Annotated in this window: 53 protein-coding genes (1 of these 53 cut by a window edge); 22 read left to right on the top strand and 31 right to left on the bottom strand. The window is 61.9% G+C overall.

Going from position 1 to position 57,173, the window contains the following annotated elements:
• The first annotated feature begins 125 nt into the window (after positions 1-125).
• A complete protein-coding gene (locus RAS12_RS06685) occupies positions 126-1,439 on the top strand; it encodes an ATP-binding protein (protein WP_306946489.1) in 1,314 nt (437 codons plus the stop codon).
• A 112-nt stretch (positions 1,440-1,551) separates the two neighbouring features.
• On the top strand, positions 1,552-2,031 hold the full coding sequence (locus tag RAS12_RS06680; RefSeq protein WP_306946487.1) for a carboxymuconolactone decarboxylase family protein: 480 nt from the start codon (positions 1,552-1,554) through the stop codon (positions 2,029-2,031).
• A 39-nt stretch (positions 2,032-2,070) separates the two neighbouring features.
• On the opposite strand, the gene pdxR is transcribed toward RAS12_RS06680, so the two are convergent.
• Positions 2,071-3,495: a MocR-like pyridoxine biosynthesis transcription factor PdxR gene (gene pdxR, locus RAS12_RS06675; RefSeq protein WP_371321251.1), complete on the bottom strand. Its 1,425-nt coding sequence runs from the start codon at positions 3,493-3,495 to the stop codon at positions 2,071-2,073.
• An 86-nt stretch (positions 3,496-3,581) separates the two neighbouring features.
• On the opposite strand from pdxR, the gene RAS12_RS06670 reads away from it, so the two are divergent.
• The 3 genes from RAS12_RS06670 (at position 3,582) to RAS12_RS06660 (ending at position 5,444) form a co-directional block, all read left to right on the top strand.
• Complete coding sequence (locus tag RAS12_RS06670) at positions 3,582-4,028, top strand: GNAT family N-acetyltransferase (protein ID WP_306951336.1); 447 nt, start codon at positions 3,582-3,584, stop codon at positions 4,026-4,028.
• Positions 4,025-4,663: an FMN-dependent NADH-azoreductase gene (locus RAS12_RS06665; RefSeq protein ID WP_306946485.1), complete on the top strand. Its 639-nt coding sequence runs from the start codon at positions 4,025-4,027 to the stop codon at positions 4,661-4,663. The genes RAS12_RS06670 and RAS12_RS06665 overlap by 4 nt, the downstream gene beginning before the upstream one ends.
• Positions 4,664-4,967: 304 nt before the next feature.
• Positions 4,968-5,444, top strand: coding sequence for a helix-turn-helix domain-containing protein (locus RAS12_RS06660; RefSeq protein WP_306946483.1), 477 nt, complete (start codon positions 4,968-4,970; stop codon positions 5,442-5,444).
• 11 nt (positions 5,445-5,455) lie between these two features.
• Here RAS12_RS06660 and RAS12_RS06655 read toward each other — a convergent pair whose 3' ends face one another.
• The 15 genes from RAS12_RS06655 to RAS12_RS06585 all read right to left on the bottom strand — a co-directional run bounded on the left by RAS12_RS06655 (position 5,456) and on the right by RAS12_RS06585 (position 24,571).
• Positions 5,456-7,993, bottom strand: coding sequence for a fused MFS/spermidine synthase (locus RAS12_RS06655; protein ID WP_306946481.1), 2,538 nt, complete (start codon positions 7,991-7,993; stop codon positions 5,456-5,458).
• Between the two features lie 94 nt (positions 7,994-8,087).
• Entirely contained in the window at positions 8,088-9,734 is a 1,647-nt protein-coding gene (locus RAS12_RS06650) for an arylsulfatase (protein WP_306946478.1), read from the bottom strand.
• Between the two features lie 78 nt (positions 9,735-9,812).
• Positions 9,813-10,814 carry an HAD family hydrolase gene (locus tag RAS12_RS06645; protein ID WP_306946476.1) on the bottom strand — a complete coding sequence of 334 codons (1,002 nt, stop codon included), beginning with the start codon at positions 10,812-10,814 and terminating at the stop codon, positions 9,813-9,815.
• Between the two features lie 11 nt (positions 10,815-10,825).
• A complete protein-coding gene (locus tag RAS12_RS06640; protein WP_306946475.1) occupies positions 10,826-12,238 on the bottom strand; it encodes a BatD family protein in 1,413 nt (470 codons plus the stop codon).
• A complete protein-coding gene (locus RAS12_RS06635; RefSeq protein ID WP_306946473.1) occupies positions 12,235-13,833 on the bottom strand; it encodes a vWA domain-containing protein in 1,599 nt (532 codons plus the stop codon). Before RAS12_RS06635 ends, RAS12_RS06640 begins: the two co-directional genes overlap by 4 nt.
• Complete coding sequence (locus RAS12_RS06630; protein WP_306946471.1) at positions 13,818-14,852, bottom strand: vWA domain-containing protein; 1,035 nt, start codon at positions 14,850-14,852, stop codon at positions 13,818-13,820. The genes RAS12_RS06635 and RAS12_RS06630 overlap by 16 nt, the downstream gene beginning before the upstream one ends.
• Positions 14,839-15,339 carry a DUF4381 domain-containing protein gene (locus RAS12_RS06625; RefSeq protein WP_306946470.1) on the bottom strand — a complete coding sequence of 167 codons (501 nt, stop codon included), beginning with the start codon at positions 15,337-15,339 and terminating at the stop codon, positions 14,839-14,841. Before RAS12_RS06625 ends, RAS12_RS06630 begins: the two co-directional genes overlap by 14 nt.
• Positions 15,336-16,310: a DUF58 domain-containing protein gene (locus RAS12_RS06620; protein WP_306951334.1), complete on the bottom strand. Its 975-nt coding sequence runs from the start codon at positions 16,308-16,310 to the stop codon at positions 15,336-15,338. Before RAS12_RS06620 ends, RAS12_RS06625 begins: the two co-directional genes overlap by 4 nt.
• 8 nt (positions 16,311-16,318) lie before the next feature.
• Positions 16,319-17,296 carry an AAA family ATPase gene (locus RAS12_RS06615; RefSeq protein WP_306946468.1) on the bottom strand — a complete coding sequence of 326 codons (978 nt, stop codon included), beginning with the start codon at positions 17,294-17,296 and terminating at the stop codon, positions 16,319-16,321.
• A 78-nt stretch (positions 17,297-17,374) separates the two neighbouring features.
• Positions 17,375-18,538, bottom strand: a complete 1,164-nt coding sequence (locus RAS12_RS06610) for a formylglycine-generating enzyme family protein (protein ID WP_306946466.1) — start codon at positions 18,536-18,538, stop codon at positions 17,375-17,377.
• Positions 18,539-18,614: 76 nt separating this feature from the next.
• On the bottom strand, positions 18,615-19,556 hold the full coding sequence (locus tag RAS12_RS06605; protein ID WP_306951333.1) for a SphA family protein: 942 nt from the start codon (positions 19,554-19,556) through the stop codon (positions 18,615-18,617).
• Between the two features lie 103 nt (positions 19,557-19,659).
• Positions 19,660-21,069 (bottom strand): DUF1254 domain-containing protein, encoded by a 1,410-nt coding sequence (locus RAS12_RS06600; protein ID WP_306946464.1) that lies wholly within the window; start codon positions 21,067-21,069, stop codon positions 19,660-19,662.
• A 40-nt stretch (positions 21,070-21,109) separates the two neighbouring features.
• Positions 21,110-21,850, bottom strand: coding sequence for a hypothetical protein (locus tag RAS12_RS06595; protein ID WP_306946462.1), 741 nt, complete (start codon positions 21,848-21,850; stop codon positions 21,110-21,112).
• A 360-nt stretch (positions 21,851-22,210) separates the two neighbouring features.
• On the bottom strand, positions 22,211-23,800 hold the full coding sequence (locus RAS12_RS06590) for a TerC family protein (protein WP_306946460.1): 1,590 nt from the start codon (positions 23,798-23,800) through the stop codon (positions 22,211-22,213).
• 351 nt (positions 23,801-24,151) lie between these two features.
• Positions 24,152-24,571 carry a hypothetical protein gene (locus RAS12_RS06585; RefSeq protein WP_306946458.1) on the bottom strand — a complete coding sequence of 140 codons (420 nt, stop codon included), beginning with the start codon at positions 24,569-24,571 and terminating at the stop codon, positions 24,152-24,154.
• A 115-nt stretch (positions 24,572-24,686) separates the two neighbouring features.
• Between RAS12_RS06585 and RAS12_RS06580 the strand changes: the two genes are divergently transcribed.
• The 7 genes from RAS12_RS06580 to RAS12_RS06550 all read left to right on the top strand — a co-directional run bounded on the left by RAS12_RS06580 (position 24,687) and on the right by RAS12_RS06550 (position 32,522).
• Complete coding sequence (locus tag RAS12_RS06580) at positions 24,687-25,475, top strand: gluconate 2-dehydrogenase subunit 3 family protein (protein ID WP_306946456.1); 789 nt, start codon at positions 24,687-24,689, stop codon at positions 25,473-25,475.
• Complete coding sequence (locus RAS12_RS06575; RefSeq protein WP_306946454.1) at positions 25,468-27,240, top strand: GMC family oxidoreductase; 1,773 nt, start codon at positions 25,468-25,470, stop codon at positions 27,238-27,240. Before RAS12_RS06580 ends, RAS12_RS06575 begins: the two co-directional genes overlap by 8 nt.
• Entirely contained in the window at positions 27,237-28,175 is a 939-nt protein-coding gene (locus RAS12_RS06570) for a c-type cytochrome (protein ID WP_306946452.1), read from the top strand. Before RAS12_RS06575 ends, RAS12_RS06570 begins: the two co-directional genes overlap by 4 nt.
• 366 nt (positions 28,176-28,541) lie before the next feature.
• On the top strand, positions 28,542-28,958 hold the full coding sequence (locus RAS12_RS06565; protein WP_306946450.1) for a hypothetical protein: 417 nt from the start codon (positions 28,542-28,544) through the stop codon (positions 28,956-28,958).
• 197 nt (positions 28,959-29,155) lie between these two features.
• On the top strand, positions 29,156-29,869 hold the full coding sequence (locus RAS12_RS06560) for an MgtC/SapB family protein (RefSeq protein ID WP_306946448.1): 714 nt from the start codon (positions 29,156-29,158) through the stop codon (positions 29,867-29,869).
• Positions 29,870-29,914: 45 nt separating this feature from the next.
• The gene (locus RAS12_RS06555) at positions 29,915-30,319 is read left to right on the top strand and encodes a DUF2946 family protein (protein WP_306946446.1); all 405 of its coding nucleotides are present in this window, start codon (positions 29,915-29,917) and stop codon (positions 30,317-30,319) included.
• Between the two features lie 49 nt (positions 30,320-30,368).
• A complete protein-coding gene (locus tag RAS12_RS06550; protein WP_306946444.1) occupies positions 30,369-32,522 on the top strand; it encodes a TonB-dependent receptor in 2,154 nt (717 codons plus the stop codon).
• 61 nt (positions 32,523-32,583) lie between these two features.
• Here RAS12_RS06550 and RAS12_RS06545 read toward each other — a convergent pair whose 3' ends face one another.
• From RAS12_RS06545 to RAS12_RS06530, 4 genes are all read right to left on the bottom strand, one after another.
• Complete coding sequence (locus RAS12_RS06545) at positions 32,584-34,257, bottom strand: ABC transporter ATP-binding protein (protein WP_306946442.1); 1,674 nt, start codon at positions 34,255-34,257, stop codon at positions 32,584-32,586.
• A gap of 109 nt (positions 34,258-34,366) precedes the next feature.
• Complete coding sequence (locus tag RAS12_RS06540) at positions 34,367-35,470, bottom strand: DUF748 domain-containing protein (RefSeq protein WP_306946440.1); 1,104 nt, start codon at positions 35,468-35,470, stop codon at positions 34,367-34,369.
• A gap of 236 nt (positions 35,471-35,706) precedes the next feature.
• Positions 35,707-35,886, bottom strand: a complete 180-nt coding sequence (locus RAS12_RS06535) for a hypothetical protein (protein WP_306946438.1) — start codon at positions 35,884-35,886, stop codon at positions 35,707-35,709.
• A 165-nt stretch (positions 35,887-36,051) separates the two neighbouring features.
• Entirely contained in the window at positions 36,052-36,963 is a 912-nt protein-coding gene (locus RAS12_RS06530; RefSeq protein ID WP_306946437.1) for an EAL domain-containing protein, read from the bottom strand.
• A gap of 348 nt (positions 36,964-37,311) precedes the next feature.
• Between RAS12_RS06530 and RAS12_RS06525 the strand changes: the two genes are divergently transcribed.
• Both RAS12_RS06525 and RAS12_RS06520 read left to right on the top strand, forming a co-directional pair.
• Positions 37,312-39,450, top strand: coding sequence for an FUSC family protein (locus RAS12_RS06525; protein ID WP_306946434.1), 2,139 nt, complete (start codon positions 37,312-37,314; stop codon positions 39,448-39,450).
• 126 nt (positions 39,451-39,576) lie between these two features.
• A complete protein-coding gene (locus tag RAS12_RS06520; RefSeq protein WP_306946432.1) occupies positions 39,577-40,413 on the top strand; it encodes a universal stress protein in 837 nt (278 codons plus the stop codon).
• A 90-nt stretch (positions 40,414-40,503) separates the two neighbouring features.
• Here RAS12_RS06520 and RAS12_RS06515 read toward each other — a convergent pair whose 3' ends face one another.
• From RAS12_RS06515 to RAS12_RS06505, 3 genes are all read right to left on the bottom strand, one after another.
• The gene (locus RAS12_RS06515) at positions 40,504-41,460 is read right to left on the bottom strand and encodes a 2-hydroxyacid dehydrogenase (protein ID WP_306946430.1); all 957 of its coding nucleotides are present in this window, start codon (positions 41,458-41,460) and stop codon (positions 40,504-40,506) included.
• A 140-nt stretch (positions 41,461-41,600) separates the two neighbouring features.
• The gene (locus RAS12_RS06510) at positions 41,601-41,753 is read right to left on the bottom strand and encodes a DUF3309 domain-containing protein (protein ID WP_006222114.1); all 153 of its coding nucleotides are present in this window, start codon (positions 41,751-41,753) and stop codon (positions 41,601-41,603) included.
• Positions 41,754-41,802: 49 nt separating this feature from the next.
• Entirely contained in the window at positions 41,803-41,955 is a 153-nt protein-coding gene (locus RAS12_RS06505) for a hypothetical protein (protein ID WP_306946426.1), read from the bottom strand.
• A gap of 186 nt (positions 41,956-42,141) precedes the next feature.
• On the opposite strand from RAS12_RS06505, the gene RAS12_RS06500 reads away from it, so the two are divergent.
• Positions 42,142-43,236 carry a DNA topoisomerase IB gene (locus RAS12_RS06500; protein WP_306946423.1) on the top strand — a complete coding sequence of 365 codons (1,095 nt, stop codon included), beginning with the start codon at positions 42,142-42,144 and terminating at the stop codon, positions 43,234-43,236.
• Here RAS12_RS06500 and RAS12_RS06495 read toward each other — a convergent pair.
• Positions 43,225-43,521: a hypothetical protein gene (locus tag RAS12_RS06495; protein ID WP_306946421.1), complete on the bottom strand. Its 297-nt coding sequence runs from the start codon at positions 43,519-43,521 to the stop codon at positions 43,225-43,227. The two genes, RAS12_RS06500 and RAS12_RS06495, sit on opposite strands and share 12 nt — an antisense overlap.
• 148 nt (positions 43,522-43,669) lie before the next feature.
• Here RAS12_RS06495 and RAS12_RS31155 point away from each other — a divergent pair, with 148 nt between their 5' ends.
• A complete protein-coding gene (locus RAS12_RS31155; RefSeq protein WP_306946419.1) occupies positions 43,670-43,999 on the top strand; it encodes a four-helix bundle copper-binding protein in 330 nt (109 codons plus the stop codon).
• A gap of 78 nt (positions 44,000-44,077) precedes the next feature.
• The gene (locus tag RAS12_RS06485; protein ID WP_306946417.1) at positions 44,078-44,419 is read left to right on the top strand and encodes an ElaB/YgaM/YqjD family protein; all 342 of its coding nucleotides are present in this window, start codon (positions 44,078-44,080) and stop codon (positions 44,417-44,419) included.
• Between the two features lie 21 nt (positions 44,420-44,440).
• Here RAS12_RS06485 and RAS12_RS06480 read toward each other — a convergent pair whose 3' ends face one another.
• Positions 44,441-44,617: a CsbD family protein gene (locus RAS12_RS06480; protein WP_306946414.1), complete on the bottom strand. Its 177-nt coding sequence runs from the start codon at positions 44,615-44,617 to the stop codon at positions 44,441-44,443.
• A 170-nt stretch (positions 44,618-44,787) separates the two neighbouring features.
• On the bottom strand, positions 44,788-45,009 hold the full coding sequence (locus RAS12_RS06475; RefSeq protein ID WP_306946412.1) for a hypothetical protein: 222 nt from the start codon (positions 45,007-45,009) through the stop codon (positions 44,788-44,790).
• Between the two features lie 148 nt (positions 45,010-45,157).
• On the opposite strand from RAS12_RS06475, the gene RAS12_RS06470 reads away from it, so the two are divergent.
• Entirely contained in the window at positions 45,158-45,541 is a 384-nt protein-coding gene (locus RAS12_RS06470; RefSeq protein ID WP_306946409.1) for a hypothetical protein, read from the top strand.
• Positions 45,542-45,587: 46 nt separating this feature from the next.
• Here the strand turns inward: RAS12_RS06470 and RAS12_RS06465 are convergent, their stop codons facing one another.
• Positions 45,588-46,958, bottom strand: coding sequence for a sigma-54-dependent transcriptional regulator (locus tag RAS12_RS06465; RefSeq protein ID WP_306946406.1), 1,371 nt, complete (start codon positions 46,956-46,958; stop codon positions 45,588-45,590).
• Between the two features lie 210 nt (positions 46,959-47,168).
• Between RAS12_RS06465 and RAS12_RS06460 the strand changes: the two genes are divergently transcribed.
• The 3 genes from RAS12_RS06460 (at position 47,169) to RAS12_RS06450 (ending at position 50,873) form a co-directional block, all read left to right on the top strand.
• Positions 47,169-48,170 (top strand): sigma-54 interaction domain-containing protein, encoded by a 1,002-nt coding sequence (locus tag RAS12_RS06460; RefSeq protein ID WP_306946405.1) that lies wholly within the window; start codon positions 47,169-47,171, stop codon positions 48,168-48,170.
• A 143-nt stretch (positions 48,171-48,313) separates the two neighbouring features.
• Entirely contained in the window at positions 48,314-49,774 is a 1,461-nt protein-coding gene (locus tag RAS12_RS06455) for an RNA polymerase factor sigma-54 (RefSeq protein WP_306946403.1), read from the top strand.
• A 259-nt stretch (positions 49,775-50,033) separates the two neighbouring features.
• The gene (locus RAS12_RS06450) at positions 50,034-50,873 is read left to right on the top strand and encodes a carbonic anhydrase (RefSeq protein WP_306946401.1); all 840 of its coding nucleotides are present in this window, start codon (positions 50,034-50,036) and stop codon (positions 50,871-50,873) included.
• 211 nt (positions 50,874-51,084) lie between these two features.
• Here the strand turns inward: RAS12_RS06450 and RAS12_RS06445 are convergent, their stop codons facing one another.
• From RAS12_RS06445 to RAS12_RS06435, 3 genes are all read right to left on the bottom strand, one after another.
• Positions 51,085-51,438, bottom strand: a complete 354-nt coding sequence (locus tag RAS12_RS06445; protein WP_306946399.1) for a hypothetical protein — start codon at positions 51,436-51,438, stop codon at positions 51,085-51,087.
• Between the two features lie 151 nt (positions 51,439-51,589).
• Positions 51,590-54,595, bottom strand: coding sequence for a PAS domain S-box protein (locus RAS12_RS06440; RefSeq protein WP_306946397.1), 3,006 nt, complete (start codon positions 54,593-54,595; stop codon positions 51,590-51,592).
• A gap of 57 nt (positions 54,596-54,652) precedes the next feature.
• Positions 54,653-55,360, bottom strand: a complete 708-nt coding sequence (locus tag RAS12_RS06435; RefSeq protein WP_306946395.1) for a DUF2325 domain-containing protein — start codon at positions 55,358-55,360, stop codon at positions 54,653-54,655.
• 60 nt (positions 55,361-55,420) lie between these two features.
• Between RAS12_RS06435 and RAS12_RS06430 the strand changes: the two genes are divergently transcribed.
• On the top strand, positions 55,421-55,987 hold the full coding sequence (locus RAS12_RS06430) for a flagellar transcriptional regulator FlhD (RefSeq protein WP_306946393.1): 567 nt from the start codon (positions 55,421-55,423) through the stop codon (positions 55,985-55,987).
• 52 nt (positions 55,988-56,039) lie between these two features.
• On the opposite strand, the gene RAS12_RS06425 is transcribed toward RAS12_RS06430, so the two are convergent.
• On the bottom strand, positions 56,040-57,173 hold the 3' portion of the coding sequence (locus RAS12_RS06425) for an MFS transporter (protein WP_306946390.1). Its footprint extends 183 nt past the window's final position; the window shows 1,134 of its 1,317 coding nt (coding positions 184-1,317); its start codon lies beyond the right edge, outside the window; it ends in the stop codon at positions 56,040-56,042.

The following is a 57,173-nucleotide window of genomic DNA, read 5'->3' as shown; positions in this document are numbered from 1 at the left end:
GAATTACCGCAGAAATGGCCGCTAGCATGCCGAATTCCCGAGGTGTAGCCGAATGTTCCTTGCCGCCCCTTTCGTCCCCCGCACCGTGCTGCGTGGACCCCAAGCCGCCGGCATCAGCAAGGCACATGCTTAAATTCGCCATCCGCGTATTTCTGATCGCGACGATCGGCTATGTCGTCGCCGCGCAGCTGGTCAACATCAGCTTCGGCTACTTCCTGGAATCACTCAGCGCAGATTTGTCGTATCGGGCCGTTCGTGGCCAGATGTATGCGCTGCGCAAGGACCTGGACCCGGTCCCGGCGCAAGATAGGGCGGCGTACATTCGGGACGAGGTTCAGCCTCACTATGGCCTGGCCCTGACCTTGTTGAAGGCTGATGAGGTGACGCTGACACCTGCCGAGCAACAGCAGTTGGACCGCACCGGCTTCGTCATGCGCGACGACTACAACACTTATCTGGCTCGTCTGCCAGGCGATCCGCCGCAATGGCTCGATGTGCGACTGCCGGTTGAACCGTCGATGGAACGATGGATCACGTGGTCGGCCTTGGCAGCATTGAGCGTCTTGCTGGCTGTCATTTTGCTATTGGTCTGGGCCCTGCCTATCTGGCGCGACCTGGATGCGCTGCGCAACGCCACGCTGCGCATGGGCCAGGGCGACATGAGTGTACGTGTGCGCCTGTCGCGGATTTCCGGCATTCGCCATGTGGGCGAGAGCTTTAATCAGATGGCCGAACGCATTGCCACACTGATCGACACCCAGCGCAGCCTGACCAACGCCGTGTCGCACGAACTGCGTACGCCCCTGGCGCGGCTATCGTTTGAAGTGGACATGCTGGGCCACGATCAATACCTGCCGCGCCGTGGCCAGATTCTGGAAGACATGCGTACCGACATCTCCGAGCTGGAAGCCATGGTTGCCGAACTGCTGGTGTATGCCCGGCTGGAGCGCCCCGGCGACGACTCCGTCAGGCTCGAAACCGTAGATGTCTGCGATTGGCTTGGCGAGGCGTTGGCGCTGGTCGCGCATCAGGCAGAGTCGCGCGCCGTCGCGTGTCAGGTGCGCGGCGGTTATCCCGCCCATGTGCAGCTGCATCCGCGCTACATGAGCCGCGCCTTGCTGAATCTGGTGCAAAACGCCGTGCGCTATGCCAGCCAGCGGGTAGAAATCAGTCTGACCCAGACCGCCCATGGCGCCTTTGAACTCATCGTGGACGACGATGGCGGCGGCATCGCCGAGGGTGACCGAGAGCGGGTATTCGAACCCTTCATCCGCTTAGACGAAAGCCGCGACCGGGGCACGGGTGGCGCGGGGCTGGGCCTGGCTATCGTTAAACGGGTAGCCATCAGCCATGGGGGCAGTATTGATGTGCGGGACAGTCCGCTGGGCGGCGCCCGCTTTGTGTTGCGATGGAGTGCCGGCCACACTGAACAGGCGTAATCATGGCCCATACAAAAATTCGGTCTATGGCACTTTTCCGCTAGTCCACCTTAAGCGATGCTTCGTGCTTGTGATTCTTTCCTCTTTCACTGCACATACACAAGGTAGACCTATGAGCCAGCGCGTCAATTACTTCAACGTGTCGCCCGAGCTGTCCAAGAAGTATCTGGACTTCAGCATGGCAATGAAGAACGTTCCCATCATCAAAGAAGTTGGCCACCTGGTAGACATCCGTGCATCACAGATCAATGGATGCGGCTTTTGCCTGGACATGCACGTCAAGGAATCCAAGCTGCATGGTGAACGCGAATTGCGCCTGCACCACGTGGCCATCTGGCGCGAGTCGACCCTGTTTTCGGCGCGGGAACGCGCCGCGCTGGCGTGGACGGAAGCGTTGACCACCCTTCCCGCCCATGGCGTACCCAACGAGATCTACGAAGCGGTGCGCGCGGAACTGTCGGAATCCGAGATCTCGGATCTGAGCTTCAGGATTGTCGGCATCAATGGCTGGAACCGCTTGAATGTTGCGTTCCGCACCGTTCCGGGTTCCGCCGATGTGGCCTACGGCCTGGACAAAGCGGGTCTGAACTGAGCCGCCGAGTCTGCCGTGCAACGCTGCCGGCAGGCACCGTCAGGCCAGTGCTTGTATACGTCTGGCCAACTGTTCGGCCTGCTCGGCCGACCCAATATTGGTGAAACTCATCAACAGCCCAGACTGCGATTCAGGCCCCTGATACCAATGCGAGAGCGCATGCGCATACATTCCGTGGGACAGCATTCTTGCGGCTAACGCCCTATCCGTTTGATGACCGCGCATGCGCGCCACCAGATGCATGCCGCCAGGTTGCGGTTCAATGTGCAAGTGTTCGCCCAACACCGCAGACAGCCCCGCTGCGGTGGTCTCGCGCCGCTCGCTATAGAGTCTGCGCATCCGCTGGATATGACGGCCGAAATGCCCTTCGTTAATGAACGATGCAAGAATGCCCTGGATCAGCGCGGGAGCGCCGCCCGCCAGCAATAGGCACAGGCGTTCAAAGCGCGGCACCTGTTCTTCTGGCACCACCAGATAGGCCAGCCGCAGCCCGGGAAACAACACCTTGCTGAACGTGCCGGCATATAGCACCCGGCCTTGGCGGTCCAGACTCTTTAGCGCGGGCAAGGGACGCCCGACGTAGCGATATTCGCCGTCGTAGTCGTCTTCGATAATCCAGGCATTGCTGCGGTCGGCCCAATCCAGCAGCGCTTGGCGCCGCGGCAGCGACAATGACAGACACAGCGGGCTTTGATGTGCGGGCGTGACGACCGCGCCCCGCGCTCGGGGCTCGGCCGTCATGCCCGCATCGACCACCATGCCATCGGCATCCACTGGCACGGGCACAGCCTGCATACCGGCCTGCCCCAACAGCGCGCGGGTGGGCGGATAACCGGGTTCTTCCATCCATACGGCGTCGCCGGGCTTGAACAGCGCCTGCAAGATCAACTGCATGGTGTTGTTGTAGCCGGACGTAATGAACACTTGGGCGGGAGTGCACTGTATGCCGCGAGCCACCTGCAAGTACGCCGCCGTCGCGGTGCGCAACGACAGCAAGCCATTCGGTGCGGGGTATGACAGATCTGCGGCCTGCTGCGCGCGCAAATGACGGGCGCCCAACCGCGCCCAGATTTTGCGCGGGAAAACATCCAGCGCGGGCAAGCCCATTTGAAATGGCAGTAGCGCAGCAGGACGAATCCACGATCCATCCTGCTTTTCGTCCGGTTTTTGAACGGACGGTGGCGCCAACGGCGTTTGAGGCTGTAGGCCAGGGGTAACAACGGTTCCCGCTTGTCCCCGCGACTGGATGTAGCCCTCCGCAGCCAATAATGAGTACGCGACTTCGATCGTTCCGCGCGCAACACCTATGTCTTTGGCGAGCGCCCGCGCGGATGGAATACGGTCGCCCGGCTTCAAGGCGCCTTCAGCGATGGCGCTACGAAAACGGTCGTAGATCTGGCGGTAAAGCGGGTCGCTGCTGGTATCAGACAGCGTTAGCAAACCATCAGGTGGGGTACTCATCATGGCATAGTCCAGAATCACTTTTATGGCCCTTCAAATTATGTCATGCCTTTTCTAAGATGAGCTTCCGATGTTAGGACACGCTCATGATGAACCAGACGGCCATACGCCATATCGATACCGAAAACGAACTGCGCGCCTGCGCAGCGTTAATGCAGCAATTGCGGCCCCATCTGACTGACGACGCCGACTTCGTCAGCCGCGTGAACCGCATGCGAACCCAGAACTACCATGTGCTTGCGGCCTTTCACGAGGGCCGCGCCGTTGCGCTGGCCGGCTACCGCCATCAGGAAAATCTGATCTATGGACGGTTTATTTACGTGGATGATCTTGTGGTCGATGAGTCTGAACGCGGCGCCGGTTGGGGCGCCAAACTGATAGAGGCGCTGGACGTGTTGGCGCGCGATGCGGGCTGCGCGAAACTTGTGCTCGATACCGGCCTGGGCAACGCGCTGGCCCAACGCTTCTATTTTCGTCAAGGCCTGTTGACCAGCGCCATCCGTTTCAGCAAAACCCTGGGAGCCTCCGCAGCATGAGCATTCTTCGAATTCGTTGCAGCCCGCAGGGCCTGAGCTCTGAAAGCTATCGGCTGTCCGAGCGCATCATTCAGCGTCTGCAGGCAAACCAGCCCGGTGACAAGCTGGACGTGATTGACGTGGACGCCACCCGCCTGCCTCATGCCGATAGCGACTACGCCGCCGCACTCAGCTCACCCGCCGATCCCTTGGACGGCCAACTGGAGCTGGGCACGCTAAAAGAATCAGCCCGGCAAATCCAGCTGTTGACGGATGCCAGCCATCTGGTGCTTTCGACACCCATGCACAACTTCACGGTGCCCTCTTCCCTGAAGGTTTGGCTGGATCACGTGGTGCGAGTACGCAGCACCTTTCGTATCACGCCAGAAGGCAAACGGGGGCTGCTCGCCAATCGCCCTGTCTACGTCGCGATTGCTTCAGGCGGTGCATTCAGCGGCGATAACGCAGGCCAGCCAGATTTCCTGACTCCTTATTTGCGCCATGTGCTGGCCACGATCGGCCTGCATCAAATCACCTTCATTTCGGTCGAAGGGACGGCGCGCGGCCCGGAGTTTCTGGAGGCTGCCCGCAAGCGCGCTGACGCCGCAATCGCGGCTCTGTCGTTCAGTGCAACCCAGCCGGCATTCGCCGTCTGACCCAGGCGTGCACGAGCGTTATTGGCTTCACAAAAGGCGCACATGCGATAGGTTTTTAAGCCCGGAAGAAAACTGCGAAACAAAGATGGCAACCGGTTGGTATCTGGATGCCATCCGTAGACATCAAAATCGCTGATTTTCACGCATTCCGGTTCATTTGCCCGGTGTGCATTGACACCACGGTTTTCGCCGCCTTACGCTAGGCCGCAACATTCGGTCAATCGCGGGCGGCGGTCCCCGCCCCAGCGCACATTTGTGCAGGAGGCGAGCCATGGCGTCATGCCGGTCTGGAGTGTACGCGTGCGTGCTGATATTGCTTAACCTGTATGCCGGAACCGACGCCTACGCAGCATGCAGCGACAAGACCATGCGCACCATGGCCGACGCTGGTCAATCCCCATCGGCTATCGCCAAACGCTGCGGCGTGAGCGCGTCCACCGTAAAGAACAAGCTGGGTGATCAGAACAATCCGCCTGCCCGGACGCCGTCCGAACTGGCGCCAGCCGCTGCCACGCCGTCTTCACCCGCCGCCACGCCGCCCGCCCGCGTGACGCCACGCGCCTCTTCCGCCTCTGGCAGCGCATCATCCAAGCCGCTGCCAGCCCCAGAGCCTGCCAAACAACCGCCAGGCACTATTCTGGAAATGTGCGGGTGCTACGGCAGCCAAAGCTACGGTTTTACCGAACCCAATGCGCAATGCAGCAGCGGCAAAGCCGTGGCCACGCGCTGCCCGGGCTACTGCCCCGTCAATCGGTCGCCCTGGCGCCGCATTTGTAGCTAAGAAATGCGCGGCTACTGCCCGCCACCTGCCATGAACCAACGGTAGTACAGGTTGCCGCCGTCGTCGCGGGCGACCTTGTTCAGCTCTCGGCCCCACGTTTCGCGGTCGCCCGCATAGGCGGCAAGCGCGGCGCGGTAAAACGTGTCCAGCCGCGCTCGCTCCAAGGCCATGCCGTCGGCCAGTTCGGCGCTGGCGCCATCCAGCGGCGGTTCCGTGCGCAATGCCATCAGCTCGGGCAGGACGCGATTCAGTTCACGCGGGCGCACCCAGGTTGCGTATTCGATGCCGGGCCGGTCATCCGTGACCGCAGGCGTGTCGCCCGCAAAGCGTTCCAACCCTGCCCGGTCGGTTACCCAGGTGGACAGCAGCGCGGCCGCGGACGGAATGCCCACCGCCCGCAACGCCGCTGCCGTGGAGGGCTGATCAAAGCGCGCCTGGATTCGCGTGGCATCCAGCTTTAGCGGAGAAAGCGAACCGACCAGCAGCATCTCGTGCAACTCGCTCGTCCACAGCTGCGCATGCGGAAAGACCTTTATAAAACTCGCGACCAGCGCACGGGTGTCGTCCGTGTTCTGCGTGGGCAGCGGCAACCATTGCGCCACGATGCCTTGCGGCGCCAGCCGCGACGCCGCCAAGGCATAGAAGTCTTGCGAATACAGATTGACCACACCCGCCGCAGACGGTGGCGGCGGTTCCAGCGTGATCAGGTCCCAGCGTTCGGCGCTGCCCTGCAATGCACGCCGGCCGTCCTGCAAACGCTTTTCCAGGTCGGGATCATTGATGGCCTGATACGTGCCCTGAAAACGCGACCCCGCCCGCAGCACAGCGGGCAGCAGCTCGGCTACCACGCGCTTTTCCAACGGCCGGTATTGTGACAGCGCGCCTGCCGTAATGCCCGTGCCATAGCCGACAACCAGCGCCGATCGAGGTTCACCGTTGTGCACGATGAGCGGCAACAGCGCCTGCAAGCGCATATAGCGCAGGGATGGCATCGCGTCGCCCGAATTCGACACACCCTGGATATACAGGCGGCTGAAGCGGTTGCCGTTGCCGCTGCGCTCCACCACCGCGACCGTGCCGCCATGGCTTTCTTCGTAGAACACCAGTCCGGCGCCGCTGGCGCCCGGCAACAATCGCGCGAACAGATCCGCTGGAATCAGCGCGGCGATCGTCAAGGTCGCCAGCCCCAGCACGCCGATGGCCACGTGCACGGCCGTCGCGCCGCGTTGGCGTCCGCGCCATGCGGCCGCCACACCCACCATGACTGCCACCGCGGCAAGCACACCCAGCGTACGGACAAGGCCGAGTGCCGGCAGCAGCACAAAACCGGTCGCTATCGTTCCCGCAATGCCGCCAAGTGTGTTGCAGGCCAGCACCGTACCCACCTCGCGGCCCACGCGCTGGTCGCCGACGGCAATACGCAGCACGGCCGGAAACGCGGCGCCCAATAACAAGGTCGGCGCCAGTACAAAGGCGCCGGCGGCGACGGCGAAGCGCGCGCACATGCCGGCAAACGCGCTGCCGGTCCATTGATAGATCACGGCTTCCGCCCAAGTCTGCGCCACCACCAGCCATTTGCCCAACAGCGCCACTTCCGCGACAGCGACCAGACCGGCGCCCGCGATCAAGCCGCCAAATACCAGCCAAGGGTTGCGGATGCGAGGCGCGTAGCGGGCAAAGATCGCGGCGCCAATTGCCAGCCCCGCCAGATACGTCGCCAATACGATGGCAAACGCAAAGGCGCGTGTGCTCATGAACGGCACAACCATTTGCGACCACACGACTTCGTATCCCAGCGCCACCCCGCCCGCGATGGCGTACAGCGCAACGGCGAATCGGGCGTCGGACGACAAGGGGGCCCGGGCGGCGCTGCCGGGTGCAGGCGCCTGCACTGCCTTGCGGCCCAGCGCCCAGGCGCCAACGGCAGCAAGCAGGTTGAGACTGGCCGCCGCATAAGCGGCGCCCATCACACCAAAACGGGGAATCAAAATAAACGCCGGCAACAAGGCGCCTGCAATGGCGCCGCAGGTGTTCGCCGCATACAGAACACCGCCCCGCCGGCTGGCCCCGGCATCCTGGCGCGTCACCGCGCGCAGCAGCACCGGCAGCGTTCCGCCCATCAAGAACGACGGGATGGTCAGCAACAGTCCGATCATGAGCCACGCCGCTACTGGGCTGATGGCTTCGACCGCAACAAAGGCTGCCGCACTGTGCGACAGCAAGACGGTAACGGCCACGCAGGAAACCGCCACCGCCGCTTCCAGCGCCGCATAAAAGCGCACCGGCTGGCGCAAGTGATCCGCCACGCGGCCCAAGATCCAACCGCCCGCCGCAAGCCCCAAAAAGAATGCGCTGACCGCGCCAGCGATCGCGCTGACTTCCACACCGACCACCAACGACAGCTGTTTGATCCACAACACCTGAAACACCAACGCCGCCGCGCCCGATAGCAGCAACAGCGCCGCCGGACGCGCTGTCGTCAATGTGCGCGCGTTGCCCTCAGGCCGCTGTGTGTCCACGCCTTCCATTGCTGCCGTCCCCATCTGCATTACGCTGTTCCTCTAGCGTGTGCCGGGCGGCGCACCGCTGGCCGCCCGGGTTGTCCTCAGGTACTGCCCGGCGCCAGTCAGGCGCCGGGGTACATCACTTGCCCTTCTGCTTCGCAACTTCCTCGAAGTGTGCGTCGATGGCTTTGTCGACCTGCTTTTGCACCTGGTCGGTACTGAAGCTGGGCGGATTCTGACTGGGCGGCCACTCAATAAACGTTTGCAGGAACTCCCCTGCCTTGGCAGACCCGATGAATGCCAGGTAGGCGTTCTTGGTCAGCCAGTCGTTGTACTGATCGGAAACAATGTCGGCGCGTTCGTACGGGTCCATACGAAGATTGAACACCTTGGGCACGCGCAGGCAGACGAATGGCTCTCTCCACACCGCGAACCCGCCCGGCGCAGTCTGTTCGCAGAACACGACCTTCCAGTTGTCAAACCGCATGGCGACCAAGAGGCCATCGTCGTTGAAGTAGTAGAAATCGTCTCGCGCGCTCTTCTCGCTCTTGCCGGTCAGATAGGCAAGCTGGTTATAGCCGTCCAAGTGCACTTTGAAGTCCCGGTTGGCGCCGTTGGGCCGCCAGCCCTTCAACAACCGCTCTTTCACGCCGTCGTCGCCCGCCGCAGCCAGAAGCGTCGGGAACCAGTCCATGCCCGAGACGATGTCGTTCTTGACCGTGCCTGGCTCGATTTGGCCTGGCCAGCGGATCATCGCCGGAACGCGGAAAGCGCCCTCCCAGTTGGTGTCCTTTTCGCTGCGGAATGGCGTCGTTGCGGCATCCGGCCAACTGAACTGGTTGGGCCCGTTGTCCGTCGTATAGATCACGATGGTGTCTTTTGCGATGCCCAGGTCATCCAGTTTCTTCAGCAGTTTTCCGACGTCCTGATCGTGCTCCCACATGCCGTCGGCGTAATCGTTACCCGGCATGCCGCTCTTGCCCTGGTGTTCCGGCCGGATATGCGTGAATAGGTGCATGCGGGTGGTGTTCATCCAAACGAAGAACGGCTTGTCCTCTTTTCCGTGCTTGTCGAGATAGTCCAGCGCAGCGCCCACGGTTTCGTCGTCGATCGTTTCCATGCGCTTGGTGGTCAACGCGCCGGTGTCCTCGATCTTGCCGTCAGCCGACGCCTTGATCACGCCGCGCGGCATATAACTCTTGATGACCGGATCTGTGGGATTCTTTGGAAAATACGGGCGCTCAGGTTCCTCTTCGGCGTTCAAGTGATAAAGATTGCCGAAGAACTGATCGAAACCGTGCTTGGTCGGCAGATATTCGTCCCGGTCGCCCAGGTGGTTCTTGCCGAACTGCGCCGTGTTGTAGCCTTGGCCCTTCAAGGCCTGGGCGATGGTGATGTCGCGATCCTGCAGCCCCACCGGCGCGCCTGGAATACCAACCTTGGACAAGCCGGTGCGGCGCGCGGACTGTCCGGTAATGAACGTGGACCGGCCTGCCGTGCAGCTGTTTTCGGCGTAGTAGTCAGTGAAGATTGCGCCTTCATTGGCGATGCGATCGATGTTGGGCGTCCTGTAGCCCACAACCCCTCTGGTATATGCACTGATGTTGGCCTGCCCCACGTCATCGCCAAAGATGACGAGAATATTCGGCTTCTTCGCCGATGCGCCCGCCTGCCCTTGCTGGGGAGGCGGTTGAGTCTGGGCCTGGGTCTGCGCGTGCGCGCTTCCCAGGGCAGCCAGCCCCGTCACGGCGAAAAGCGCCGCGCTCAACAGTTTTCTTGCGTTCATCGCTTCCTCTCCTTGTTCTGCTCGAACAAAAAAGCCCACTCACGTAAACGAATCACTGTGTTGCTGAATTGGTTTGCCCTATTGATTTTCAAATGCGTAAACCCGTTTCCACTCCTTTGCCATATCAACAATTACCCAACCCTTGTTCGTCGCCTCGTCCAAGGCTTTGTCCAGGCGTCCGATCTTCGAATCGCGGTCGTAGGCCCATTCGCGCTTGGCGTCGGTGTGATGCACCAGGCCCGCAAACCGCTTGCCTGAACCCGCGGCAGTCCACTGCAGCATTTGCAGGTCGCCATCCGAATTGCCGAACGCAAAGATCGGTTGGCGCCCAATGAACTTATTGATACTGACGGGCTTGCCCGGGCCGTCGTCGTTGTAGTCCAGCTTGGGCGTGCGCATCAGCACCGGCTTGCCGTCCTGCATTTGGAATTCGGTCACGAAGGTGGTTCCGATGACTTGCTCGGGCGGAATGCCATAGACCTCTTGCGCCCAGGCGCGCATGAACTCGACCTCGCCGCCTGACACGATGTAGGTCTTGAAACCATTGCCGCGCAGGTAGTCCAGCAGCTCGCGCATCGGCGCGTAGATCAGGCTGGTATACGGCTGCTTGAAACGCGGGTGATGTGCCGTCTTGACCCACTGCTTGACCTCGTCCGAGAACGCGCCGGTAGTCATGTTGGTGTGGGTAGCGCCCACGATTTTCAGCAGCCCTTCGGTGCCAGCGGCCGCCAACGCCTGACGGTCGCCTTCAATGGCCGCCTTGAACGGCTGCTCTTCTGCCCATTCAGGATGCTTGGGCGCCATGACTTTGACCTGATCCAACGCAAAAATCAGCTGGAAATACAGCGGCTGTTCGCTCCAGAGCGTGCCGTCGTTGTCAAAGACGGCAATGCGATCGGCAGGCGCCACATAGTCTTTTCCCCCTTCTTGTGTGACGGCCGCCACAAATTCCAGAATGGCCTGGCGCGACGGCCCATCGTTCCATGACGGCAACGGCGTTTGGGCGCGCGCGACACTTGCAAGCACGAGCAATACAAACACGGCAAAACAGCGTTGCAACATACGGCATGTCGAGGTCATGGATGGTTTCCTTAGATTGAACTGCCGGTTGGACCGGTACCGCGATTTGCATCAGAGGGGTTGAGTGGCAGCAGACGGTGCGTCTGGCTGCGTTTGCCCCCGGCACGAAAGGCACGGCGCCACTGTGGGACCGCCTGCCGCAAGGTCTGGAACCCGCGCACCGAATCAGGTGCGACGCCGTAGCAATCGCGCAGCGCTATGGCGCCGGCTTGCTGCAATTCAATGCTTATCCCTGCGGTCGCCTGTGCGACCGAGGCCGCGCCTCGGCTGCGCCGCAGCCATCGGTACAGGGCATCCAACCTGCCTTGCGGGTGATTCAGGCTGCGGCGTAGTTCGCGCGCCGCATAAGGTTCGGACGCCCGCCAACGCTCGCGCTGCGCTTGCGCATAACCGCGCAACCCTGCCATGGCCCGGCGCCACCAGGGCCGGCCCAGCCAGATCGTCAGCGCGGCGAGGACAAGCGCGGCACCCAGCGCCAGCCAGCCGCCAGGAACGCGCACTTGCACCTGCCGGCCCATGTCGCGCAAATCCTGCTCTACCGAGAACGGTGCTTGATAGGCAACACCCGCTTTTGCATCGAAGCGCTGTGCGGGCAGTGTTGTGCTGGCTTCCTGATTCGTGGTCAGGTTCCACCAGCGGATTTCCACCGCTGGCAATTCGTAGGCACCCGGGCGTTCCACCACATAATCCAAGCGGTCCACCCGTTGGCCACCCAGAAACTCGCCACGGCTGCCGGACAGCTGCGTCAGCACGGGTTCGGCCGGATAGGATTTCAATCCTGGCACGGCGGGAATGGCAGGCGGCGGAATCAGCATCGCCTGTGCGCCCTGCGCTTGTACGGTAATAACGCGGCTGATGTGGTCGCCAACGGCTGGCGGTTGCGCCGAAAACTGGATCTGCTGGCTGACCTGTACAGCGCTGGCGGCCAGCCTATGGCCTGCTGCCGAATCAGGCGGGCCTATGGCCTGCAAGCTTAGTTCCACGGTCTGCGCAGTGAGCGGCGCCGTTGCCTGTCCGGCTTTGGCGGTAATGGTCAACGCGGGCACACGCAATGGCCCTGCCGCGGTTGGACTGATCAGATAGGAATACCGCAAGCCGCTATAGGCGACGCCGTTGATGTTGTCCCGAAGGATGGTCGCGTCGCCCACAGGCCCGGACACGAGCGCGCCTGGAATATTCAAACCGCTTATTTGCGGCGGCTCCGTGAACCAGGTGGAGGTCAGCACGTCGACATTCAATGTGGCGGTCGCGCCCACGGTCAGCTTCTGCCCAGCGCTCAAGCTGGCAGCCACATGCAGTTGAGGCCCCGGGGCGGGCGATTGCGCCCACACCGGCGTTGTCATCAACAGGCAAGCGAGCAGCCTGACAAAAAAATGCTGGCAAACGCGGCGTTGGAGATCAGCTGGCAGCACGAATCGCGTCATGGCCGAGGCCCTCCGGCCGGCGCGGCGGCCTTTTTGGCATCTTCAATGGCGAACTTCTGCTTGAGAAACCCCGCTGGCGACAGACTCAGGTTACGCAGCCACACATCGGCGGAAGATGCCTTGGCTACTGCCACATCGCCCATCTTGCCCGCGCCTTTCTTGTTGTCGTAGGCCACCTCGTCCGGCTTGTCTGAGTTTTGGCCGGTTTGTTCGGACTCAATCGCCGCTTGCAGCTTGGCCACCAGCGCCCGGTTCTGCACCGCCTCGGGAAACGGCGAGCGCATACGCAAGGCGTGGTCATACGAGGCCAACGCTGCGTCGTAGTTGCGCAGCCGCGCCTGCGTATTGCCCAGATAAAAATACGCTTCTGGCGTGTCGAGCCGCGCGAATGCGGCCAACGCCGCGCGGTAGTCTCCAGCGTCGTACGCGGCACGGCCCTTCCAGTACGGATCTTGAAACGCCGCTGCCGCGCCGGCAAAATCATGGTGTTCGTATGCCCAGCGGCCCTGCTGATCAGGGGTGAAGAAGGCGTCGGCCACAGGACCGGCGTTTGCAGTCGATGGATAAACGCCCGTCATCCACGCCAACAGTAGCCCCGCTGTCCAGTTGACGTTCCAACCGCGCCGCAATCCCAACAACGCCAGCAGGCCCAATGGCCAGCACAGCCAATACCCGGCATCCTTCCAATGCATCGGCTGACCTGCGTCCTGCACTTCCTGGAAATGCCGTTGCGCGTGCAGCTGGACCCAATCCAGGTCGTCTTCATTCACTGTCAAGCTGCCCAGCGGCGCTCGCGCCGCTTGGGCCAATTGCTTGATCGCGTCAGTGTTGAAAGTGCCTAGCAAGGGCTTGCCCTGAGCATCCATGCGCGGCTGGCCCCGGGCATCGTGCAGCACGCCACCATGCGCCGTGCCGGTTGCCAAGATCAGAATCTGGAAGTCGCTGCCCTTGGCCAATTGCTGCACCTGCGCCAGCTGGTCCGTGTCTGCGCCATCCGTAGCCAGCAGCAAGGTGCCACCGGCTTGTGTGGCCTGCAAGACCGATTCTGCAAGGGTGATGACGCCGGCAACATCCCTGCCCGGCGCAGCGATCAGACTTGTCGACAAGGATTGAACGAACAGATCGACCAAATTGGGATCATCAGTCGGAGGCAGCACCAAGTGCGCCGACCCCGCGTAGGCGATCAGCCCGGTCTTGGCGCCCGTCCGGCGCGCCAGTAAATCGTGCAGCTTGTGCTTGACCGCCTCCAGGCGGCTGGGCGGGACGTCATTCGCATCCATCGATGGCGATAGATCCACGGCCACGATCAATGGCGCTTGGTTGTCCAGAAACGGAGGCCGATCCTGTTCCCACGTCGGGCCCGCTGCCGCGATACCGCCAAGTATCAACAGCGCCGCGACGGCGTGGATCGGACGCGGTCCCGCGCTGCCCGCGGCATCCACCGTCAGATACGGCAGCAACGCAGGCGAAATCGAGCTTCGCCAGCCCAGGCGCGAACCTTCCGATCTGCGCAGCCATAGCAGCGCTAGTGCTGCCGGCACGGCCAGCAGCCACCACGGTCGCAGAAAATGAAAGGCGCTTAAGTCGATTTCCATACGCCCTCCTTCTGACCGGCTTTGGGATCGGCATTGGGATCGGCATTGCGCCGGCCCAAGCGCCCGCGCAATGCGGCGCTCAGGTGCCACACGCCAAGCAGCAGCACAGCCAGCCCCAGCGGCACCCAGAAGAAATCCTGTTTGGGCTGGTGCCGGAATTCGCGGACTTCATGCGGGGTGATCTGGTCCAACGTGGCGTAGACCTGTTGCAGCGACGCTTGATCCTGCGCCGAGAAAAATCGGCCGGCTGTCGCCTTGGCAATCTGGCGCAAGACGTCGAAGTCGACCTTCTCTTCGCCCTGGCCTTGAGGGTCGCCGATGCCGATCGTGTGCACGATGATGTGACGATCTGCCGCCATCCCGGCCGCGCGGTCGGGCGGCACGGCGCTGCCGGTATCGTTGCCGTCGGTCAGCAGGATCAGCACCTTGTCACGTTCGGCCGCGTGCTCCAACTGTTTGATCGCAACGCCGATGGCGTCGCCGATCGCCGTGTTCGGCCCAGCCATGCCGGTACTGATCTGATCCAGCAGCACGTTCAATGTGGCATGGTCCTGCGTCAGCGGCGCTTGCGGATACGCCGCCGTGCCAAAGACGATGAGCCCCAGCCGGTCGTCCTTGCGGCGGGCAATGAAATCCGCGACTACCGTCTTTACGCCCGTCAACCGATCTACGCGCTTGCCTTGCGGGTTCACAAAATCCTGCGTCTCCATGGATTGTGAGATATCCAGCGCCAGCATCAGATCGCGCACTGGCTGCCGGTGTTCAAGCGGGGGCTCTACCCGCTCCGGACGGGCCAGCGCCAACACCAGCAACGCCCAGACCAGCACGTTCAGCGCCAGTTGCCAGCCGTCACGCCGGACGCCGGGGCGCTGCGGAGACTGCCCCACACTGCGCGCCACGGACTCAAAAAACGGAATTCTTACCGCCCCGCGGCGCTGCACGTACGAAGGCAGATAGCGGTAGGCCAACCAGCCCAGCGGCAGCAAGGCCAACAGCCACGGATATTCAAGCCGCCACATGGTGCTGCTCCATCCAGCGCCGGCTTGCGGCAAACAGCGCTTGCAGCCGCGCGGGAGCAATGGCGCGCACCGTGTCTGGCGGGCCATACGCCAGTGTGCGCAGCAAGGCGTCCGTTTCCGGCTCAAAAACGCCGTGGTCTTCCGTCATGAACCGCACCCACTGCGCGCCCGTCAACGCCCCTACCCTGGCTCTATCGTCTTGAACTACCGAGGACAAACCCACGCGCTTGAGTAAGGCTGGCAGCTCCCGGGCGGCCAGCGGGTCGGTCTGTGCCGCCACCCGCAGCGCATCCAGTTGCAATAGGCCTTCCCGCCGATAGCGATTGCGTTGACGGTTGCGAGCGGCCCGCCAAGTGAGCACGACAGCCAGCAGCACCGCGACGAACAGCACTGCAGCCCAGCCCCAAGTTTGCGGCCAATAGCTGACCGGCGCAGGGAGCGGCAAGGAAAGCAACTGGTCAACCGAGGGCGAAGTATCCGCATTCATGGACGGCTCCCTCCGCCAGCCGGCGCACGAGCGCTGCCGGCCTGCCTGCCCAGTTCGCGCCTTAGCTGGGTCAGCGTATCGTCCGCGGTGTCGATCGACAGCAAGGGCACATGGCTGCGGCGCAGCAGTTCGGCCACATCGCGCAACCGGCCAGTGAAGAAATCAGATAGAGGCTGCCGCACCTGTTGCCGGTCTGCGGCCAACTCCACCTGCAACTCACCCTGGGTCACGACCAGCCGGCCATGCAATGGCAGGCGCACCGCCAAAGGGTCATACACCAGACTGGCGATGACATCGTTGTGAGCGGCCAGGGTGCGCAGCAGACGCAAGGTGTTGTCGTCCGCGCCAGCAAAATCGCTGATCAGGCAGACCAGGCAGTCATGCGGCGCACTGGCCAAGGCCGCTTGCAGCGCTTCGTTCAAGCGGGCAGACGCGTCTACATCTGGCGCATCCGCCCGTAGCGCCTGATTGCGCCTGACAATGGCGGCAAACAGCGCCTGTATGCGTTCGCGGCTGCGCAACGGGCGCACCTGATCAATGCCATCATCGCTGAACACCAGGCCACCGACGCGATCACCTGCCTGATAGGCCATCCATGCGGACACACCCGCCAATCGGGCGGCCACCACGGATTTGAAGCTGCGGACCGACCCAAAATACATGCCCATGCGCTGGTCCACCACGACCAGCACAGGACGGTCGCGCTCTTCGCTATACGTGCGCACATAAGGCTTGCCCAGCCGTTGCGAGGCCCGCCAGTCCAACTGGCGCAAGTCATCACCCGGCAGATACCGCCGCAACTCCTCGAAGTCCAGCCCCCGGCCGCGCAGCCTTGATCCGTGCTGACCGGCCAGGATGCTATTGACTGGCTGGCGGCTGGAAAAACGCAGCCCTCGCGCCGCCGGCTCAAGCGCCATCAGATCCGGGATGCGGACCTGGACGTCGGGAGCGATGGCGGTAGTGGCAGGCATCATCGGGCTCACACAGGAATAGCAACGACATCCAGCAGTTTGTCGATGACCTGATCCGCAGTCACGCCATCGGCCACGGCGTCGTAAGACAAATGCAGCCGATGCCGCAGCACCGGTTTGGCCGCCATGCGGACATCGTCGGGCGACGAAAAATCCTGCCCTGCCAGCCACGCATGGGCGCGCGCCACCTTGTCCAGCGCGATGGCGCCGCGGGGACTCGCGCCAACTTGAATCCACCGCGCCAAGTCCGCGTCGAAGTTGGCCGGCCGCCGGGTCGCATTGACCAGATCCACCAGATAATGGTCCAGCGCGTCTGACACGTGCACCTGATTGATCTCTGCGCGGCAGGCGAAGAGCGTCTCTTGCGTCATGCGCGCCTGGGCAGGCGCGTCATCCTGACGGGATTCACCGCGCAATAAGGACAACATCCGGATCTCGCTGTCCGCATCGGGATAATCCAGCTGAATCTTCATGATGAAGCGGTCCATTTGCGCTTCGGGCAAGGGATACGTGCCTTCCTGTTCAATCGGATTTTGCGTGGCCAGCACCATAAACAGTCCCGGCATCCGGTGCGTCGTGCCCGCGACGGTGATTTGCCGTTCTTCCATGGCTTCCAGCAAGGCAGCTTGCACCTTGGCCGGAGCGCGGTTGATTTCGTCGGCCAGAATCAGGTTTCCAAACAAAGGGCCTTGCTGAAACTGAATATGGTTCTGCCCCTGAGCGTCCTGTTGCAGAACCTCGGCGCCGGTGATGTCTGATGGCAGCAAATCCGGCGTGAACTGAATGCGGCTCATGTCAGCCGCCAGATGCGCGGCCAACGCCTTGACGGTGCGGGTCTTGGCCAAGCCAGGCAGGCTTTCCAGCAGCACGTGGCCGTCTGCCAGCAATCCAAGCAGCACTTCGCGGATTACGCCATCCTGCCCTAGAACCGACTGCGCAATGGCGCGTTCCAAGTCAAGGATGTTGTCGCGGTAGACGGTCGGCATTCCCTCTCCTGTTTGACGGGGCACGGGCCGCGTTGCGCGGCGGCGCCGTCGAATTTGGCCTGTGCGGCCGTTTATGTCCTACCGGCTGGCGATCCCATTTTTCTGCGTCTGCGCCAGCTTCCACTGCTGCGTTGTCATGACCGTACGAAAGCCCAGGTGCGACATGCCATTCATCGGATCTGTGCCACGCCGTGCGCTGGTGCGATAGCTGATGCAATACGTGTCGCTGCACAAGAACGAGCCGCCGCGCGTGACGCGCTTGGGCGCGCCCACGGGCACGATGCCATCGTCTGGATCGAAGCTATCGGCCGGGCCCGCCGGGTCCACCGGCGCGCGGCGATACTGCGCTTGAATCTTGAAGGCGTCGGCGCGATACCAGTCGGAGGTCCATTGCCAGACGTTGCCCGCCATGTCGAACAGCCCATAACCATTGGGTGAAAAGCTGCCCACGGGCATCGTGCCCACTTGAACCTTTTCGTCCTTGACCACGGGAAACGGCTGCTTTTGCTGGGTGTCCCAAATGTTGGCCATGGCCTTGCCCTGCGGCAGCAATTCTTCGCCCCAGGTGTAGGTGGCCTGCTCCAACCCGCCTCGGGCCGCCATCTCCCATTCGGTTTCGGTCGGCAGCCGTTTGCCGGCCCATTTGGCATAGGCCTTGGCATCTTCATACGACACCTGGACGACGGGATGATCGTCCTTGCCCTCGATCGAACTGCCGGGGCCTTGCGGGTGTTTCCAACTAGCGCCCGCCACATAACGCCACCAGCGCGAGTAGTCACGCAAGGACACTTCAGATTCCGTGCCGACAAACACCATGGCGCCAGGCACCAGCAGGCTGTCGTCAGGGCGCGGAGTACCTGGGGGCAACTGCACTTCCAGGTCTTCCCATTTGGGCTTCTGTTCCGCCGTGGTGACATAACCCGTCGCCTGCACGAAGCGTCGGAACTGCGCATTGGTCACGTCGTTCACATCCATCCAGAAGCCGCTGACGCCCACTTTGTGGGCTGGCATTTCGTTGGGTTGCGCCAGCTTGTGGCTGCTGCCCATCAGAAATTCGCGGCCGGGCACCCACGCCATGCCCGGGGGGCCGGTCTTGCCGTCGCCCAGCACCACTTTGACAGGTTCAGGCCGGCCATCGTCGCCCAGCACCAGATAACTTGCGCTGGCCGCGACGCCCAGCGCCACGCCGCCCAACAGCAATGCGCCAACCAGCCGGAATTTCCCTTGTGTTTGCTTCGCCATATCAATCACCCGATAACAGACGTATCTTGCTGACCGCCGCCCGGCTTTCGGGCAGCCCGATAGATGCTCGTAAGGCTTAAAACACCAGCGTGGCGCTCGCCATGAAGGTGCTGCTGCTGTCCAGACGGTTCGTGCTGCTGATGGTGGGCACCCAGCGCAGGCCCAACGACAGCGATCGCTTGTCGGCCAGCTTTCTGTCGTATGTCACGATTGGGCCCAGCGCCCAGTCGCGTCCCCGAAAGCCATTGAGCCGATCGGCTGTGGGACCCTTGTCGTTGCCCAGTTGTTGTATCGTGCCCAGCACCAGACCGGCGCTGACGCCATTGCTGAACATCTTGCGGCCCATTACGTCCATGCTGAAGACAGGCGCGTTGCGATAGTCAGTAGCATTGTTGCGTGTGTAGAACTGCACGCCAGCGACCGTGTCCAGTTGAAACCCGGACTCCGGAAAAATCTTCGTGTAGGCCACCTGTGGAATGAAGGTCCAGTTATTCAGACTGGGGTTGGCCAGGTTGTTGGCGTCGTATTTGCCGGTGGGCGCCCAGAAATTAAAACTGAGTGCCAGATGCGACGTCTCTGAAAAATGGTAGCCCGCGATAATGGGCGAAAAATACAGGTCGAACAGGTTCGAGGCGGTATCGGTCTGGCCTACCGTCCTGCCCCCAGGCCCGGTGACTCCGGCGCTTACCTTGGTCCAGACATAGGGCAAGGTAAAACTGGAAGCGAAGTTCCAGCGTCCCGGTCCCGTATCCCAGGTTTTCAGGACGGTCGCAAGCGTGAACGCCACTTTGCCGTCTATCCCTAACGTTGTCTTGCCCCCTACGGGCACGCTGCGGCTGCCGCTGATGTTGCCGTCCAGGTAGATCTCCGCAAAATTCACGGCCCAAATAGGCTCCGGCGATACGATGCCGGCATTGGGTTGCACATTAGTGCCCGTCACCTGCCGGCCCAAGGCCCCCTCCGTGGCCCACGCGGCGACCGGCGCGGCCAACGCGGCCGCGGCCGCCAGTCCGGCCATCACACCCTTGCCACGAAAGAAACTGCTGACGAGTATCCGCATCACTCTTTCCCTTGTACTTGCTGCAACAGCGTGCCTTGCTTGCACCGGCCCGCACGACGCCTCATGGCGCTAATTCCGCTTTCGGCAGCTTCCATGTGCCATCGATGACCGCCGGTTTGGGACCGTAGAACCTGGCAACAATATTGAATTTGCCCTCTGGCGCCGGCAGCCAATTCGACTCATTGCCCTTGGCGGGCCGAGCATGCTGCACATAGAGCGTCAATGAGCCGTCCTTGCCATATTTAAGACCGGGCGTACGGTCGCCGATCGCATAGCGTTTGATGGGGTTTTCGACCAGATGACGGCCCGGCAAGTCATACAGCGTCATGGACCAGAAAAACTGCACCGGTGGCAACTGGCCTGGTTCGAACCGGATCACATAGGCCTTGCTGCCGTCCAGCGGATTGCCCTGTGCGTCTTCCTCGTAGCCCAGGTAGATCGCTTCTTCCTTTGAGTTGCCGTATATGCCCATCGCGGCCGCCACGGCGCGCTTGGTGTAGTCGCTGCCCATGGCCTCGCGCGATCCGAACAGACCGATGGAAGAGCGCGTCTGTTTCTGGGCCTGCAACAGCGCTGCCTTGGCGTCTGCGACACCGTCGGCGATGGATTGGCGCGTGGCAGCGTCCAGCTTGGATGCATCAAACGGCTTGCCCGGCGCGATGCCTATCGTGGCGAAGCGGCGCATCATGGCCTCTTCGCCAGCAGGCTGCGGCTGCGTGAACTGCAACAGCTGGTTCAGATAAGCGATGAAGTCCACCGAGGTCGCGCGCGGCTCATCCCAAGGCAGCCAATCCACCGGCGCGGCGGCAGCGGGCGCGGGCTGTCGTTCAAACGCATTGAGAGGCCGCAATTGGTACTTCGCCTGTAGCGCCTGCACGTTCTTCACGTCGGCAGCGCCGTTCAGACTCGTGCGCCCCAGGATGGCGACAAAATCCGTCTCGGAACGCAACACTTTCGTGATGCCTTTTGGCGTGCCGCCGTTCCAGTGCGGGCCCGCGATCAGATAATTGCCCGCGCCAAACCCCGTAGACCGCACCCCCGCGTACGCGAAGTTGTAGGTATACAGATCGACCATCTGGAAAACGTTGTAGCGCCCCTTCGGGGTGGCGGGCAGACTCAGCACCCAAGGTTGGGCGCGCAAATCCAGCCAGGCCCAGGAGTAAGGCGTGTCGTTGTTCGGGGTGACAATCTCGCGGTTTTCAGGGGTATAGGGCTGGGAGTAATGGCGGAACTTGCCAAAGCCGCCCACATAGGCCTTATCGCCCGGGTGGATGGCCTGCACATACATGGTCTTGTAGTTGTAGAGCATCGGGTAGGCATAGAGATATGCCTCCTTGGCGATTGCGCGCACGCTGTCAGCCTGCGGTGGCGCCTTTGCCTGCTGGCTGACACACCCGGCGAGCGTGATCACGCCGGTCATCAACCCGGCTGCCACGCCCAACCTGCGTAATGACGAAACAACGCTACCCATGCGGTCACTCCTGAAAACTGCGGCGCCAGATGGGCCCGCGTCAGTGTGCAAACGTGATGTTCAAACCGGCGAACGCCGTGAACTGAGGCAGTCCTTCGCCCTTATGCGCCACGGTCCATTGCGGTTCAACAAAAACGTTGAAGATGTTCTTGCCCACGCGCCATGCCTTGCCGCCGCCCAGGCCGACAGGAATGGTGTAGTTGTTCTTTTGCAGGTCGAATGTCCACGTAGCCGTGGACCGCACATACCAGCCTTGCGGCAGGTTCCGGATGATGAAGGGCTGAAAGGTTGCGGTGTGCACCGTGTCGCGCGCGCTCTGCCCGGCGAACGAATGCTGCCATTGCACCAGACCGCCCAGCAGCCCTTCCTTGCTGGCATGGACCGCCACGGCCGCCAGGCCGCCCGACCACTTGCCTGCACCCAATTCCGGGCTGGTTGCCGTGGGCATGGTCAGCATGGGACCGATACCGATGTCCACCACGCCCTGCTGCAACAGGAAAATATCGAAAACGTTGAGGTCGCCCAGCCCGGTCTTGTAGCCGCCGTCCGCCTGCGGACGGGTGCTGACCGGAGCAGTCATGCGAAAAATTTGCGGCACGCCGATCCAATCGCCGGGTGCGATCGGAATCGTCGGCCGGATCAGAAAATCATTGGTATGCGCGTTGGTGCCGTAGAGCGTCGGCGTGTAGTAGTTCTGAAAATTCAGAGACGGAGCCAGATTCAGCGGATTATTACTCTTATTGGCGTCATCGGCAGATTGCGCGAACACGCTTGAAGACAAGCATGACGTTGCACCGATCCCGACCAGCGCTACCGCTCCTGCCCTACGAAATCCCTCACTTGCGGACCGAATACTGCGCATGCGTTGTTCCCCAGTAAGAGATAACAAACCACAAACACCAACGGATACCGAATGAAGCTATTTACAAAGCGTTAGGAAATTTCTGACAAAGCTGAAATCTGTCGCAATATTGGCATAGAGTTTTAATTTCACCAACAGCATCTACCCGCCCCCCCGAAACGCCATATTTCCCTGCTGTGACAAGGGTCTGCGCGCTATAGCGAGGTTACGTTGTTGCAAAAAAACAGCGGAATATTCTTTCGGAATACTCCGCTGCAATAATGCGTACGCGCTTTATTTTTATGCCACTGCGCCATGCTCCTGATCAATTCTGCGAGCCCGCACCTGCTCAACACGCAAGCCGTCGCGGCGGGTCACTTCAAAGCGCCAATCGCGCCATGCCACGGTATCGCCCGCATCAGGAATACGGCCCCCGGCGCGCAACAGGCAACCTGCCAAGGTGGCATCCGGGTATTCCTCATCCAGCGCCGGCACATCCAGCAAGCGGGCTGCTTCACCAACAGCCAGCCGCCCATCCAGCAGCCAGGAACCATCGGACAACTGCAACGCATCGGGCTGATCATCCTGGTGCTCAGGAAGGTCGCCTGCCACGGCGGTCAGCACATCCAGCGGCGTGACCAGGCCTTCGCAGACGCCGTGTTCGTCCACCACGATCAGCATGTGGTCACGCGTGGCGCGCAGTTCGTCCAGCACCTTCAGTACGGGCGTGGTCTCCATCACATAGCGCGCTTCGCGGGCCAGTTCGACCAGGTCTATCGCACCGGGGTTGGTCAAAAGCGGCAACAGATCCTTAAAGTGCAGCACCCCCAGCACATTGGCGGGGTCGCCCGCGCACAGCGGCAAGCGGGAATGGCCCGATGCAAATTTGCGCACGATGGCGTCGGGCGCGTCGCTCACGTCCAGCCAGATCATGTCGCCACGCGGAACCATAATTGATCGCACATCTCGCGCGCCGATGGACAGCACGCGTTCGATCATCGAGCTTTCCTCGGGCGCGAACGCTGGCTCGTCGCCCACACTATCTACCAGTGCGACCATTTCGTCCGCCTGCGGAGCAGTCTGGCCGGGCAGGCCGCCGCTGCGGCCGGCGCGCAGCAATCGCAATACGGTCTGCGCGGTGCGCTGGCGACGTCCCAACGCATGCGTGCCACGGGCCCGGTTGCGGCGCGCCAACTGGTTGCACAACTCGATCAAAATCGAAAAACCGATCGCGGCGTACAGATACCCCTTGGGCACGTGGAAGCCCAAACCTTCGGCGACCAGACTGAAACCAATCATCAGCAACAGGCCCAGACACAGGATCACCACTGTCGGATGGCGTCCCACGAACGTCATGAGCGGGCGGCTGGCCAACATCATGACGGCCATGGCCAGCACGACGGCGATCATCATGATGCTCAGTTCCTGCACCATGCCCACGGCTGTGATGACGGAATCCAGCGAAAACACCGCGTCCAGCACCACGATCTGCAAGATGACTTGCCAGAACACCGCATGCTGCGGCTTTTGGCCGCTGTCATGGGCGGAACTGCCTTCCACCCGCTCATGCAGTTCCATCGTGCCCTTGAACAGCAAGAACAAGCCGCCTGATATCAGGATCAGGTCGCGGCCGGATATCTCCGTGCCCAGCATCGAAAATAGCGGCTCGGTCAGCGTCACCACCCACGCAATACTGGCCAGCAGGCCCAGGCGCATCACCATCGCCAACGTCAGGCCGATCATCCGCGCGCGGTTGCGCTGCGCGGGCGGCAGTTTGTCGGCCAAAATCGCAATGAACACCAGGTTGTCGATACCCAGCACAATCTCAAGAATGACCAGCGTCGCCAGGCCGAGCCAGGCGGTAGGGTCGTTCATCCATTCGAAAATCATCGTTATTCCACGGAAAACAGGTGCGGACGCCTAGAGGCGTCAGGAAAAGTCTGGACTAGCGTGGGGATGCGGGCGGACGCCGGCTGTGCGGCTTGTGGCGGGGCGCGGCAGGCCAGCTGCGGAGTCGCAGCGTTGGCGCGGGCCGGATGGGCGCGCCGGCGCAAGCCGGTTGCCGTAGATATAGAAAGAAGGGTCATTGGGCACCGCAGCGGTTGCGGCGCCCTGCTAGGAGGAGGGTCTTCGGTCATAAGGGGCGGAATAGGCGCCGGGTGCCTGAGGCAACCGCGAAGCGCGCAAACCGCCATGCTCTCGTTCTTACAGGAACCTGAATATTACCTGAATCTTTAGCCGCTAGGGCTTGGGACCGGCCGGGCGCATGTCCGCGCCGCCGCCAGATCCCGAAGAGGCCCCTGAACCCGGCATGCCTGCATTATCTGGCGCGCCTGTTTTGCCGCCCGGCGTGCCCTGCCCCATGCTCGTGTCCGAGCCGCCATCCTTTTGCCTGGGACTGGAGCCGGCCTTGGATTCGTCGCCCGATTTGCCTGCGTCCATTTTTTCACCTGATGGCATTTTTTTCTGATCGGCGGGCGAGCCCGGGATGGGCTTGCCCATTGCATTGGCAGGCGCGGTTTTGTCATCAGGGGTGGGCGTGGGCTGGGCCGGTACCGATGCCTGCGCCACCAGCACCTCTTGGCGGGATTGCGCCCCGGCCGCATGCCAGGGCAACACTGCAAATAATGCGGACAGCAGTAGCAGTTTGTGGCTTTTCATAATTGTCTCCAATGGGAAAACAGTGACAAACTAAGCGCCGACGGATAACGAGCTGGTGCGGGATCTCATTCACCCAGGGGCAAGCCGCGTGCCTGCCCCAATGCTGGAGTGATGTATGGACGATCAACCCACGGACGATCAACCTGTCTCGGGACGGCGGGAGCTGCTAAAAGCCCTTGCTGTTGGGGTTCCAGGCGCAGCCTGGGCCTCCCTGGGGCACAGCGCGCCGGCCACGGCGCAGCCCAATCCCACAACAGCCACGAACGCCGCTGCCGGGGCGGCGAGCGCCACCCCTGCGAACCGGATACTCAGATTTTTCAATGCGCAGGAAGCCCTGGCGATGGACGCGATCGCGTCGCGCCTGATTCCCGCCGATGATCTGGGGCCGGGCGCCAAGGAGGCTGGCGTAACGGCCTTTCTGGATGGACAGCTTGCGGGCGCATGGGGCGCGGGCGAACAGTTCTACCGTCAGGGCCCGTTTGAAAAAGGCACGCCCGAACAGGGTTATCAGTTGTCGTTCACCCCCGCCGAAATGATTCGCCGCGGCCTGGCCGCGCTGGATGCCGCTGCCCGCAAGCAGGACGGCAAGCCATTCGCCGAATTGGATACGGCCAGGCAGGATGCCTGGTTACACGACATGCAGGCGGGCAAACCCGATTTCTCTCCGCTGCCGTCAGATGTGTTCTTCCAAGCCCTGCTGGACGCCACCATCGAGGGCTTTTTTTCCGACCCGCTTTACGGTGGCAACGCCGACATGGTGGGCTGGAAGCTGGTTGGCTTTCCCGGCGCCTTTGCCTCGTTCTCAAACGATATCGAGCGACACGGCGTGATCTGGGCCGGCCAGCCCGTGTCGATCGCCAACGCCAAAAGCCACACGATGAAACCGGGGGACGGACATGGCTAAGACATTACCCGCAGTGGATGTGGCGATTATTGGCGGAGGGTGGACGGGGTCCATCATCGGTAAGGAATTGGCTGCGGCCAAACAGCGCGTCGTCGTGCTGGAACGCGGTCAGGCGCGCTGGCCGTCTCCGGATTTTCAGGGGCCGAATGTCCACGACGAACTCAAGTACACACGCCGCCACGAACTGCATCAGAACGCCGCCACCGAAACCTTCACCTTTCGCAATAACACCGACCAGAAGGCGCTACCCATGCGCCGCTGGCAGTTCGCGTATCCCGGCACACATCTTGGAGGCGCGGGCAACCATTGGTCGGGCGCCTACTACCGGTTCGACCCCACGGATTTCCGCATCCGCAGTCACTACACGGAGCGCTACGGCGCAGGCATCTTCGACAAGGAATTGACCTGTCAGGACTGGCCGTTGACCTATGACGAACTGGAACCGTACTTCGACCGGTATGACTACCTGATCGGCGCATCGGGTCAGGCGGGCAATCTCAAGGGTCAAAAGCAAGAAGGCGGCAACCCTTTCGAGCCGTGGCGTTCCAGGCCCTATCCCAATCCCCCCATGAAGGTGCCCTACGCGCCCGCCCTGTTTGGCGAGGCCGCGAGATCGCTGGGTTACCACCCTTACGTGCAACCCTCGGCGCTCTGTACGCGGCCCTACGTCAACACCGAAGGGCTCCACATGAGCGCCTGTGTGTATTGCGGGTTCTGTTCCAACTTCGGTTGCGAACACTTTGCCAAAGCGTCACCGCAGGTCTGTATTTTGCCGGTGGCGATGAAGATGGAGAACTTTGAAATCCGCACCGGCGCGCATGTGCTTCGAGTGGAGCTGACGCCGGACAAGAAGCGCGCGCGCGGCGTGACTTACGTGGATGCGGCGGGTGAAGAGGTTTTCCAGCCTGCCGAAATCGTGGTCCTTTGCGCATTCGGCATCAACAACGTGCGGCTGATGCTGTTGTCTGGCATCGGCAAACCTTATGACCCTGTGACGGACACCGGCGTGGTCGGACGCAACTACACGCACCAGACCACCTCGGGCGTCAACCTGTTCTTTGACGAGTCGGTCAATATCAATCCCTTCATGGGCGCGGGCGCCGTCGCGGTGACCATGGACGATTTCAGCGCCGACAACTTTGACCATGGACCGCTGGGATTTGTGGGCGGCGGGTATCTGCAAATCCAGGTCGTCAGCGGCGCGCCCATCGGCTATCACCCCACGCCCAAAGGCACGCCGTCCTGGGGGGGCGAATGGAAAAAAGCGGTCAAGCGCTACTACAACCACTCCGCATCCATCACCATCACTGGGTCGGCGCAACCCTGGCGCGGCGGCTACCTTAGCCTGGACCCGACCTATAAAGACGCTTGGGGTTTGCCGCTGCTGCGTGTGACCTACGACTTTCCGGACAATGACATACGCATGTCCGCGTTCCTGACGGAAAAAGGCGACGCCATTGGCCGCGCGATGAAAGGCATATCGCGCACGGAACCCGGCCCCCGCAAGAAACCGTTTTCCGCCACCGCCTATCAGTCCACCCATCTGACAGGCGGCGCGGCCATGGGTGACAACCCTGCCACCAGCGCGGTGAACCGATACGGGCAATCGTGGGATGTGCCCAACGTGTTCGTGACCGGCGCGGCGCTGTTTCCGCAGAACTCGGGCTACAACCCGACCGGCACCGTGGGCGCCACCGCTTACTGGATCGTGGACAAAATCAAGGCGGACTACCTGCGTTCGCCGGGCCAGCTGGTGTCATCATGATTGAACATCGCAAAGGCATTGCCATCGCCGTCGCACTGATGATCGGGCCGCCGTTCGTCACGCTGGTCGCAACCTGGCATCAGATGGTGGGCACAGGCGGCGACGGTCTGATCCGGGCGTCTGCCGTCACGGCAACTGCAACACCTGCTGCTGCAACCCCGGCCACGACAACACCCGCTTCTGCTGCGCCAGCCACAGCCAGTCCATCTTCCAGCCCTGCTGCCGCTCCACCTGCGCCCGCTGCGGGGACTGCGCCTGCGCCCCAAGCAGCATCCGCCCCAGCCACGCCAGTCCCTGGACGCAGCGCTCTGGATTTCAGTGCGTCGCGGCCCGCCTGGGAGGGTTTTCTGCGCGGCGCAGATCCCGAAGCGGGCAAGCAACTTGCTGCCAATGGCAAACCTGGCGCGGGCGTTCAAGCCTGTATTGCCTGCCACGGTCCCGCAGGCATTACCCCCACTGGCGGTATCTTTCCCAATCTGGCTGGTCTGAGCAGTGACTATCTGGCCAAGCAGTTGGCGGACTTCCGCAGCGGCACGCGTATCCAACCGCTGATGAACACCATCGCGCGCGCCTTGACCGAACAAGAGATCGGCCAGGTAGCGGCGTATTACGGCACCCTGGCCGGGCCGCCCTTGCATGTGGGTGAGTTCGGCGGCGAAACCGCCCGCAAACTGGACATACAGGGCGATGGCCCGCGCGCCCTGCCCGCTTGCGCCAATTGCCACGGCTTGCGCGGCATGGGTGAAGGCCCCTTGCTACCCCGTCTGGCGGGGCAATCCAAGGAATACTTTACCGACCAGATGACCGCATTTCGCAATGGCTCCCGGCAGAACGATGACGTCGGCGTCATGCGTGCGTTCTCGCAACGGCTGACCGATAAGGAAATCGAAGCGCTGGCGCTGTATTACGCAGGACCGCCACCCACACCCAAGTAAGCAGAAGGCCCGTGTGATCGCACCTAGCGATCAACGGGCCAACAACGCAAACTGCTGGCCGCGCCGAATTTTACTGGTATTTACCCTAGATCTAGCGGTATACTCGCGGCACTTCAACCACCTAGAGATCACTGTGGACAACGACGGATGTAGTCGACTTACGACTGCTGGCGCCGCTTGACGCAGGGTCCGCAGAAACCTTTTTCTGCGCGAGTCCTGCGATCAGCCAGGACTTAGGGTATTAAAACCCTTTCCCCTTACTGCTTTACCGACGCGATACGCGGGCTTAGTTGCGCCCACGCTCGGCCGGTCAGGCGGCGCATGCCTGTGGACCTTCCACCGTACTCCCCCATCAAGGAGACGAACATGCGCATCAAAAAACTCTTCCCGTTCCTGGATCGGACGCTTGACGCCCGCACCCTGGGCGCGGACACGCCCAACAAGACGCCCGCCGCCAAGAAAGCCAGCGCAGCCCCTATTGCGGCCCAACGGCCTGCAACACCGGTGTATCAATTCACCATTGTCAGCGTCAGCGCCACGCTCAACGCCTTGCGCAAACAGCTGTACTACGAGCTGCAAGGGCTGAATCTGCCGGTGCTTGCTGTGCGGATATCACGGGCCGAGTCCGATCAGTTGACCTCAACGGTCGTCACGCTGCATTGCCCGCCCCACTTGCGCAATCTGCTCAATGCGGTAGCGCTGCGGCTGGGCCAAAGCCCGGACGTGCGCCGAGTGCACTGGGAAAGCGATGCCGGCGCATCCATTGCCGTCCTGCCCGCCTGAATCCGCTCCGCTGCAAGGAGATTGTCATGAAAGACCCGTACAAGACCTTGTTGCTTGCGCGTGTGATTGCGCTGGCGCTGATTTGGCTGATTGGCATCGGCCTGGTGCTGGCCTCGGTCTGGCGCCTGCCCTGACATCGGCGCCGCGCTCCGCTGCCCGGGCGCGGCGCCAGTCAAAAGCTGAACATTGAGTAGAAGATGAAAAACTTCGAGAACATCCAATTCCTGCCCTTGGCCAATACGCTGGTCAGCCTGTTGACGGCCTTTGTGCTGGGCTCCATCGTCGGCTTCGAGCGCCAGTTCCGGCAGCGCACCGCTGGCTTGCGCACCAACGTGCTCGTCTCTGTGGGCGCCGCCATCTTCGTAGATCTCGCCTTTAGAGTGGGCGGCCCTGACGGCGGCACCCGCGTGATCTCCTATGTCGTGTCAGGCGTGGGTTTCCTGGGCGCGGGCGCCATCATGCGCGAAGGCGGCAGCATCCGCGGGCTGAACACCGCAGCAACCCTCTGGGGCTCGGCCGCAATCGGCGCCTGTGCCGGTGCGTCGTTGATGCTGGAAGCCGTAGCGGCCACCGCGTTCGTCCTGGCTGCCAATACCTTGCTGCGTCCTGTCGTCAGCTACGTGAACCGCCAGCCGCTGGATTCCCAAACATCGGAAGTCACGAACGTGATTCACGTCATTGCAAATGTGGAATTCCGGCAAGAGGCGATGACCGTGTTGGAAGACGTGCTGGAAAGCGAACAACTGCCCTTGTCTGAATTGAAGATCGACCAGTTCGGCGAGAACGAGGTTGAGATCGAAGCCGCACTTAGCGAAGCGTCGGTCGACGAACTGGATCTGGACCGCGTCACCGCGCTCATCGCCGCTTCCCCCGCTGTGCGCACGGCATTCTGGGCGGCCCGCACCGTGTAGGACTCGCGACGGGCTAGGTGAAACGCTTTAGAATTAGCGCCGACCATGCGTAGCTCGCTTTCCTCCCTGAACCGCCACACCACCGGCCTTTGGCTGGTGCTGATGCTGTTCGTGCTGAAGGCAATGGTGCCTCAGGGCTTCATGCCCGCCACACAACAAAGCGGCGCGTTAATCCAGCTGTGCTCGGCCGCCGGCCCGATCTGGGTAGCTGGCCCGGCCCGGCACGACGACGCGCCAGACGAACGCCATGCGGCCCAAGCCGCCAGTTGCCCGGTGGGCATGGCGCTGGCCGCCGTGGCCTTGCCGCCTTCGCCCGTCTTGCTTTTGGCACCGGTGGCCGTCATGGCCCACCCGCTTGCGGCGCGGGCGCCTCCCAGCCCCGTCCAGACCTACGTACCCGGCGCGCCGCTCGGCGCTCGAGCCCCGCCTTTGCTGTCGGTATTCCGCTAAATTCCCTGCCGCCTGCGCGCGGCAATGCTGAAGCTTACCGAGAGCACTCATGTCTTATTCTTCCGCCAGGACGCACCGCGTCCTGAAGCGGCGCGTGGCCATCTGGACCGCGCTCGCCTTCACGCCTGCGCTCCATGCGCAATCCATACAAACCTCGCAACCCGCGCCTGTGGCGACCTTGCCAGCGATTTCGGTATCCGCTGACAACGCCGCGCCGACCTTGCTGGACCAAGCCGCTACCGGCACCTTGTTAGGTCTGACGCCCTTCGAAACGCCAGCAAGCATCGACATCATCACCAACGAACAACTGCGCGCACGCGGCGCCACCACCGTCACGGACGCGATCACGCAGGCCGCTGGCATCAGCGCCATGCGGCATCCGGGCAACGGCGGATCATCCTTATCGTCACGCGGGTTCACCGACTCCAATTCCGTCGCGCAGTTATATGACGGTGTGCGCCAATTCGGCGGCGTCGGCCAGACCTTCATCTATGACCCATGGGCCGTGGACCGCATCGAAGTGCTGCGCGGTCCTGCTTCGGTGCTGTATGGCGAAGGCGCCATCGGCGGCGTCGTCAACGTGATCCCGAAGAAGCCCACACGCGGCCCGATCGAAAACGAGCTTCAAACCACCGTCGGTACGCATGACACGCAGCGATTTGGCTTTGGCAGCGGTGGTGCATTGGACGAAAAATGGTCTTACCGGCTGGACCTCAGCGGCAACCACACGGACTCGGGCATCAGCCTGGGCGACTCGCGCGACGCCGCCATCACGGCCGCGCTGCGGCTGGACGTAACACCAGAACTGAACTTCACGCTGACGCAAGCCTATGCCTGGCAAGAACCTACCCGCTACTTTGGCACGCCATTGGTGGACGGCACCATGGATTTTGGCTTGCGCAAGCAGAACTACAACGTGGCCGACAGCAAGATCATTTACCGCGACAGCCGCACGGAACTGAAAGCGGAATGGTCGCCGAATGCCATGACCACGGTCAGAAGCCGCCTGTATTACATCGGCAGCAACCGGGACTACCGCGACGCAGAGAACTACACCTGGCTGCCAGGCGGATTGATCGAACGCAGCGGCTACACCGACATCCGCCATAACCAGGAGCAGACCGGCACGATTACGGACGCCACCTTTGACGGCCATCTGCTGGGGCTCGCAAACAAAGTCGCGGTGGGCTTCGAACTGAACCGGGCGTCGCTCAAGCACACCAATAATTCGCCGTATTCGGGCACCTCGCTGGTGGACCCGTACGACGTGGACCACGGCCGCTTTATCAATGTGGCAGGCACGACGCCGCGTTACCGCAACACTGCGAACCAGTACGCGCTGTTCGCTGAAGACCGTCTGATGCTGACGCCGCAGTGGTCGGTGCTGGGCGGCCTGCGCTACGACCACATTGACTTGAGCCGCCGCGATCTGGTGGCGGACCAGACCGCTTACCGCACCACCTTCAACAATGTGGGATGGCGCATCGGCACGGTCTATGACGTACTGCCCACTTTGTCGGTCTATGGGCAATATGCCGAAGCCGCCGACCCGATCGGCAGCCTGCTGCTCTTGTCGCCCGCCAATAAGAACTTTGACCTGTCCAAGGGCAAGCAGCTGGAAGTGGGCGTCAAGCAGACGTTCTGGGATAACAAGGGCCAATGGACGCTGGCTGCCTATCAGATCAAAAAGAACAATCTGGTGACCCGCGATCCCAACGATCCGTCGCTGCGCATTCAGGTGGGCGAGCAGTCGTCGCGCGGGTTGGAGGCCACGCTGGGCGTGGAGCTGACGCCAGCTTGGCGCTTGGATCTGAATGCCGTAGCGCTGCGCGCGCGCTATGACGACTTTAGCGAATCAGTGGGTGGCGTCAGCGTCTCGCGCAAAGGAAATGTGCCCACCGATGTGCCGGAACGCGTAGCCAATCTGTGGCTAAGCTGGAAGTTTGCGCCGCAATGGACCGCCAGCGCAGGCGTGCGCTACGTCGGCAAACGGTACGCGGATTCAGCCAACCAGCTGGAAATGGCCGGCTACACCACCACGAATCTGGCCTTGCAATGGGAGCCCCGGCGCGACCTGAGCCTGGCCTTGCGAGCGTTTAACGTGTTCGATCGCCAATACGCCGAAACCGCCTACTACAACCAGACGCAGTGGCTGCTGGGCGAAGGCCGCCGCGTGGAACTCAGCGCCAATTACCGGTTCTGACGGTCGGCAGGCGCGTCCTGATTGCTAGGGCACGCCGGCCAAGGCTGCCCCGCAAAAAACGTCAAGCCGCCTGGCGCAGCGCCACCGCGCTGGGATTCCAATTGCGGCCCGGCACGGCGGCCAGCAAGGCCTGCGTGTATGGATGGGCGGGCTGGGTGAACACTTGGGCGCACACGCCCTCTTCCACCACCCGTCCGTCTTTCATCACGGCAATGTGATCGCAGACCTGCGCGGCAACGCGCAAGTCGTGCGTGATGAAAACGATGGATAAGCCCAACTGATCGCGCAGCCGGGCCAGCAGCGCCAGCACCTGCGCCTGCACCGACACATCCAGCGCGGACACAGGTTCGTCGGCAATCAGCACTTGCGGCCGCATGGCCAGTGCGCGGGCCAGGCCCACGCGCTGGCGCTGACCGCCCGAGAATTCATGCGGATACCGCCGTATCGCGTCCGGCGACAATCCCACCAATTCAAACAATTCCTGCGCACGCGCCATGGCCTCACGCCTGGGCGTTCCATGCACCATTGGCCCTTGGGCCACGATTTCACCCACGCGCTGGCGCGGGTTCAAGGACCCATACGGATCTTGGAATACCATCTGTACACGGCGCGCATGCTCACGGCGCGCGCTTCCGCCCTTGAATATCAAGGGTTCACCTGCAAGCACAATCGTGCCTGCATCCGGCGGCAGCAAACCCAATAAGGTGCGCGCCAGCGTCGATTTTCCCGAACCGCTTTCGCCCACGATGCCTAGCGTGCCGCCTTCACGCAAGGTCAGCGACACCCCATCGACGGCATGCGTTACCCGCCCGGCGCGGCCCAACCAGCCGCGCTTGCGATAGGTCTTGGTCAGCCCTTGGGTGCTGAGAATGACGGGCGCGGGCGTCTCGCCAGATGGCCGCGCCGCCGCTGGCGCAAGCGGCGGCACCGCCGCGATCAGGGCGCGTGTATAGGGATGTCGCGGATGCTCCAGGACTTGATCGGCCGTACCGCTTTCCACCAATTCGCCCCGCTGCATGACCGCTACCCGGTCTGCAATTTCGGCCACCACGCCAAAGTCATGCGTAATGAACAGCACGGCCGTGCCCTTGCGGCGCTGCAAATCATGGATCAGGTGCAGGATCTGAGCTTGGGTCGTGACATCCAGCGCGGTCGTCGGTTCGTCCGCAATCAGCAATGCGGGCTCCAACGCCAGCGCCATCGCAATCATGGCGCGTTGACGCTGCCCCCCGGACAGCTCGTGCGGATAGGCGTCCAGCGCTTGCGCCGGACTGGGCAGGCGCACCGAATCCAGCAGCGCCAGCGTTCGCTGGCGGATCTCGTGGCGGCCCAAACGGGTGTGGGTACGGAAGACTTCCGCAATCTGGTCGCCTATCGTGCGCAGGGGGTTCAACGCCGTCATCGGCTCTTGAAAGATCATCCCGATGCCCTGCCCGCGCAGGCGTCGCAACGCGTCCGGTGTTGCCTGTAGCAGATCCTGCCCTTGCCACAGAATGCTTCCGGCGCTGGCCCGCACATCTTCGGGCAGCAAACCCAGGATGGCGCCAGCGGTCAAGGATTTGCCCGAACCGCTTTCACCCACGACACACAGGATTTCGCCTGCGTTGATGGTCAGGGATACGTCCTTAAGCGCGTACGGCCGGTCTGCTCCTTGCGGCAGGTCCACCGTTAGATTCTCGATGCGCAACAAGGCGCTTCCAGATAAGGGCGAGGATACGGCGGAATGGGTGCTCATCTGGCGGCTCTGCAATACGTAATGACACAAGCTGCCGATGATAGGTCTGGCGGCATGGCGATGAGAAATGCCAATTCCTCATTTGCTCATGCACCGCCCGCAAGCAAAGTCAGGGGCTGAGCAGATCAGACAATGCGTTGCCCAGTTCTTTCACAGCGCCCGCGACGCCCTCTGCCGCGCCCTCCGCGCCGACGCCAATCGCCCGCCCAAAACCTCGGGCTACCTGAGCGGCGAATCCGCGTGTGACCGAGAACTTGGGATTGTCCAGGCTGCCCCGCAAAGCGAATTCAAAACGCACTGTGCCGGAGCTGTCCTTCATGGCGGCAAGCACTGCTTTGCGCGGAAATGAAAACAGCGTGCCATCGCCGCTGAACTTCAGCCCGCGCAAGGCCACGGTGCCGGATGCCCGCAAGTCACGGTTGGCGATGGCTGTTGTCATATCCAGATCCATTGCGCCGCCAGCCAATGATCCCGCGCCGTTTTCAGCAAGATACGGCGCCGCGTGCTGAATATCCATGTTGCGCACGGCTACCTTCATATCGGCATCCGTACCGCCCAATTCCACCCACCCCTGCGCCCGGACGGTGGCCGCGCCATTGCGGTTGTCTTCGACCGCGCCGCTGAATTCCATATCACTGTGCGCGCCATCGCCCGGAACCGTCACCGGACTCAATCTGGCCTGTACGTCCTTGAACGGGATACGATGCGGCGGCTTGGACACCACCGCATCCAGATAATCCAGCCGGCCGTTGCGCAATACCAGCTCTCCGACCTGCACGGGGCGGTCGCGGCGAGACTTGGCGTCGCCGCCGTCTCCGGCGCGTAGCGCCGCCTGCAACGCGGGCGCGATCTGCATATCGCCGCCAGCGGTGCGCACCACGGCAAAATCAAAGCCTTCGATGGTGATGGTTTTGAACACGGCCTCGTGCCGCAAGAAGGATGACCATTCGGGTTCCAGCACCACGCGCTGCGCCCGGGCGCCTGCCTGGCCCTCCCCCCCCGGAACCACCACATCCGTCAACACCACCCGTTTAAAGCCCACACTGACATCGCCTACCTGGCTGCGCGGACCGAGCATGCTGGAAATGCGCTGTTCCGCGATGCGTGTGGCGGCAAGCGCCAGCACGGCAGCCAGAGCAACGAGCAGCAGCAAAATAGCCATGGCAGTGCCCAAGACCGATCGCTGGCGCGGAGCAACTGCATTCAAGCTCATGGATATTCCCGTGTATGGTTAAACGCGGCTGCGCCCTAATGCACCATAGGGTATGTTGCGCCGCATGCAATAAGTATCGTCCGAGATACGAGCTGATTGTTCAATGGACTGAAAGGATGAGTGTGGGGGCAGACGACCGCGAACGCAAACGGCCGTGGCCGCGCCACGGAGGGGACGCGAACACGACCGTCAAAGATCGCGCTGCCGGCGTGCGGACTTAGTGCGCGGTCAGGGCATTAACGCTGCGTTTTGTTTTGCTGCCCCGGATTCTGTCCTGGCTGCTTTTGGTCTTTGTCCATTTGCTGGCCAGGCTGACCGGATTGTTGTCCGGGCGGCTGATTGCGGTCTTTGGGGTTTTCCTGAGCTTGTTGCTTTTGCGGCTGCTTTTGCTGGTCGGGCTGATTCTGATTGGACATTACAAGTCTCCTAGTAAGCGGAAAGAACTCCGCTAACCCAGAGCTAGCAACTGGTGTGCCCAAACCTGGCAAAGGCGCATACGCCCAAGCCTCGAACACGGCCCTTTTTTAAAACCGGTAAATCCCGGTCAGACTGGTAAGAACTACACCCGGCGCCCTTCGATCCTACTGGGTGGAAATATGCGCGGGTTGCACAGAGTCGGGTTCCTTACCCACGCCACCAAAGGCGTCCAGCCAAGACGATGCATAGGTGGCAGGCGCCGCCAACGGTTCACCACCGTCGCGCTGCGTACGCAGGCGCAGCATCAATTCATCAAGCGGCATGGGGCGGCCCAGCGCAAACCCTTGGCCGTATCGGCATCCCGCGGCCCGCAAGGCGGGAATGTCTGCCACATTTTCCACGCCTTCCGCGACGACGCGCCAGCCCAGGCGCGTGGCAAGTTCAGCTGCGGTACGCAGCACTTCAAATGCAACAGCGCTGCGCCGCATGCGTGCCACAAAATACTGATCGATCTTCACTTCGGACAAAGGAATCGCCGACAGCAACTTTAGCGAGGCATGGCCGCTGCCGAAATCGTCCAGGCTGACTTCACACCCGGCATCTTCCAGTTTCAACAGCGACGCGCGCAATACCTCCAGCTCCTTGATGGGCTGGTCTTCGGTGAGTTCAACGCGCACCAGCGAGGCCGGCAATTCCGCCGCGTAGATACGATCCAGCAGGAAATCCACCGAACGTTGGTCAGAGAGTGTCGTGGCCGGGGCATTGATGGCGATGGGCACCGCGACCCCCATGCGCCGCATCGTCAATAGCGTGTCGATCACGCGTACACATACGCGCTCGAACAGCATTTTGTCCAATCCCATTCGATTGACCGCGGGGATGAACTCTGCTGGCATGACGACACCCAAGCGAGGATGTTGCCATCTTGCCAGCGCTTCGGCCGATACGATCCGGCCCGTCATCAGATCAACTTGGGGTTGCAACAGCACCCTCAGGCCGTCTTTTCCTGAAATCATGGCCGCGATTTCCTCATCGCTGACTACCGAGCTGGCAGATGCCTCGTGATGTGGCGTCATGTCTAGTCTCCTGGCGCGCCCCTGGATATGACCCGCGCTGTCCGGGCGCAGAAAGGGGCGAATTGGGACATGAGTGTTCACTACTGGCTGACCGCAATCACACCGGTTGCCAATCGGCGCGTCGCTGCACTAGTGCTTTTTTTATGCGATTTTGCGCAATTGTTCCAGGCAATTTTGCAGCATTTAGGCGGCGACGTTACACTTGTGTAACCATTGGTATTGGCATGCTGAATTTCATGAATCACACATCCCGTGGACGCTACTAAACCCGCGTGAAAATGGGCCTTGTCGACATGGTAGGGTTTGCATCTCTCGCCCACTGGGCATATCCGTTGTTTCAAATTTAGCGTGACAAATCTGCTATCTGGTTGGCGCGCTGCGCTGCGCAATGTCCTATGGCTGGACGCTCTACAAGCCGCAGCCATCAGCGCCGCGCCCGTCATCCTTGCCGTGCTGGCGCACGAACCGCGCCTGGGCTGGACGGCAATCGCCGCGTTCTGGGCATGTTTTGGCGACCCCGGCGGCCCGCTGCGTCAACGTGCAAGTTCCATGCTGGCCTTGGGGCTGATCGGCGCGCTGTTCTGCTTTCTGGCCAGCGCCAGCGCAGGACACTTATGGCTCTTGCTGCCGCTGACTTTTGTTTGCTGCACCTTTGGCGGATTGCTGCGCGTGCTCGGGCCTGCGGCCGCAATCGTCGGCACCTTGCTGTCCGCGGGGTTTGTCGTGGCCGCCGAGCTTCCCGCGCCCACCTTGGCAGACAGCCTCTCCTACACGTTGTTCTTCCTGGGCGGCGCCGTCTGGGCCGTTTTGATGACAGCTCTGGTGTGGCGTCGTCGTCCCTGGAAGGACGCCACCCATGCTGTCGCCCACTGCTACCGGGGCCTGGCCGACTTTGCCGACGCATTGGCACGCATGTATTCCGGGCTAACTCCGGCGGGCGGGCCGCAAGCCTGGACCGCAGTCACCAAGCCCCAACGCAGCGCGCAACGCGCGTTGATCGAAGCCGCCCGGACCCGCATCCGCGAAGTGCAGGACGCGCGCCCATCGCGCCGCGCCCGCGCGCATCAGCTGATGTACCTGCTGGATAGCGCCGAAGACAGTTTCATCGCCCTGGTGGCGGCTGCTGACCTGCTGGAGTCCAATGCCCCGCGCTGGTTGGGCCGTGGCGCCGGCGCTCATCTTTCACATGCTTTGCATCGTTACGCCAGCGTTTGCAATGCCATCGCCAGCACGTCGGATGTCAACGACGCCAAGCAGGCGGAATGCCTGCGCGAACGGTTGGCGCATTACAGTGCCGGCCTGCATGACCTGCGCGGCGGCGCCATGGCGTACGCGCCTGAGCTGGCCTCAATCGTGCCCGTGCTTGACCGCATGCTGCACACGGCCCAGGCCGTCATGCAGACGCTTTTCGACCAGTCCGACGCGCCAGCCGCACCCGCGCAAAGCAGCCGATCTGTAAGCCGCGCCCGCCAGGCTTGGCGCACGCTGCGCCAGAACCTGGGCGTGGAGTCCGACGCATTCCGCCACGCGTTGCGCGTGGGCATCGGCGCCACCATCGCGGTGGCGTTGTCCAAGACCTTTGCCGTCAATCACGGCTATTGGATGTCGCTGACGCTGGTCTTTATCCTGCAACCGTATTTCGCCACCACCTGGCAGCGTACGGTCGAACGCGTCATCGGCAGCGTGGCCGGGGCGATCGGCGCATCTTTGCTGGGCCTGCTGTTGAGCACGCCATTGTCGGTGGCGCTTGCCGTGCTGCCCATCGCGCTTGGCACCTTTGCCGCCCGCACCATCCACTACGCTCTCTTCACGTTTTTCCTGACCTCGCAGTTTGTGCTGGTCAGCCATATCCAGCAGCCGGACATCTACGAACCCATGTTGGCCGCTTTACGCGCTTTCAATAGCGTCTTGGGCGGCATTCTGGCGTTGCTGGTTGGATTTCTGGTGTGGCCAGAAAAAGAACCGCGGCAACTGGCCGGCGCGCTCACCCGCGCACTGGATCGCCATGCCGCGTACGCGCTGGCACTGGCCCGCGAGAAAAGCGGGGCGGCCCAAGATCAGGAGCAAGGCGCCGAGTCAGGCATCGTCGGCCTGCGCCGACTGGCCTGCCTGTCGGCCGACAACGCCGAAGCGTCCCTGCAACGCTTGCAGCAAAATCCGGTGCACCGCGAACGCAATGTAGATACTGCCGTGAACCTGCTTAATGCCATGCGGCGCATTACGGCCGCAGGCACAGTGCTTGAAATTCAGCCGGCCTTGCCGCCGGACTCGGCTGCGGCATCGGCGCTGCGCGACTTTGGCCTGACGTTGGCGCACGCCCTGCATCCGCAGGATGATGCCCCGCCGCCCCACCCTCGCCAACTGGCGGTGCCCGGGATCATCGCCACGGCCGAGCCTGCCCTGGCCGGCCCGCTGGACCGCATTGCCCAGCAAGCGCGTCAAGTGCGCCAACTGCGGGATCGCATCGAGAAACAACCGGCGGCATAAACACGGCGGATCGGGCGGTATTTGCGCTGACTGCGGGAAACTGGACGCGGTTTGACGCACATCAATGGGCTTCCTTGCAGAACGCGTAACCATGGTGCCATGGGACGCTTAAATAAGGAGACCGCCATGTATCGCCGCATTTCCGTACACCTGGACCACGGGTTCGATTGCAAACGCCGCACTGCATTGGCAATTTCGCTAGCCAAGCGCCACGGCGCAGAACTCGTTGGCATCTACGCCAGCGCTGCGCCGCCGCAGTATTACTACGGCGAATCCGTGCTGATGTCCCGTACCCTGAATGTCATTAAGGAATTGCAGGCGCAAAACCGGGGTGCAGTGCAAAACGCCTTCCTGGAAGCCGCTGCCGCCGCTGACGTGCCGGCCGTAGTGCGCGCCGGCGAAACCTCGCCCAGCGCTTGCGTGGCCTTGTACGCGCGCACGAGCGATCTGGTCATCGTCAGCCAGCACAATCCTGACGACGTGGAAGCCGCTCACGAAACCGAATTCGTTGAACAATTGCTGCTAACGGCTGGCCGGCCCGTGCTGGTCGTGCCGTCCAGCGGCGACTTCGCCGTAACAGGCGACCGCATCCTGTATTGCTGGGACGGCAGCCGCGAGGCCGCCCGCGCCTTGGGCGACGCCGCAGCCGCCATGCGTCTGGCATCGCATCTGACCGTATTGACGATGGATGAAGGCGGCGCTACGCGCAACCGCGAATCGGTGCCCTTTGAAGACCTGGCTACCTATTGCGTTGCGCAAAGCATGCCTGCTCCGGACCACGTGCATCGCGATATCAAGGGTGTTGGCGTGGGCAGCACCATCTTGAACGCTGCCGCCGACTACAGTGCCGACATGATTGTGATGGGCGCATACGGCCACAGCAAGCTGCGGCAATGGGCCATGGGCGGCGCTACGGCTTCCATGCTGAAAAGCATGACCGTGCCGATCATGTTCTCGCACTAAGCCGGACGCGGTTTCCGCCAAGCAGGCACGGCCTCATTCACGAGCCATCGTGGATGAGGCTTTTGTTCGTCCGTCCAGCGCACCGGTCTATCAGGCCGCCTGGGCCTGCGCATCGAGCACGGGCGTCAGTACCGGCTGACCGCTGAAGTGGGCTGTTGCATTTTGCAGAAACAGCGCAACGGTAGCCGCCACCGCTTCAGGTGAACGGCCCGCACTATGCGGCGTCAGCACGACATTCCCCAATTGCTTCAGTGCGTCCGGAACGTGCGGCTCGCCATCTACCACGTCCAGACCCGCACCCGCCAAACGGCCTTCGGCCAGCGCGGTGATCAGGGCATCCGTATCCACGACGCTGCCCCGCGCAATGTTCACCAGATAACCATCCGGCCCCAGCGCTTCGAGCACGTCCGCATTTACCAGATGACGCGTACCTGCGCCGCCAGGCGTCGCTACCACCAGAAAGTCGGACGCAGCAGCCAGGTCACGCGGATTGTCAAAATAGGTGTAGCCGGATTCCGGACGCGGGCGGCGGTTGTAGTAGCCGACGCTCATCCCGAAACCGTTAGCGCCGCGCTTGGCAATTTCCAGTCCGATGGTGCCCAGCCCCAGAATACCCAGGCGCTTGCCCGAGACCTGCGGCCCCATGAAGCCGCTCCAGTGACCCTGGCGTACCCAGGCATCGGCCTGCGGCAGATGGCGCGCGGCGCCCAATAACAGCGCCATGGCATGATCCGCCACGGACACGGCATTGGCGCCCGGCCCGTTCGTCACCACGATGCCGCGCGCAGCGGCAGCATTCAGATCAATGTTTTCGTAGCCCACACCCAGCGAACAGATCAGCTCTAGCTTGGGTAGTGCGGCCATCTCCTCGGCGCGAAAGCCGGTGGCCCCCCGCGTGAGCACAATGCGAATGGAGTCGGCGTGGTCTTGGATGGCTTGTGCGCGCGCGGTCGCCGTGGGCGCGTAGATGGGCTGGAAGCCGCGGGCTTCAATCTGTTGCAGGTAATCGTGAACGCTATCGATCAGAATCAGTAAGGGAGTGGTCATGTCGGAAGGCCGGATAGGCGGATGTCTGCGAAAAGGCCCGGAAATCTTACGCCTCGTCACGCATGCGCGCTACCTGTCGTCCACAACATGACCACTCCCTGTCCGCCGCAACCCGCGGCGTGCAGACTAGCGTCAGACCGCTATATGCGTCCCATCAGCAGCATCACGATCAGGACGATCACAACAATGCCGAGCAAGCCGCTGGGGTAATAACCCCAGCCCTTGCTATGTGGCCATGCAGGTACAGCGCCAATGAGCAGCAGGATCAGAATGATCAGCAGGATGGTCGACATAATGACTCCTCGTCGTTATTGATTCGAATTGTGTGGCGGCGGAAAAATATCAACGCTGTGGCGGGTCCACTTCCCGAACCGGAGGAGACAGCGGAGGCAGATCCACTTCCGGTTGGTCAGTGTCGGGTTCCACGGGCAAATCCCCCGGTGGCGAGCCCGGCGGGATCGGGTCCGGTTTGGGCGGCACGTGTAGATGTTGCATGGCACTCTCCTGTAGTGATCGTTGCCAGAACGCGGTTCCCGCGGCCCGCAACGATCGATTCGGTCATTTGATTGCTGGCTCCTCTTCAGCAAGTGGCGTGCCCAAGCCTGCAATCCCATGAGGTAGACGCGCCGGGCACAAGGCTTGCTCCTCGCGTGGCCGCCGCCCCACGCCGACGGAGCACGCATGGACGCCCGAATATCCCTCGACCCAGAATCTCCTGCCGCCAACGCAATAGCGCTGGTGTACGTTGACGACACGCAGCCGGGGTACCGGCGCGTTCGAGTAAACGGCCGAACATTTCATTATCTGGACGCGCGCGGCAAACGGATCGCGGACCCCTGTGAAATCCGGCGCATCCACGCGCTGGTCATTCCCCCGGCCTACGAGGATGTGTGGATCTGCGCTCTGCCCCACGGTCATCTGCAAGCGACGGGGCGCGACGCGCGTGGCCGCAAGCAATATCGCTACCACCCCGCTTGGGCCGCGTTGCGAGATGCGGACAAGTACCACAACCTGTTGGCCTTCGGCCAGGCGCTGCCCCGTATCCGCCGGCAAGTGGCGCGGCATATGTCGGCGCCTGGATTGACTCAAGAGAAGGTGATGGCGACATTGGTGCGCCTGCTGGAGACCACGCTAATCCGCATCGGGGCACGGGAATACGCCAAGTCGAACAAATCGTACGGCCTGACCACGCTCAAGCGCCGGCACGCAACGGTGGCAGGCAGTAGTTTCAGATTCCGGTTTCAGGGCAAGAGTGGCGTGGCCCACGACGTCACTGTCAAAGACCGGCGGGTGGCGCGCATTATCAAGCGCTGCATGGATATACCTGGACAGCAGCTGTTCCAATACCTTGATGAGCAGGGAGAGAAGCACCCAGTGGAATCCGGCGCGGTCAATGCCTATTTGCGGACTGCCGGAGATGGCGATTTCACGGCGAAGCACTATCGCACCTGGGCCGGCTCCGTGCTGGCGTACGCCGCGCTGCAAGCACGCCCCTACATCGACGAGAGTCAGGCCAAGCAAGCGGTCGTGGATGTCATCAAACAGGTATCGCAACGGTTGGCCAACACCCCCGCCGTGTGCCGCGCGTGTTACGTACATCCAGCCATTCTTGCTGCGTACCTGACAGGCGGACTGCCGGCTCGGGCCAAGGCGCCTGCCGGCCCGCGCGAACTCAGCGCGGACGAGAAGCGCCTGCTGGCTTTCTTACGCAATGTGCCCGCGCCTGCAGGCGCGGACTTGCCCGCCGCAAAGGGACCAAGCGCTTCAAAAGATTGAGGAACGCGCGTTCTTCGCTCGCGGCTGGGGCGCGGCGCCGTCAGCCCAGTTCGATTCGGTTTCGTCGTCCACGATGGCTCGAGTGTCGCGCGCAGCCTCATCGGGTGTCGAGGCGTCCGGTTTTACCGGTTGATTTGGCACGTCGACGGGGCCAGCCGGCGGCAGTATCTTAGCGTTGTCTGCTGGTGCGCTGGCCGACTCGCCCTGCGCGTGCTTGATGGCACCCGCTGACTTGGTGGCGGGGCCGGTAGATGCTGCGGATTTGGATTTCAAATCAGGTTTCATGGGTAGCTCCTGCCTGAGTAAGACGTCCCATCCTACGGCCTGCGGCCCGCAAACAAAACACTCAGTACCTTCGAATTGCAAGCGGATGTGCCCGGGGCAGCCTGGCGCGCCAATTGCGTAGCACCATGGCTACTCACAAGGAGATGCAATGCGAGACCCAAACTTCGAGCAATGTGTGCAAGCCTGCTACGAATGCGCTGTCGCATGCGATCAGTGTGGCGCCACATGTCTGGAAGTCAACGCCACGCGAATGAAGCGCTGCATCAGCCTGAGTACGGATTGCGCCAGTGTGTGCCGGTTGTGCGGCGCCATGCTGGCGCGCAACGGAGAATTTTCCACCGCACTTTGCACTTTATGCGCACTGGTCTGCGATGCCTGCGCCCGGGCCTGCGCACCGCATGAAATGGAACATTGCCAGATTTGTGCAGGCGCCTGCCTCGCTTGCACGCTGGCCTGCCAAGACATGCTAGAGGCTTAAGAAGCTTTGCCTGGCCGCGCGGCTGCATGGGCCAGTGCGCGGCAATGCGTTTTCAGTCCCACCACCAGGAGCTATTCAATGGCCAATACGACCCCCCCCTTGCCTTCCGACTTTCCCGAGAACGGCCCGGACAATCGTGGCGCGCACCGCCGCTCGCGCCATCCTGAAAGCTGGATCGACGAGATCGAAGCAACGTTGCGGGATGCGGACCCGACCGACTTGGATGCTTTGAAAGCGCGCCTGTCGGATCAGCTGGATGCGACGCGCCGCAGCTTGCGCGACGCCTCTGAAAACGCGAGTGACCTGATGCGCGAGACGCTGGACTGCACCGAGGAATACATCCACGCGCGCCCCTGGCAAGCGGTAGGTCTGGTAGCCGGCGCGGCCTTCCTGCTTGGCGTCATCGTGGGACGCCAATAGCCGCGCCGTCACCGCCGGGCATCAGCCCGGCTTTTTGACCTGTTCCTTGGCGTCGCCATAAGCCGCTTGCGTCTTGCCAGCCACCTTCTGCGCCGTCCCCTTCAGTTCAGTGGACGTGCTTCCCGTTGCCTTGCCGGCCACTTCTTTTACCTTGCCGACGGCTTCTTCAACTCGGCCCTTCACTTGGTCTTTGTTCATGGCTATCTCACCTTTATCGCGTTGATGGGTTGGCGGTGCTATGGAGCACCTGCCCCGGCGTGACAGCAAGCGCCGTGCCTGACGCGGTGCGTATCGGCAGTTGGTTGAAGGAAAATCTGGCACTGGCAGGCAGGTTTTACCGGTGCCCCGCGCCTATACGGCCACCGGCACTACTGACCTTCCGGCCGTTTGCCTGGGTATTGGCCGCCTTCTTCGTACTCTGCACCTTTTGTATTAGGCGCCTTGTCGGCTGGACGTTCCGGCGTGCTTGGTGTCTTGCCGTAGTCTGGCTTATCGGCGCCGAACTGCCCGCTGCGGTGCGCAGTTTCGGTTTCGGTCTGAGGCTTATCCGCTTCCGTCTTAGGCTTATCGTGGGTAGCTTGGACTTTCATATCACTCTCCTTGGGCCTGCCCCGCTGCATAGACGCACCGGGCGTACGTGGCTGGCGCAAGCCGCATGCCTGCACGGGTCGGGAACGACGCTTGCTCAGGCAGTAGTCGAGTCCGCGATATATCGGACCGTATCCAAAGGAGTAAGTCATGAATCTGTCCAGAACCGTCTGCCCCGCCGTTGCTCTGTGCCTGTCCGCTCTGGCTTTTCAAGCCTCGGCGCAAACGATGCAAAGCGGCTCAACGCCGGTGCGCTCCAGCGATCAGATAGACAGCCAGTACAAGATGGACAAAAAGCAATGCGACGGCATGAAGGGCAATCAAAAAGACGTCTGCCAAAAGCAGGCTGAAGCCAATCGCGATAAGGCCAAGGCGGACGCCAAGGCCGGCAAGGAAAAGGCCGAAGCCAATCATGACGCGGCCAAGACCCGCAATGATGCGGACTATAAGGTAGGCAAAGAAAAGTGCGATGCCTTGTCAGGCAATGCGAAGGACGCGTGCGTAGCCGATCTGAAGACCCGCTACGGCAAGTAAGTTGAGTGGAGGCCGGGCGCGTTGCAGAACCGCCCGGCCGGCTGAACTAGTCGCTATCCTTGGCGCCGGCTTCGCCCGGCAGGACGTACCCATCAGCCGCGTATTCTTCCAGCCGGTTGTAGAGGGTCTTTGGGCTGATGCCTAGCATCGCGGCAGTCTGTTTCTTGACGCCGTTGCAGCGCTCCAGCGTGGCGAGTATCAAGCGCCGGTCCGCCTCGGCCAACGTTTCACCCACGGGCACACTGACCTGCATGTTCGCGTCGTCGCCGCTGGGCGACACATGGGGCGCCAGCATATCCACGTCCAGCACATCGCCGTCCGCCATGATGAATGCTCGCCTGACGAAATTCTTCAGTTCGCGAACATTTCCGGGCCACTCGTAGCGCGACAGCACCTCTGCGGCGTGTGGTGAAAAATCTTTGTTCTTGCCTGACTCCTGGTTTTGCGCTTGAAGAAAGCGCCGCGCCAGAAACAAGATGTCTTCGCCGCGCTCGCGCAGCGGTGGCAACTCAATAGGAAAGACGCTTAGGCGGTAATACAGATCTTCGCGCAGCTTACCTTCTTGAACCGCCTGTTCCGGATTTCGATTCGTAGCGGCGACGATACGGATATCGCAGCTGATTTCACGGTTGGTTCCCACGCGCATGAACTGGCCGGTCTCAAGCACCCGCAATAACTTGACTTGCAAGTCCAGCGGCATCTCCGTGACTTCGTCCAAAAACAACGTGCCGCCGTCCGCGCGTTCAAAATAGCCTTTATGTTGTCGATCAGCGCCCGTAAAGCTGCCGCGCTCATGGCCAAACATTTCGCTTTCGATCAGGTTGGGCGAAATAGCACCGCAATTGACCGCAATGAATGGCCGCTGACGCCGGGTGCTCAGCTCGTGAATGGCATGAGCCGCCAACTCTTTGCCCGTACCGCTTTCGCCGATCAGCAGCGTGGTGACGTTGGTGGGCGCCACGCGCGCAACCTGACGGTAAAGCTCCACCATACGGGCGGATGCGCCATACATCTTTCCGAACCGACCTGGTTCTTCAAATGGCGTGCCCGGCATCTCGACGCCCGCGTTTGTGGCAATACGCGTCAAGATTTCGTTCAAGCGATCCATGCAGATTGGCTTGACCAGAAAATCGGTCGCGCCCAGCCGCAGCGCCTGCACGGCATTGTCGACCGTACCGTGACCGGTCATCACGACAACTTCGGCGCTGGACACCGCTACATTCTTGAAAATATCCATGCCGCTGCCGCCGGGCAACCGAACATCGGTCAGCACCAAGTCCGGCGCCTGACGTTCCAGTTGTATCAGCGCATCTTTAATGCTGGCCGCCAACGCAACCGTGTAGCCGCTGTCGCGCCCAATCTCGGCGAGCGTCTCGCGTATCGCATCGTCGTCATCGACGATAAGCAGATGTGGCATACGATCTCCGTGTTACCTGTTGCGCAGCCTGGACAGGATCGCCGCGCGCTCGGATCAAAAGTGAGAATAATCACTCTGGCGGGGATAGACGTAAATATTGGATACCGTCCAATAAAGTTTTCGAATACTTGCAACTGGTCGCATCCCTGTGACGATCAGCCCTCTACCATGGAACCGTTGCGCAGGCTCATGGCGCGCCGAGGTATCAGCATGGCAAATCGCACCAATTCCCCCGGGCGCGCCGATGCGCAAGCGTCTCCCGCCACTCTTCTGGATGCAACCGGACTGTCTCCGGTCATGCAAAAACTGGCGACACAATTGCAATTGGCCGCCGCCACCGACGCCAGCGTATTCATTGTTGGCGAAAGCGGCGCGGGCAAGGAAATTGTGGCGCGCGCCATTCACGACGCCAGCGATCGCAGCGGGCAGCCGTTTGTTGCCGTGAACTGCGGCGCCATCAGCGGCACACTCGCCCACGCCGAATTGTTTGGCCATGAAAAAGGCAGTTTCACAGGCGCCGTAGCGCAAAATGCCGGCTACTTTGAGTACGCAAGCGGCGGCACCTTGTTTCTGGACGAGGTGACGGAAATGCCGCCCGACATGCAGGTTCACTTTCTGCGCGTACTCGAGGCAGGCACATACCAGCGCGTTGGCGGATCTGATTTGCTGCGCGCCAACGTACGTATTATCTGCGCAAGCAATCGTGATCCGGCAGCGTCTGTCACCGACGGACGCCTGCGGCAGGATTTCCTGCACCGTTTATTGGTGATCCCGCTACGCGTTCCCCCGTTGCGGGAACGCGCCGACGACGCACTCATTCTTGCGCAGCGGTTCTTGGACACCATGAACGCGCAGCACGGCACGCAGAAGGTATTTTCCAAACACATGCTGGACACGCTGGCGCTGCATGACTGGCCCGGCAACGTCCGCGAATTACGCAATGTGGTGCAGCGGGCATTCATTTTGTCTGACCAGCAATTGGACACGTGCCTGCAAGTCCGTGCCCGCAGCGGCCGCCGCGCCGAAGTGCAGGACGGGGCGTTGAATTTTCCGGTAGGCATGCCGCTGGGACGGGCGCAGCGTGAATTCATTCTGGCCACGCTCGCCCATCATGACGGCGACAAGCGCCTGGCCGCTGACACGCTCGGGGTCAGCCTGAAAACGCTGTACAACCGGCTGGACGTGTACGAGAAAGATGGCATGCCTGAATAGGCCATTCTTACCGCCCGCTTGTAATACTGGGGCGGCAGCGGGCACGTGATCCCGCCGTCCCCGCCCGGTGGCGAACATGGCACGATCTTTGCTTCAGTACTAGGATACGCCGCCCTTCGGCGGCCCCCATTCAGGAGACTCGATTGGGCCACCCTACGCAAGAATTGCGCCTGCGTCAGCAAATGACGCTGGCTCCCCGGCTGCAGCAGTCCGTCAAGCTGCTTCAAATGTCCGCGCTGGAGTTCACGACTGCGGTGGAGCATGCCCTGGCCACCAATCCCTTCCTGGAAGATGGCGATGAGCAAGACACTGAGCCGGCGCCCGCCGCCATAGGCCAGTATTGTTCGAACCCCAACGAAACTGCCGAACCCGCGCCTGAACGGACCGCCACGGCCGCATCGGATTCCGACGCGGATGACGCGCCGCCTGACGCCCCAACCTATTCGGGCGACTACCCAACGCAATCCTCGACCGGTGGGGATGGCAAGGATCTGGGCCAGTGGGCCAGCGCGTCCGTGTCCATGCGCGAGCGCCTGTCCCTGGACTTGGGCAACTACCATCTCGAACCCCGTGACCGGCTGCTGGCCGAATACATCATTGACGCTTTGGACGACGACGGCTACCTTCGCACGCCGTTGACCAGCCTGTGCGACACCGGCCGTCCGGAGTTCAGCCCTGCGCCCGACGAGGGTGAATGGATGGCGGCCTTGCGCCTTGTCCAGCAGCTGGATGCGCCCGGCCTGGGCGCCCGCGACCTGACCGAATGCCTGTCCTTGCAGTTGGCCGCGGCGCGCGACGTCGAGCCCGACATACGCGACCTGGCATTGCGAGTCGTGCATGAACATCTGGATCGCTTGGGTAAAAACGATTGCGTGGGCCTGCGCCGCTTGCTCGAATGTTCGGACGACGCTCTGCGCGACGCCTGCGCGCTGATCCGCAGCCTGGACCCAAAGCCGGGCGGCCGCTATAGCGCAGATGCGCCCGTCTACGTCGTGCCCGATGTGTTTGTAGACAAATGGCATTCCCGCTGGCGCGTGCTGCCCAATCGGCACGCCATGCCGCAAGCGCGGCTGCATCGCACTTACGCGGATCTTTTCCGGCGCTCTCGCCTGGATGACCGCAGCCCAATGGCGCAGGAACTGCAAGAAGCCCGCTGGCTGGTGCGCAACGTTGAACAGCGCTACACCACCATTCAACGCGTAGCCGAAGCAATCGTCAAACGGCAACAGACCTTCTTTGAGTACGGCGAAGTCGCCCTGCGGCCCTTGATGCTGCGTGAAGTGGCCGATGACCTGGACATGCACGAATCCACGGTGTCACGAGCAACGGTAGGCAAATACATGGTGACCCCGCGTGGCGTCTTCGAGTTCAGGCATTTCTTTTCCCGCGAGCTCGCCACCGAATCGGGCGGCTCATGTTCGGCCGCGGCCGTGCGCGCTCTGATCAAGGAAATGGTTGACGCTGAAGATCCCGCCATGCCTTTGTCCGACGTGACGCTGACGCAGCAGTTGGCGGCCAGCGGCATTTTGCTGGCGCGGCGCACGGTATCGAAGTATCGCGGCCAGTTGCGCGTGCCGCCCGCCGAGTTGCGCCGCCAGCATTGAGCGTTTCCGCGCGGGCATCCTGCCCGCCCGGTTGCGGGGGGTTCCCCGAACGGCCGCGTCGTCGTCGCGAGTCATGCCACGTGCATAGGCAGCCGGTTTCAAACCGCCGTGGAGCGACGCTGGCTGTGCTCGCCATTCAATATGGCTAATGCAGGGGGCGATAGTTTTTTGCGTGACATTGAATTTTTTCGGACCAGTCTGATGGTCAGCGAGCAATGAGTAGAGAAAGATTTGAGGCGCAGTTGTGTATTCACACTGCATGGGCATGAAGTCTCATGCCCACAGGGTCTACTCAAATTCAATCACGATGATGCATCTAAAACTCAGGCATCTTGGCATAGCTTTCGCGATGTCATTGGCCTCATCAGGCGCCGCATACGCGGAATCGCCCCTCCCTCTTGACCAATCCCATTCAGCACCTTCCGCTTCAAGTCCCCACTGGGGCTATGAAGGAGACATCAGACCAGAAAAGTGGAGCGAATTGAGCCCAGAGTATGCTGGCTGCAAAATCGGCAAGAATCAGTCGCCAGTAGATATCGAGCACACGTACACGACTTCGCTCGAACCCCTGGATATTCACTATGCCATCGCTTCCCAGGACATGGTCAACAACGGTCATACCATTCAAGTTACGCCGGCAAACGACTCCGGGTATTTGCAACTTGCCAGCGAACGCTATGCCCTCAAGCAATTTCATTTCCACAGCCCCAGCGAAAATCTGATCAAGGGCAAGAGCTTTCCGCTCGAAGGCCACTTCGTGCATGCTGACAAGGACGGCAACTTGCTGGTGATGGCCGTAATGTTCGAGGCCGGAGCGCAAAACAAGCAGATCGACGTGATGCTGAATTCGCTGGCTGCTGTTGGAGCGAACAAGCACTTGAACGAACCCGTGGAAATCGATGCGCTCCTACCCAAACAACACGGCTACTATCGCTTTGCCGGTTCGCTCACGACGCCTCCCTGCTCTGAAGGGGTGACATGGATTGTCCTGAAGACGCCCGTCACCCTAAGCCAAGCGCAGATAAAACGATTCGAAACGGTTCTGCACCATAACAACCGTCCTGTGCAACCGCTCAATGGGCGCTTGGTCGTAGACTGAAAACCGGCAAGACGGGTTCCAAGGCCAGCGCACCCCGTCCAGGCGGGCAGCGCCCAACAGGCCTGAGTCCTGCCTTCTGTGTCTTGCAGTAGGCATCGAAAAGAAAAAGGGGACTCTTTTAACGAGTCCCCTTTCTAATCGGTGTGGCTTCGCCATTGCTTAACGGACACGCATCGTCCGAAGAGAAGGCTTTACCACACCCGCTACGTCATTACTTCGAGCCGCCCGAGTTCGGATATCCCGGGGGAGGCGCTGCGCCAGCTGCCGGTGTACGCGGCACATTATCGTTGGCTTCGCGAGGGCGCTTCGGCGTTTCGTCGGCGTGCTTCTTGCCCGACGACATTGTGCCGCTATGCGTTGCAGCCGGCGTCGTACCCGTGGAAGGCGTCGCGTTGGGCGCTGGGGCCATCTGGCCTGCCGGCAGGGCTCGATTGGGTTGGGCCGCCGTCGAATCGTTCGGTGTGTTAGTGGGCGTGGTGGGGGCAGCCGATTGGGCCATCGCCGAGCCGGCAGCCGCCAGTCCAGTCACCAACACAAACGCGCAAGTCATGGCACGGTTTTTCATAGTCAGGCTCCTAGGTTGAATTACATACACCTATAAGCAAGGCCCGTGCCCAAAGTCCTTTCTGATGGCATGCCGGTGGCGGACGTGAATGCAGATTATATGAACGGGTATTTTTTACCTGTGTTTGCAACACTGGCACCCGCCCATTGCGCTATCTGGGCGCCGATCCGCCTCCGTCCGGCATCACGTCGATCAACATGCGCTGTACGCGCTCGCCAAGCACATCCAGCGAAAAGGGTTTTACGATCAATTCCATGCCCAATTCCAGAAACCCCTGGTCGCGTGCCGCGCTCTCCGCGTAACCCGTCATCATCAGCACTTTCAGGCCCGGATGCGCCGCGCGCGCAGCGTCTGCCAGTTGACGCCCGTTCAGGCCAGGCAAGCCCACGTCTGTCACCAGCAGATCAATACCGCGCGTAGCCAGCACCAGCTCCAGTCCCGCTACACCATCGGCAGCCGTCAACACTTGCATACCCAGTTCCGTCAGTGATTCGCACACCATGTCACGCACATTGCGGTCGTCTTCCACAAGCACAACTACCGCAGGACGAGATCCCTCGGACGGCCGGAGCGAGGCCGGCTCTTGATGCTGCGCGCTGTCCGGCGCTCCGTCGTAGCGCGGCAAATACAGCTTCACAACCGTACCCACGCCCACTGTGCTTTCCAGTGTCGCCATGCCTCTGGCCTGCTTGGCAAAGCCATAGATCATCGACAGTCCCAAGCCCGTGCCTTCGCCCAGGGGTTTGGTAGTAAAGAACGGGTCGAAGGCATGAGCCAGCACGTCGGCCGACATGCCGCAGCCCGCGTCCGTGACCGAGACCTCTACAAACGGGCCGGTGGAAATGCCAGGAAACTGGCGCAGCAAGTTCTCGTCCGGGCGTGCGTTCACCGCCGCCACCTTCAACTCGCCCCCGTCGGGCATGGCGTCACACGCGTTGATCACCAGGTTCAGCAACGCATTTTCAAACTGGTTCTTGTCACAACGCACCGTCCACAGATCGGGCTCCAGGTCGAACAGCAAATGCACGCGCTCGCCGGTATAGCGATGGAACAGATCGGCCATGGATTGCAGGGTGTTGGCCACGCTGAATGGCTTGGGATCGATCGGTTGGCGCCGCGAAAACGTCAACAAGCGTTGGGTCAGGTGCGCTGCCCGGTTGGCGGAATCCATCGCCACATTGATAAAGCGCTCTGCCTCGTCTGGCGTGCCCCCTGCCAACTTGCGCCGGATCAGATACAACGCGCCAGTAATGCCCTGGAGCATATTGTTGAAATCATGCGCGATCCCGCCGGTCAATCGCCCTACCGCTTCCATTTTCTGCGACTGGCGTAGCGCAAATTCGGTATCGCGCAACGTCTCTGCCTGCGCTTTCAAATCAGAATCGTCGCGGCCGGTCATGTACAGGCTGTCTTGCGACCAGGACATGCTCCACGTGATCCAGCTGTAGCCGCCGTCGCGCTTTTGCAGCCGGTTCTCCAAATGCCTCACCGCTTGCGCAGGATCAGCGCGCGAAGCCTGCGCTATCGCGTGCCGCGTCGTCTCAAGATCATCCGGGTGTATCAGTTCAGATAAGCGCAACGACAGAAACTGCTCCGGTGTCCACCCCAGTATGGGGCGTACGGCGGGATTGACGCTGACAAACCGCTCTTGCCGATCCACAACGGCAAGCAATTCCGGCGACAACCGCCAGATGCGGTCCCGCTCTGCAATCGCGTTCTCTACGCGTTGCTCCAGCGTGCGTGAGTATTGCGACCGTTCGACGGCATCGCACAGGCGTTCGGCCACTTCTTCAATGAATGCGATGTCGGGCGCTTTGAGCCGGCTGTTGACCAAGGGGCGAACCAGCAGCGTCCCCTCCTGGCGGCCCCAACGTCGCATGGGCACCACAATCGCAGAGGGCCACGTCTCTCCGCCCTGCTCTGCCAGCATCGGGGGCAGATAGGCCGTCCGGCCTTTACGCAACGCGGACTGGAACTCATCGCCCAACAGTGCCGGATTCAGGGGCTCATGGGCAGCCCGGTCAGCCTCTGACCGCCAACACGTCGACAAGACCGGCGCCTGTCCATCACCTGGCCAATCCAGCACCGCCACAAGGCCCAGCGCCAGCTGCTGGCCCAAGCCTTCGCACGCCGTCTGCTCGATGTCGGACTGATAATGCAGTTCCCGCATGCGGTCGCCCAGCGCCAGCAGGAAATTCTTGCGATGCTGCCCTTCCCATAATTCCGACTCGGCTGTCTTGCGCGCGGTCACGTCAAGAAACAGCGCCATCATCCGGTCATCACCGCTCTTGCGGGCGCGGGCTTCATACCAAGCTTCTTTGGGGGATGGCACCGCGAATTCGAATTGGGTTGATTCGCCGGTTTCGACGACTTGCGCAAAGGCTTCCATGATCTGGCTCGGAACGCCAGGTATCATTTCGCGCAGGGTATGACCCAGCGTGTCTCCTTCTTTCATGCCGCTTTGGCGCTCAAAGGCGGGGTTGACCTCAAGAAAGCGGAAATCCACGATGCGGCCGTCTTCGTTGCGCAGCGCCTCGCTCAGGAAGAACGCTTCCTGCATGCCGTCGAACATCGCCCTCCACCGCTCACCGCTCTGGCGCAATGCCGATTCGGTCAGGTGGCGCTCGATGGCCAAAGCCGCGCTGCGCGTTACCAGCGCAATTGCTTCGATATCGTTTGCCGACGGGTGGCGCACCGTCTCGTAGTAGTTGGAAAACACCCCCAGCACGCGTCCGTCAGGCGCCTTGATCGGTGTCGACCAGCACGCGCGCAGCCCATGAGACAGCGCGATATCGCGCCATCGCTCCCAGTCCGGATGCAGCGCAATATCGTCCACATAGATCGGGGTGCCGGTGTAGGCCGCCGCGCCCCAGGACGCCATGTGCGGGCCAATGGGCGCACGTTCCACCGCGGCATTGAAGCCTGGAGGCAGACTGGGCGCCGCACCGTGAATAAGGAATGCGCCGGTGCCGTCAATCAGCGCAATGGACGCGCGCAATGTCACGCTGGACTGAGCCTCGATGGCGAACAACATGTGTTCCAGCACCTGCGCCAGCGGCACGCCTGCAGCGATGCGCTGCAACATGATTCGTTCATCTTCGAGCCGGGCAAGCGTGTCCGTCCAAGGATGAGCCACACGGTCTTTTTTGGTCAGCATATTGGTCCCTTTGCCAATCCTGACTGTATGGCCTGCGCACGGGTCTGAACCGAAACGCTAAGTAACCTGACGCAACCGATCTTCCCGCAGCGCGGAGAGGGCTTCCGGCTTGTCGACCAGCACGCATTGCTTGCCCGTCCGCGTGCAATGGTCTTTCACGCGCCAATAGGCCCCATGACTGACGCAGCCCGTCTGGCAGATCACCAGATCCGCTTCAACCAGACTATCTTCCAATGTCGCGCCGCCGGCCTCTTCACCGCCGCTGTGACCCAGATAGCGCCCTCCCGCCAACTCCACGACCTTGCGCGTCAACATCAGCGCCATGGCGTCTTCGCCCACGCACAGCACTGATTTTTCGCGCAACGCGATAGCTGCGACGCCGCGCGGTTCGGCCGTCAGGCCGGCCACGGGTTCGAGTGGACGGGCGCGCGCCTGGCTGGCGCGGTCCTGCCAGGCCAACCGTTCGCGCATCAGCGCCTGCACACGTTCCATCAATTGCGTCACCCGGCGCGCCAAAGCTACTCGTTTGGGCAGGCCGGGAATGGCCCCCTCCAACGCACGATGGTCCTCCCGTGCCCACGCCAACGCCGTATCCCGCTGGATAACCGCAGCGCGTAAACGCATGGCCTCGCCTTCCAGATGCAGAATCCGCGCCGCCTGGGCACTGAGCAACTGGCTGCAATGCGCTTGCGCCTGGCCGTAGGCTGCAAGCAGAGCCGCATGCTCACGTTGCAGCATATGGCGGTCAATAGGAGTCAAAGTCATCGCGGGCCTCGGGTTGAAACTGGAACCGCACAGGGGTTCGCCCGCTGCGCGCCACTTGGCATGCCCGCAATTATAAATGAGAATGCGTCGTTTTTAGATAATGAGCATATGCCAGCAATACGTAACGGAACAACCATTGGTAATGCCTTGCTCTCGCAAAAAAAAGAACGACAACGTATAGTCGACAACACGCCCGCAAAGGGCCGCAAGAGTCCGCCACTGAGTCGGCATCCCTTGCCATTGCGCCCCGGCACCGGCCGGTTAGAGGTATCAACGAAGCCAGGGATGTTCCCGATGCCCAGTTCGACCGAACTTCTGCGCGATATCCACGAAACCAACCTGATGTATTTGCTGCTGTTGCAGCGGTTGGCGCGAACCGGCGATGCGTCTGCTATATCCGGTTTGCAGATCTCCGAGCAAGCCTGCCAGTGGCTCGCCAGCCGGCAATATGAAGACTTGGTGAAGATGGCGCGGTGCAGCGTGATGCTGGCACAGCTCAATCTTGAGTCAGAACTGCTGCTGTCCGCCCTGAGCCATGGCATGGACGCCACGCTTGCCGCCAACGCCCTGGGCGTTCCGGCAACGCAAACTGCCCCGCCCGAACGCCAGCCGCTCAATCAGCCCTGATATTGCAGTCAGGCAAAAAAGGCGTCGAGGCTGGCGCGGGGCCGGGCTGCCCCTACCGGTCAGCGACACCGGCCACCGCCGTATCGGCAGGCGAACGATCCGCCTGGCGGCTGCTTCGGCGCATACCGCCCGTCCGCCACACCAGGCCCGCGCTGATGACCAAAGCCAGGGTTAGCAGTGCGCCCGCCATTTCCGCCACGCCAGCCCAGCTCCCCGCCGCCCAGAAGTGGCCGCCCCAAGAACCCAGCACGCTGGATCCAACGTAGTAGACCAACAGGTACAGCGATGCGGCCAGCGCCTTGTAGCCGCGCGCCAGTTGCCCGACCCAGCCGCTGGCCACCGCATGAGCGGCGAAGAAGCCGAAGGTGAACAGCACGATACCGGCGATCAGGATCGGCAGCGCATCCGACAGGGTCAGCAGCAAGCCCGCCAGCGCCAGCCCCGTCCCGGCGGACAGCATGGCGCCGCGGCCGTGGCGATCAGCCAGCCGGCCAAAGAAGGTCGACGCAAAGATGCCAACGAGATAAACCACGAATATGAAACCGATGAAAGTCTGGCTCAGCGAAAACGGCGGCAACAGCAGGCGAAAGCCGACGTAGTTGTAGACAGTGACAAACGCGCCCATCAGCAACCCGCCCATGGCAAACAGCGCGCACAGCGGTCCGTTCTTCAGGTGCGCGCCTGCGCCGGCCCGCACATCATTGACCACGCCAGCCCAGCCTCTGCCGCGTTGAGGCGCGAAGCGGCGCGACGCGGGAAGCAGCCAGACAAACAGCACGGCAGCCACGATCCCCAACAGACCCAGCGTGCCCATGGCTGCGCGCCAGCCGAAGTGGTCTGACACCAGGCCCGTGATGACGCGGCCAGACAAGCCGCCGAAGGCGCTGCCGCTGATATAGAGGCCCATCACAAAACCCAGCGTGTCGGGTTCAACTTCTTCCGCCAAGTAGGCCATGGCGACAGCCGGCACGCCGCCCATCGCAATGCCCTGCAATGCTCGCAAGACGAGCAGGCTTTGCCAGTCGGGCGCAACAGCTGCGATGGTACCCAGCGCGGCGGACGCGAACAGCGATAAAGCCATGATGCGTTTGCGAGGCAAGGCTTGCGAAAACAGCCCAACAAAGAAGATGGCGATGGCCAAAAGCCCGGTGCACAGCGACAGCGCCAGACTGCTTTGCGCGGGCGA

The organism is Achromobacter seleniivolatilans (genome assembly GCF_030864005.1).
Taxonomy (GTDB): Bacteria; Pseudomonadota; Gammaproteobacteria; order Burkholderiales; family Burkholderiaceae_B; genus Achromobacter; species Achromobacter seleniivolatilans.
Note: the sequence above shows the minus strand (reverse complement) of the source record. Positions and strands in the feature narration are given on the sequence as shown.

Excerpts from the sequence above, each read along its gene's own strand:
- RAS12_RS06685 (WP_306946489.1), top strand. The coding sequence starts at position 126 with ATGCTTAAATTCGCCATCCGCGTATTTCTGATCGCGACGATCGGCTAT.
- RAS12_RS06680 (WP_306946487.1), top strand. The coding sequence starts at position 1,552 with ATGAGCCAGCGCGTCAATTACTTCAACGTGTCGCCCGAGCTGTCCAAG.
- pdxR (WP_371321251.1), bottom strand. The coding sequence starts at position 3,495 with ATGATGAGTACCCCACCTGATGGTTTGCTAACGCTGTCTGATACCAGC.
- RAS12_RS06670 (WP_306951336.1), top strand. The coding sequence starts at position 3,582 with ATGAACCAGACGGCCATACGCCATATCGATACCGAAAACGAACTGCGC.
- RAS12_RS06665 (WP_306946485.1), top strand. The coding sequence starts at position 4,025 with ATGAGCATTCTTCGAATTCGTTGCAGCCCGCAGGGCCTGAGCTCTGAA.
- RAS12_RS06655 (WP_306946481.1), bottom strand. The coding sequence starts at position 7,993 with ATGCAGATGGGGACGGCAGCAATGGAAGGCGTGGACACACAGCGGCCT.
- RAS12_RS06650 (WP_306946478.1), bottom strand. The coding sequence starts at position 9,734 with ATGAACGCAAGAAAACTGTTGAGCGCGGCGCTTTTCGCCGTGACGGGG.
- RAS12_RS06645 (WP_306946476.1), bottom strand. The coding sequence starts at position 10,814 with ATGACCTCGACATGCCGTATGTTGCAACGCTGTTTTGCCGTGTTTGTA.
- RAS12_RS06640 (WP_306946475.1), bottom strand. The coding sequence starts at position 12,238 with ATGACGCGATTCGTGCTGCCAGCTGATCTCCAACGCCGCGTTTGCCAG.
- RAS12_RS06635 (WP_306946473.1), bottom strand. The coding sequence starts at position 13,833 with ATGGAAATCGACTTAAGCGCCTTTCATTTTCTGCGACCGTGGTGGCTG.
- RAS12_RS06630 (WP_306946471.1), bottom strand. The coding sequence starts at position 14,852 with ATGTGGCGGCTTGAATATCCGTGGCTGTTGGCCTTGCTGCCGCTGGGC.
- RAS12_RS06625 (WP_306946470.1), bottom strand. The coding sequence starts at position 15,339 with ATGAATGCGGATACTTCGCCCTCGGTTGACCAGTTGCTTTCCTTGCCG.
- RAS12_RS06620 (WP_306951334.1), bottom strand. The coding sequence starts at position 16,310 with ATGCCTGCCACTACCGCCATCGCTCCCGACGTCCAGGTCCGCATCCCG.
- RAS12_RS06615 (WP_306946468.1), bottom strand. The coding sequence starts at position 17,296 with ATGCCGACCGTCTACCGCGACAACATCCTTGACTTGGAACGCGCCATT.
- RAS12_RS06610 (WP_306946466.1), bottom strand. The coding sequence starts at position 18,538 with ATGGCGAAGCAAACACAAGGGAAATTCCGGCTGGTTGGCGCATTGCTG.
- RAS12_RS06605 (WP_306951333.1), bottom strand. The coding sequence starts at position 19,556 with ATGGCCGGACTGGCGGCCGCGGCCGCGTTGGCCGCGCCGGTCGCCGCG.
- RAS12_RS06600 (WP_306946464.1), bottom strand. The coding sequence starts at position 21,069 with ATGGGTAGCGTTGTTTCGTCATTACGCAGGTTGGGCGTGGCAGCCGGG.
- RAS12_RS06590 (WP_306946460.1), bottom strand. The coding sequence starts at position 23,800 with ATGATTTTCGAATGGATGAACGACCCTACCGCCTGGCTCGGCCTGGCG.
- RAS12_RS06585 (WP_306946458.1), bottom strand. The coding sequence starts at position 24,571 with ATGAAAAGCCACAAACTGCTACTGCTGTCCGCATTATTTGCAGTGTTG.
- RAS12_RS06580 (WP_306946456.1), top strand. The coding sequence starts at position 24,687 with ATGGACGATCAACCCACGGACGATCAACCTGTCTCGGGACGGCGGGAG.
- RAS12_RS06575 (WP_306946454.1), top strand. The coding sequence starts at position 25,468 with ATGGCTAAGACATTACCCGCAGTGGATGTGGCGATTATTGGCGGAGGG.
- RAS12_RS06570 (WP_306946452.1), top strand. The coding sequence starts at position 27,237 with ATGATTGAACATCGCAAAGGCATTGCCATCGCCGTCGCACTGATGATC.
- RAS12_RS06565 (WP_306946450.1), top strand. The coding sequence starts at position 28,542 with ATGCGCATCAAAAAACTCTTCCCGTTCCTGGATCGGACGCTTGACGCC.
- RAS12_RS06560 (WP_306946448.1), top strand. The coding sequence starts at position 29,156 with ATGAAAAACTTCGAGAACATCCAATTCCTGCCCTTGGCCAATACGCTG.
- RAS12_RS06555 (WP_306946446.1), top strand. The coding sequence starts at position 29,915 with ATGCGTAGCTCGCTTTCCTCCCTGAACCGCCACACCACCGGCCTTTGG.
- RAS12_RS06550 (WP_306946444.1), top strand. The coding sequence starts at position 30,369 with ATGTCTTATTCTTCCGCCAGGACGCACCGCGTCCTGAAGCGGCGCGTG.
- RAS12_RS06545 (WP_306946442.1), bottom strand. The coding sequence starts at position 34,257 with ATGAGCACCCATTCCGCCGTATCCTCGCCCTTATCTGGAAGCGCCTTG.
- RAS12_RS06540 (WP_306946440.1), bottom strand. The coding sequence starts at position 35,470 with ATGAGCTTGAATGCAGTTGCTCCGCGCCAGCGATCGGTCTTGGGCACT.
- RAS12_RS06535 (WP_306946438.1), bottom strand. The coding sequence starts at position 35,886 with ATGTCCAATCAGAATCAGCCCGACCAGCAAAAGCAGCCGCAAAAGCAA.
- RAS12_RS06530 (WP_306946437.1), bottom strand. The coding sequence starts at position 36,963 with ATGACGCCACATCACGAGGCATCTGCCAGCTCGGTAGTCAGCGATGAG.
- RAS12_RS06520 (WP_306946432.1), top strand. The coding sequence starts at position 39,577 with ATGTATCGCCGCATTTCCGTACACCTGGACCACGGGTTCGATTGCAAA.
- RAS12_RS06515 (WP_306946430.1), bottom strand. The coding sequence starts at position 41,460 with ATGACCACTCCCTTACTGATTCTGATCGATAGCGTTCACGATTACCTG.
- RAS12_RS06510 (WP_006222114.1), bottom strand. The coding sequence starts at position 41,753 with ATGTCGACCATCCTGCTGATCATTCTGATCCTGCTGCTCATTGGCGCT.
- RAS12_RS06505 (WP_306946426.1), bottom strand. The coding sequence starts at position 41,955 with ATGCAACATCTACACGTGCCGCCCAAACCGGACCCGATCCCGCCGGGC.
- RAS12_RS06500 (WP_306946423.1), top strand. The coding sequence starts at position 42,142 with ATGGACGCCCGAATATCCCTCGACCCAGAATCTCCTGCCGCCAACGCA.
- RAS12_RS06495 (WP_306946421.1), bottom strand. The coding sequence starts at position 43,521 with ATGAAACCTGATTTGAAATCCAAATCCGCAGCATCTACCGGCCCCGCC.
- RAS12_RS31155 (WP_306946419.1), top strand. The coding sequence starts at position 43,670 with ATGCGAGACCCAAACTTCGAGCAATGTGTGCAAGCCTGCTACGAATGC.
- RAS12_RS06485 (WP_306946417.1), top strand. The coding sequence starts at position 44,078 with ATGGCCAATACGACCCCCCCCTTGCCTTCCGACTTTCCCGAGAACGGC.
- RAS12_RS06480 (WP_306946414.1), bottom strand. The coding sequence starts at position 44,617 with ATGAACAAAGACCAAGTGAAGGGCCGAGTTGAAGAAGCCGTCGGCAAG.
- RAS12_RS06475 (WP_306946412.1), bottom strand. The coding sequence starts at position 45,009 with ATGAAAGTCCAAGCTACCCACGATAAGCCTAAGACGGAAGCGGATAAG.
- RAS12_RS06470 (WP_306946409.1), top strand. The coding sequence starts at position 45,158 with ATGAATCTGTCCAGAACCGTCTGCCCCGCCGTTGCTCTGTGCCTGTCC.
- RAS12_RS06465 (WP_306946406.1), bottom strand. The coding sequence starts at position 46,958 with ATGCCACATCTGCTTATCGTCGATGACGACGATGCGATACGCGAGACG.
- RAS12_RS06460 (WP_306946405.1), top strand. The coding sequence starts at position 47,169 with ATGGCAAATCGCACCAATTCCCCCGGGCGCGCCGATGCGCAAGCGTCT.
- RAS12_RS06450 (WP_306946401.1), top strand. The coding sequence starts at position 50,034 with ATGGGCATGAAGTCTCATGCCCACAGGGTCTACTCAAATTCAATCACG.
- RAS12_RS06445 (WP_306946399.1), bottom strand. The coding sequence starts at position 51,438 with ATGAAAAACCGTGCCATGACTTGCGCGTTTGTGTTGGTGACTGGACTG.
- RAS12_RS06440 (WP_306946397.1), bottom strand. The coding sequence starts at position 54,595 with ATGCTGACCAAAAAAGACCGTGTGGCTCATCCTTGGACGGACACGCTT.
- RAS12_RS06435 (WP_306946395.1), bottom strand. The coding sequence starts at position 55,360 with ATGACTTTGACTCCTATTGACCGCCATATGCTGCAACGTGAGCATGCG.
- RAS12_RS06430 (WP_306946393.1), top strand. The coding sequence starts at position 55,421 with ATGCCCGCAATTATAAATGAGAATGCGTCGTTTTTAGATAATGAGCAT.